Below are 57,671 nucleotides of genomic sequence, written 5' to 3'. Positions count from 1 at the left end.
TCGGCTACAAGGCCATGGACCCTGAGAAGCCAAAGCGTAAGAAGCTGGACGATATCGTAACGTATTACGAAACATAAAAAAAACCACTCCTGTTTTCCGATCGGAAGAGGAGCGGTTTTTTTATGCCAGCCTTAACGATTCTGATTCTGGTTGTTGTTGCGCTGGTTCTGGTTGTTTCTCTGGGAGTTGCTCTGGTTGTTGTTATTGAAGTTGTTTTTGAAATCCTGAGAAGAATGCTCTTTGTCGTATTCATTCTGATGATTTCTCTTTTCAGCTTCAACGTCAGCACCTAATTCAATACCCATTTCGTACTGATATAAGTCCTGCTCAACTTGTTTTTCGTTGTACTGTTTTCTTCTTTCCATTATTCTCACCTCACATTGTTAGTATGGGTGAGTGTTTTCAATTTATACTAAAAAATATCCTCATCAAGCTTCGCTTTCGGGTATACATCCACATGCTCTGTCTTCTCGATGCATTCCTGCAGCAAAGACTCATAATCAAAGCGCGCCTCCAGCCGTTCTGAGCGCTGAATCGTCGGTTTGGTTACCGGGTTTTTCGGCGTAAATATCGTACAGCAGTCCTCAAAGGGCTGTATGGAGATATCATAGGTGTCAATGGCACGGGAAACATTGATGATTTCCACCTTATCCATGCAGGCAACCGGACGAATAACCGGTGTTGTCGTTACACAGTTAATGGTTTGCATACTTTCCAGTGTCTGACTCGCTACCTGTCCGATGCTTTCCCCATTGACAATGGCAAGACAGTGCTGCTGCTCGCAAAGCCGCTGTGCAATGCGATACATCATACGGCGCATTATCGTAATGGCATAGCTTTCATCACAGTTTTTATAGATGGCAAGCTGTAAGTCTGTAAAAGGCACCACATGGACACGAATATGTCCCTGATACGGGGCAAGCTGACGGGCAAGCTCAAGTACCTTGTCCTGTGCTGCCTGACTGGTGTATGGTGGTGATGCATAATGAACGCATTCGATCGCAACGCCGCGCTTCATGGTCAGATAGGATGCGACCGGGGAATCAATTCCACCGGACAGCATGACCAGCGCCTTCCCGCCGACACCGACCGGATAACCGCCTGCCCCGGCAATTCTGCCAGTCATAATATAGGTATCCTCCTGATGCACCTCGATCTGGATGCGTAACTGCGGCTCTCGCACATTCACCTTCAGTTCAGTGTTCCGCAGAATCTCTCCGGCAACAGCACGGTTGATTTCATCGGAAATCATCGGAAACAGCTTGTGACTTCTGCGTGCTTCGATTTTAAAGGTCCGTGCATCGCTTTCCTTCGCCACCTGCAGTGCCGTTTGCTTCATCGCCTCGATATCGGAATCCACGCGGATTGCGAAGGAAAAGGAGGAAATACCGAATACCTTCTGCAGATGCTCGCTGACAGCGTGCGGATCTTCTCCGTTCAGCATGATGTACAGTCTGTCATGGGTACGCTCATAGCTCAGTCTGTCATAATCCCGAAGCGCATTTTTCACATTTGTTAATAAGCGCTTGATGAAATCCTTTTTATTCTTTCCCTTCGTGGACAGCTCTCCGAAGCGGACAAGAATATGGTTATATACAATGTTATTTTGTTCGATAGTCATGATTGATCTCCTTTAAAGCCTGTAAAAAGGCATCGACTTCCTCTCTGGTAGTCAGATGCGACAGGGATATGCGTATTGCATGGGTTGCACGCTGCTCCCCCAACCCCATAGCAAGCAGAACTGCGGAAACCGCTTTACTGTGTGATGAACACGTGCTTTGGGCAGAAACAGCAAAGCCTTTGGCATTTAGTGCATTGAGCATAATTTCACTGCCAATGCGCAGATTGGATATATTGAGGATAAACGGGCTGCCTTCCTCCGGGGAATTGATCACGATATCCTCCATTGTGGACAGCGCTTTACGAAGGTAGCTGTTCAGCTTTTGCACATGGGCATAGGCATCCTCACGCTGTTCCATGGCAAGGCGCAGCGTTTTCGCAAACACAATATTTGTCGGTGCATTGCTGGTGCCGGCTCGCAGTCCGTTTTCCTGCTGACCGCCGCTGATAAGCGGGACCAGCTCTACATTTCTTTTCTTATATAAGATAGCGCTGCCCTTCAGTCCGTAGATTTTATGGGCGGAAAAGGTTGCCAGATCAACACAGGAAAGATCGACCTCCAGCTTTCCCAGCGCCTGTACACCATCCATGTGAAAGAGTGCCCTGGAATTGGCGTGCACGTACTGGGCACATTCACGAATCGCATTCACTGCCCCGGTTTCATTATTCACCATCATCATGGATACCAGAACAGTATCCTTGCATAATGCTTGCTTCAAATCTTCTACTTCCACGCAACCCTTCGCATTCACGGGAAGATAGGTCACCTCATATCCAAAAACCTCCTGCAGCTGTTTCATGGCATTATGAATGCTGGAATGCTCCACACAGGTGGTGATCAGATGCTTGCCGCGATTGGCATATTTCCAGGCTGCCCCCTTGATTGCCGCATTGTTGGATTCGCTGGCACAGGAGGTAAACAGAATCTCATCCTTATAAACGTGCAAAAGCTGTGCAATCTGTGCACGGCTTTGTTCCATCAATTTACCGGTTTCCCTTCCCAGCTCATGCAGAGAATCACTGTTGCCGTAATGCTTCTCCAAAAGCCTGGTATAGGTTTTTAAAATTTCCGGGCAAATCGGCGTGGTGGAGGCATAATCCAGATAAATCATGCTACTCCCCCGCATTCAGGATACTTGGATCCTTCTTGTTGATCAGTTTTTCATAAGCTCCCGGATGCATTTTCTCAATGCACTGGATGCCGATTTTCAATGCCTTGGTATACTGCCCGTTTCGAAAGCACAGCTCTGCTCTTGTCAGCTCACTGTCTATATCCGGAAAGGAGGAGCGATACCGGTTTCCAAACACAATCGTATTTTCCACCATAATTGCCATTCCCACCAGATTATTCACACTGTTATATAATGTATAAATATAATCAATCGCACTGCGCAGCTCGGCGTTCAGGCGTTTGACATCCAGCGGAGAATTATCCAGAATCACCTGAATGTCCTTGATCATGATTTCCCCTTTATGCAGGTCATCCTCATATTTTTGTGAAACACTTGGCAGCCGGTGCTTGGACATTTTCACACGAATTTCATTCACAATCAGCTGCAGCTTGATCAGCTGTTTCTTTGCCCGCTCCTCATCACTGCAGGCATTGTCGAGCTTCTGCTTCATTTCACCAACCTCATTGGTGAAGGCAGCCGCACTCTGCTCCAGCTCCTTATATGCAATCAGTATTGTGGAGTATGGCACCTTGTTTTGTGCGATGACCGCTTCCAGCTTGCGCTGCATGTCGTTTAATACGGAAAGGCGCTCATGCACCTCCTGCAGCCGTTGGGTCCAGTTTTCAAAGCCAAACCGTTCATATACGCGGTTATACAGCTCCTCGATAGCTTCCACATCCATATTGATGCTGCGAATCGTATCAAAGAGGATGTCGACATTGTCGCTGACCTCATCGAAGGCAGCCTCTTCCCTGCTCAGCTGTTCGGCAAGCTGGGAAATGCGTTTTTCACAATCGTTGAGATCCTCATGAACATCCTTCGGATTTCCATTGCGAAGCTTATTCAAATCATTTTTCAGCATATCGCTGATGATATCCAGATTCTTGCGAACCTCCAGATGCTCGGTATACACACCCTTGTTTTTCGCCTGTGCATACTGATAACCGACTTCATCGATTGCCCGCGGAAGAACACCTCTGGCACGCTCATACATGGATGGCAGGACATCCACCAGCTCCTTTAAATGAGCGACAGATTCCCGTATTTCCTTCTGCTGATCAGCGGCCTTGTTGAATTCGGACGCAAACATCCATTCCTCAAAGGCTGAAAACATCTTTTCAATACCTGCAATCTCCATTTCCAGATATTCATAGCTCTGGGAGAAGGAGGCACGGTTCTCATTGATATTGCGCTTGATGATACGAAAATCATCCTTCAGCTTATTGATATGTACACGCTGCTCGTTTTCCTGCTCCAAAATGCTGTCCAGTGCCTGATTGACATCCTTTGCGACACCCTCCAGCTCTGCCATCTGTTCCCGTAGCTTCTCCATGCGCCGCTTTGCGGCCTTGGCTTTATGAACATAGATCAGATCATCCGCCTCGGCCAGTGTAACGCTGCATTCCTTCAGCTGCTCCTGAATATTGTCAAAATCCGTACGGCAGCTTTCCACACGCTGACTCATTTCCTCATTGACCCGTGACAGTGCCACAGCCTTGTTCAATTTAAAAGCAAGTGGAATTCCCTTCAGCGAGTTGTAGCTCAGCTCCAGTTCATCCAATTGCTTTCTTGCCTGCTTTTGACGCAGGACCATCATGATGATCGTAAGTATGACGATGGCGACCAGCGCAATCACTATATAGATCAAAACATCAAGGGAAACAACATTTTTGACATTGTTGATAAAATTCTCCATACAGACACCTCTTCCATTCGAATTCACTAGGTATATTGTATCATAATTTATACGATTAAGAAATCAGAAATTATGCTTATTCTAGAAGAAATGATGCGTGTCTTATTTTTCTTTCACACAATGCCGCATCACACATTTATCACTCCTCATGGAAAGGATAGCATTTATAGATAAACAACGCATGTTTCTCTGTCCGTCGAGCTTTTAGAAATCAAAGCTTCAAGGTATTATCTTTAACAGGTTTGTATATGCAGGGATGACAAGCATTCCACAATATGCCAACGATAGGACTATATGAAAAATTGAGTCATAAAAATAAATTCTGTTTGACATCCATTCCTCGTTCTGTTATAGTAAAGTGGCGTAAAATGGATAGCAGAATGCAAATGCTTTACATATAGCGTTCATGACGCAGATTTCTGCGGGGTATTGCGTAACTTACTGCTGAGCGAAGATACCGTGAGTATGAACACCATGTAAAAATGATTTGTACCTGTTATTGTTTTATAGCCATAAAACAATAAGGAGGATTTTCATGTCAAGAATCAATGGACCGGTTTGGAAAACATCCCGCCGTCTTGGTTTCTCTATTCTGGAAACCGGAGAAGAGCTTCAGAAACGTGCGTATGCGCCAGGTCAGCACGGACCTACGAAACGTGTAAAATTAACAAACTACGGACAGCAGCTGCGTGAAAAGCAGAAAATCCGTTACATGTATGGATTGAACGAGCGTCAGTTCTACAACACTTTCATCAAAGCAAGCAAGATGAAGGGTGTAACTGGTGACAACTTCCTGGGTCTGCTGGAATCCCGTCTGGATAACCTGGTTTACCGTATGGGCTTTGCCCGCACTCGCCGTGCTGCTCGTCAGCTGGTTAACCACGGACACATTCTGGTTAACGGTAAGAAAGTTGATATCCCTAGCTTTATCGCAAAGCCAGGTATGGTTGTGGAAATCAAGGAGAAATCCAGAGATATGAAGGCAATCAACGAGGCACTGGAAGCAACACTGAATACCGTAGCATTCATCGATGTTGATAAAGATGCAAAGAAGGGTACCTACCTTCGTCTGCCAGAGCGCAGTGAGCTGAATTCCGAGTTCAACGAACTGCTGGTAGTAGAATTCTACAACAGATAATGTTAAAAAATCCGGATATCCGGATTTTTTTATAATATTACCATGACAGCCAATGCAGTGAAGAGGGAGCTGTTCCCTCTTCGCTTTTTTCAGCGTTCCTTTTTGATAAAGGAAACGTGCTCCGCAATCAGATCATAGCTGCGATGCAGCTTGCCGTCCTGCCCTTCAAAGGTATGTGACTGCATGCGTCCCTTTACAGACACATGATCTCCCACCTGCGCTGCCGCCATCGCCGTTTCCGCAATGCCCTTCCAGAGCATGATATTCAGATTGTCATATTCATAAACACCCTCGCTGTTCGCAAAGGGGCGCTGAACACGAATCATCATAGTCGCAAAACGATTCCCGGCTGCCGATGTACGGATTTCTGACAGTTCCGTCAGTTCACCTACAAAAGCTATCACGTTCATATGTGTACCATCCTTTCTTTTTTCTAAATGCTATACCTCACCGCATGAACATCCCTCCCAAGCTCCCCTATATTATCGCTGTTTCCCTGTATTTGCGCAAACCGCATTATTTGTCCGGTATGGAAAGAAATTCCATAAAAAAAGCAATGAAGGCTCTTTCGTGAGCGTATTCATTGCTTTCTCTGACAAATAAGGTAATTTTTACGAGCAGTTTTCCGGCAGCAGCTCCACCAGTGTGCCTGGTGCGTCCTGCAGGGCTGCACAGACCTGTTGAATGTCCTCCAGTGTAATTTCATACAGCACATCCAGCAGTCGGAAGAAATCCGCCTGATCAAAATAACTGCGAACATACGTGATGGCAATATCATCAAAGCTGTTCAAACTGCGCACAGACTGTCCGAAATAGCGGTTTTTCAGCTGATCCAGCAGCTCCTGTGTAATATCGGCACTGCTGATACGGGCGAGCACCGCTTTGACAACCGCAAGAAACGCCTCCTTCTTCGTCGTTTCCGCATAGAACATCACCATGCCGTAGTCCTTTCCCAGATCAACCTCGCTGCCGACATAGTCATTGATGATTCCCTCATCCAGCCATTGCTGAAAATCCGGATTCAATGAGCTGAACACGGCATCCAGCATGATTTTGATACACCACTCCGCCTTGGTACGGGCGTATACATCTTCCATTCCCTGCAGCTTGCAGGCATACGAAAGCTTCGGCAGGCTGACATCCATAGTGAAGGAAAAGCTTTCCCTCGCGGGCTGTTTCGGCTCCGTATAAGCCAGACGCTTAACACTGGAAATCGGTGCAAATGTCTTTTTCTTCTGATTTTCCTTGATCAGCGCAAGCAGCTTTTTGGGATCCTCCTTGCTGACACCGACCAGAATCATTGATGCCGGATGATAATTCAGTGCATAGCAATCCTGCAGCTGCTGCAGTGTGATGCTGTTTACACTTTCATCATCACCACCGATATCATAGCGAAGCGGGTGCTGCTGATACAGGGAGGAAAAGGTTTCCATAAGCAGTCGGGAATCACTCATTTCCTTATACATATGCAACTCCTGTATGATGATCCCCTTTTCCTTTTCCACGGATTCCTCACTGATATCCAGCTCCTGCACAAAATCCAGAAGCAGATTCAGCGGTTCCTTTACATCGGATGTCGTTGAAAAGTAATATGCTGTTTCTGTATAGGAGGTAAAGGCATTCACACTGGCCCCCATGCGGGAAAACAGCTCCATAACATCACTGTCGCCCATTTCAAACATCTTATGCTCCAGAAAATGAGCAATTCCCGCAGGAAAATGCAATTCCCTTCCATGCTCATCCACCTGCTTCATATCCATGGCACCAAGCGGTGTCGCCATCATGAAAAGCGATTTTTCATAATCCGGCTTCTGCCAGAGAACAACATGCAGCCCATTCTCCAGAGTTTCCTCTACGTAGCTTTCTCCATAGCGCTTATTCGTGATTGTTTTCATCCGCATCCTCCTTTGTCAGAACAAATGTCATCTTCAGCTCACACGCCTGCATTGCACGAAGAATATCCTCGTGCCTGACAGCCTGAATCCGCTCAATGATATCCTCGGTGTTCCACTGCCGATCCAGTAGCACATTCTGATACTGCAGCGCAATCAGAGAATTCATAGAATCCTTGCTTGCCTTTAATGAATTGACAATCATCTGCTTTGAAACCTCCAGCAGATCTGCTGTAAAATCCCCCTCACAAATACGTTGAAACTGCTTGCGAATCAATGAAATCGTCTTGTCGATATGCTCCTTCTCCACACCGGTGGTGACACCCAGTGCTGCATCATAGGAAATCAGATTGGAGTAAATGGAATAGCAAAGACTGTTTTTCTCACGCACCTCCTGAAACAGCAATGAGGTCGAATATTGTCCAAACATCGCATTTGCAACGCGCAGTGCATAATAATCCGGATCGTTAATCGCTGTATTCGTAAACCAGACCATCATAATGCTGCTCTGTGTAATATTCCGGTACTCTGTTTTTCTTTCATCGTGCAGCTGATTCTGTACCTTATAAAAGGTTTTTATTTCCTGCTTACGGGCTACAAAGGGAAGGTATTCTTTGACGAGCTGCTCCATCTGTGCATCATCAAATGCACCGCAGATCAAAATATCGACCACATCCTCCTCCAGCATGCGCTGATATGCAGCCTTCACATCCTCCAGCGTAAGCTGCATCAGTGTCTTTACATCGCCAAGTGCGGATATTCCCAGATAATCCCCTTCTCCGGCAAGCTTCAGTCCCTGTGTGATGGCATATTGTGCGGGATCATCCTCCATACGCTCAATTTTTGCCTTTAAGATACTGCGGGATTCCTCCAGCACATGCTCCTGCAGCAGCGGCTGAAATAAAACCTCCCGCAGAAAGGAAAAAAGTGATTCCAATAGCTGCTGCTTTCCCTGCACATAGCGGGGATTGATGATTTTACTGCGAAGCTCCACAATCTGCGCACTGCCATAGCCGGCTGTTTGTGCATTAAGCGTTGCCCCATACAGCAAATCAAGGTAATCACTCATCTTTTTCTTTGTATCATACGTTTTACATCGATCACACAGCATCAACGCAAGCAGCGAGCGGGATGCCGCCAGCTTGGGCTTTAGCTCACTGCGGAAACGAATGCTGATACCGATATCCTTAAATTTTTCGGTTTTCATAAAATGGAGCTGTACTCCGTTTGTTATCTGCATAATCATACCTCCAGTAGTAGTATGCGCATATTTCATTCAATTACCATGCCTATATGCATCATGGTTCTAATTGTAACACATCTGTCAATGAAAAAAAACTGATCAACTCGATCAGTTTTAGCGTTTTCCTTTATCAAACGGTTCGCCCTCGGCAGCCGGTGCCGCCGAATTCTTCGAAACGAAGGCAAGAACGATCAGCGTTGCGATATACGGCACCATCTTATAGATGTAGGGAGGAATGTTGAGTCCTGCCAGAAACGGAATACCGCTGGAGGTTGCCGCTACGGTCTTCATAAAGCCGAAGAACAGCGCCGCAAAGAAGATGCGAAATGGCTTCCACTGACCGAAGATCAACACGGCCAGCGCCAGGAATCCATACCCTGCAACATCCGCATTAAACACATTGCTTGTAGGAACAACAAAAATCAGTCCACCGATACCGGCCAGAAAGCCGGAAATCAGAGTGCCTGCATAGCGCATTTTGTAAACGCTGATACCTGCAGAATCCGCAGCCTGAGGGAGCTCTCCGCAGGCACGCAGGCGCAGACCGAAACGGGTCTTGTAAATAATCACCCATGCCAGCAACAGAAACAATAGACCGATATAGGTCGTTATGTAGGTGTTCTTAAACAGCAGGTCTCCAATGATCGGAATCGATCCCAGCACAGGAACGGATTCAATACGGAATACATTCTCAAACTGAACCTGCTGTGTCTGCTGGAAGGTCCGGGCGATGAAGATACAGAATGCAGGCGCAAAGGTATTCAGCGCAGTACCGCTGATGACCTGATCCGCCTTCATATGAATTGCCGCAAAGGCGTGAAATAACGAGAAGACGATGCCTGCTGCACCGGCCACAAGCACAGCGCACAGAAGCAACAGCTGCGGTGGCATGGCATGATTGAAGATATGGATGAACCCGATACCGCACAGGGCTCCGATAAGCATGATACCTTCCAGTGCGATATTGATGACACCGCTTCGTTCAGAAAACAGACCGCCCAGTGCTACGACCAGCAGCGGAATGGCGAAAAACCATGTCTGCTGTACCAGAAAGAATATTGTATCCATAGCTTACTCACCTTCCTTTTTCGCTGTGCCCAGCTCTTTTGTTTTCCTGCGCTTCGACAGCCACACCTTAATCATCAAGGACAGTGCAGAGCAGTAGATAATGCAGGAAATAATGATATCAACGATCTGCGGAATAAAACCAAACTGCTGCATGGCATTTCCGCCGACATTCAGATAAGCGATAAACAGTCCCGCAAACAGAACACCGATTGGGTTGGAAAGACCAAGCAATGCTACCGGGATACCGTTGAAGCCCTCGGCAGGAAGAACATCCACAACCTCAATGAATTTGCCCGAGCCACTCAGATACAGCAGCCCGCCGCCGACTCCGGCAAGCGCACCGGCAATGACCATGGAAAGAATGATATTGCGCTTTTCATTGATTCCGGCGTATTTACTTGCGTCCTTATTGAAGCCGCAGGCCTTCATTTCATAGCCGAAGCTTGTCTTATTCAATACAATATATATCAGAATGACAAATAGTATGGCAATAACAAAGCCTCCGTTTGCCGGGGAACCGGTAAAAATCTTATCGAAACCCATTTTCGGTATGACCGCCGTGGAAGCGACCGGCAGGGACTGATTGCGCAGTGCATCAAACAGCACCAGACTGACGGAATAATTCACCAGATACATACCGATGTAATTCATCATGATAGAGGAAATAACCTCATTCACATTCAGATAGGCCTTCATGACACCCGGAATGACCGCCCACAGGCCGCCTGCTATAAAGGCAGCGAGAATTGCCACCAGCCAATGGATACTGCCCGGCAGGAAGGTCCACTTCACGCCGACGTAGACAGCCGCAAAGGCACCTATGATGAACTGCCCCGGGGTTCCGATATTAAACAATCCTGTCTTGAATGCAAACCCGACAGATAAACCGGTCATGATGATCGGCACCGCATAATACAGCACCCTTCCGATTCCCAGCGTACCATCCTCAACCGGACCGGCAAGCAGGGTGCGAAGACCGTCCAGCGCCTCACTGGAATTGGAAATAAAGATAACAACAGCTCCGATGAGTAATCCGATCAGGATCGCGATAGCGGAAGAGCCGAAGTTTTTGAATGCATCACTCTGTAACAGCTTTTTCATATTTTGCCCCCCTCTTTGATCCTGCCATGTATAAACCAAGCTCCTGAATCGTAGTCTTTTGCGGATCCAGCTCTGCGACGATTTCACCCTCATACATGACGAGAATGCGATCCGCAAGATTCATGACCTCATCCAGCTCCAGAGATATCAGAAGGATTGCACGTCCCTCATCCCGTTCCTTGACCAGCTGGGAATGTATGTATTCAATGGCACCGACATCCAGACCGCGGGTCGGCTGAACTGCCAGCAAAAGCTTTGGATCATTTTCGATTTCTCTGGCGATAATTGCCTTCTGCTGATTCCCGCCGCTCATGCTTCTGGCCGTTGTTTTGCTGCCCTGTCCACTGCGGACATCGTATTTCTCAATCAGCTGATCCGAATACCTTGTAATATCCGCAAATTTCAAAAAGCCGTGATTACTGAATTTCTTTGTAAAATACGACTTCAGTACCATGTTGAAGGAAAGTGGATAATCCAGAACCAGACCATAGCGGTGACGATCCTCCGGAATATGTCCAAGACCCTCCAGATTGCGCTTACGGATACTTGTCTTCGTGATATCCTTTTCCCCAAGACGGATGCTGCCTTCCTTGACATCCATCAGACCGCTCAAGGCATAGACCAGCTCCGATTGTCCGTTACCGTCAATTCCGGCAACACAGACGATTTCTCCCTCATGTACCTGAAAGCTCACGTTTTTTACAACGTCCTGATGTCCCTTCTTGGCAACACTCAGATTGCGGACATCCAGCATGACACTCTTTGGCTGCGCCGGCTGCTTCTCCACGTTGAAATTAACCTTGCGGCCAACCATCATCTCCGACAGTTCTTCCTTGCTCGTATCCTTCACATCAATGGTTCCGATGTATTTCCCCTTGCGCAGGACACTGCAGCGATCCGCAACTGCCTTGATTTCATTCAGCTTATGCGTGATAAACAGAATCGATTTTCCTTCCTTTGTCAAATCCTTCATGATGCCCATCAGTTCATCGATTTCCTGCGGCGTCAAAACCGCCGTAGGCTCATCAAAAATCAAAATTTCGTTGTCACGATACAGCATTTTCAAAATTTCCACACGCTGCTGCATACCGACGGTAATCTCACTGGTAATGGCATCCACATCAACATTCAAATGATACTTTTCACTCAAATCGACGACCTTTTTCCTCGCCTCGACCATCGTCAGCAATCCGTTTTTCACATCCTCCGCACCCAGAATGATGTTTTCCAGCACAGTGAAATTATGAACCAGCTTAAAATGCTGATGCACCATTCCGATACCAAGGCGGTTGGCGTCATTGGGATTATTGATACTGACAACTTCCCCATTCATTTTGATACATCCCTTTTCCGGCTGATACATACCGAACAGAACGCTCATGAGGGTGGATTTGCCGGCACCGTTTTCTCCCAGCAAAGCATGGATTTCTCCTTTTTTCAGCTGCAGTGTAATATCATCATTGGCAATAATGCCCGGGAATTCTTTTGTGATATTACACATTTCAATGATGTATTCCATGGTTTCACTCCAATCATATGCCTGTTGAGCATTGTGAAAATAGTATCTGTACTGATACCGCATCTATGCGTACGATTATTTCACTATACCCTTTTCAAGCTTTTGTCCTATTTTATTATACCTTTTTTTCTACCTGTTCGCAAACAGGAAGATGAAAAAAATCAGAAAAGCTGCCTACGATTGTAGACAGCCTTGTCCTGCGTATGATTATGTTATTTGATATAATCCAGTTTTACCTTAGAAGCCTTGATCTGTGTAGGATCCTTGAAGTCTTCATTTGTCTTGATGGTGATTTTGCCTTCTTTGATTTTAGCATACAGTGCATCATATTCCTTCTGTGTGAATTTTTCAAACTTGCTGGTCTTCATTGGCAGACCTACAGAGTCGTCTTTTGCACCAAGAACGATATTTTCTCCACCCGGGAAGGTTTCATCATCGATTGCTTTCAGTTCCTTGGTTACAGAAACAGCCAGCTGCTTGTATGCAGAAGTGATAACTGTGCTGCTTTCGTTGGACTGGTCAACATCGACACCGATTACAAGACCCTTGTTTGCTTCAGCAGCAGCCATAACGGAGTTTCCGATACCACCACCGCAGGAGAAGATCACCTGTGTTCCGTTCTTATACCAGGATGCTGCCTCAGACTGAATTTCAGCACTTGGATTGAAGGTTCCGGTATATTTGTATTTCATTTCGATTTCGACATTCATTTCCTTGGCAGCGTCCTGTGCTCCCTGTACGAAGCCGTAACCGAAGTTTACAACTGCAGGAACAGCGATTCCACCCATGAAGCCAAGTTTTGTCTTGCCTTCCTTAACGATGGCATAACCAGCCATATAGCCGGCTTCGTTTTCAGAATATTTGATACCTACGGTATTCTTTGCAGTTTTGAATTTTGCGTTTTCCTGAGCGCCGTCATTTGGATAACCGTCAATCAGAATGAATTTAACATCCGGATATGTATCCTGCTTTTCATAGATTGATGGTTCAAACAGGTAGCCTGGCGTTACGATAACCTTCGCTTTGTATTTGTTAACAGCCTGATCGATAGCTTCCTTGTAGGCATTGTCTGATTTCTCTGTCGGCTTGATGTACTCAACTTTTTTACCGGTTTCTTCACCATAGGCTTTGACACCTTCCCATGTACCCTGGTTGAATGATTTGTCATCAATGGTACCCACATCGGTAATCATGACAACATCGGCCTTGGATTCAGATGCTTTCCCATCATCCTTCTTCCCTTCATCCTTGCTTCCGCAGGCAGTCAGAGATGCTGCCATCAGCAACGATGCGGCAACGCATAAAAACTTTTTCATTTTTGCATTTCCTCCTTATTGTATGAAGCTTCTTCATTACATATTTATTTTAGCGTTTTTCCTTACGTTTGTAAATGGAATAATCGCATTTTTGCTGGATTTCAGCAAAAATAAAAACGGTTACATTATGTAACCGTCCTCATTCTTCTTCTGCCTGCTCGCTCTTCGCATACACCTCACGCGGCTTACTGCCTCTTGCAGGCCCGATGATGCCATTATCCTCCAGCGTATCGATCAAACGTGCAGCCCGTGCATAGCCGATACTGAATTTACGCTGAATCAAGGATGTACTTGCCTTGCGTGTCGAGATAATAAATTCCTTTACCTCATCATATAATGGGTCACCGGTCTCACTGCTCGTCGGCCCTACACCGCCATCCAGCAGCTCCAGCCGTACAAAGGCGTCGTCGAATTTCGGTTTTCCCTGACGGGATACAAATTCACAGATATCCGCGACCTCATCGTCGCTGACAAACACACCCTGCACACGGGTTGCCACAGTTTCACCAACCGGGACATACAGCATATCTCCGTATCCCAAAAGCTTTTCCGCCCCCATCTGATCCAGTATGGTACGGGAATCCACAGCACTGCTGACCGCAAATGCGATACGGGATGGAATATTCGCCTTGATGATCCCGGTGATAACATCCACACTCGGGCGCTGTGTCGCAACGATGAGATGAATGCCCGCAGCACGAGCCAGCTGGGTGATACGCTGAATGCTTGCTTCTACCTCTTTGGCAGCTACCAGCATCAGATCCGCCAGCTCGTCGATAATGACTACAACCCACGGAAGCGGACTCAGCCCCTCTTCCGGATGTGCTTCTATGTAGGCATTATAGCCGGCGATATTCCGTACACCGGCCATAGAGAACAGCTCATAGCGGTTGTCCATCATTGTGACAATGACCTTCAATGCGCGGTTTGCCTCATCCCCATCCGTTATCACCGGTCCCAGCAGATGCGGTATCTCCTTATACGGTGTGAACTCCACCTTCTTCGGGTCGACCAGCAGCAGCTTGACCTCATCCGGTCTGGCGCGCATCAAAATCGAGGTGATGATGGAATTGACACAGACCGACTTTCCACTTCCTGTCGCACCGGCAATCAGTAAATGCGGCATACGGTTCAATTCGCCATAGACACAGTTTCCCATCAGATCCTTACCAAGGGCAAACAGCATCTTACTCTGTGCAAGCTTATCCGGAATATTTTTCATCAGCTCCTTCATGCTGACGCTTGTTTTTTCTACATTCGGAATTTCGATACCGACTGCCGATTTTCCGGGAATCGGTGCCTCAATGCGAATATCCTTGGCAGCAAGTGCCATTTTGATATCGTATTGAAGGTTGCTGATTTTATTGACCCGGACACCGAGATCCGGCTTAACTTCGAATTTTGTGACCGCAGGTCCGATATGGGTAGCCACAAGGGTAGCCTTGACACCAAACTGATCCAGAATTTCAATCAGCTGCCGTCCGGCGTCATTTGCCGCACTCACATTCGCTGTTGAACGGCTTTTTTTACCGGCGTCCTTTAACAGGGTTAAACGTGGCAGCTTGTACTTGCTCCAGTCCTCCTGGAAGCTGGACACAAAGGTATCCTCACCGCCGATGGTATCCTCAATGATTCGCTTGTTTTCCGCTTCCTTAAACGCCTGCTTATCCAGCACATCCGATTCCTCTTCCAGCGCATGCTCCTTATCCGCCAGAAATGCAGTGCTTCTTCCGTCACTTTGAATATCAAAATCATCATCCACATCCAGAAACGACACCTGTCCGGGGCGCACACGCTCATCAATATTGATCTTACCGAACATGCTTTTCGCTTCCTTCGGCTCCGCCTCCTGCTCTTTCTTCTCCTTTTTCACCTGCTGCTTGCGTTCCCTTCGGGCATCCCCCTTTGCCGCATGGTTCTTACGCATGGAGACAAACGGTGCTACCAGAGAGACTGCGCCCGCCTTCAGCCTTGCAAAGCCGGAGCCGCTCAGCAGCAGGATCAGTGCCAGTATCAGAAGGGCTATGACAATGATCCACGTTCCCTTATAATCAAAAAGAAACGTACATAAAGAAACCAGGAAGGCACCGATCAGGCCTCCCTTGGCTGCAATTTCCCCTCGAAAGATCAGCATGGAATCCTGCAGATAACGCGACAGGATATCCATCCCCTTCAGCGTTTCATTCTGCGGAATGCTGGCTGCTATGATCCACGCACACAGCAGCACGCCGATGCCGATCAGATATTTCATCGGGACATCCCGTACGGATTTCTTCAGCATCATCATGACACAGAGCACGATGATCACACCATAGATTACCCCATACAGATTTCCAAACACATATTTGATAATGCTCGTCGTCAGTTCTCCGATAAAGCCAATCTGCAAACCTCCGATAATCGACAAGGTAATCAGGACAAGAGAATAAATGTAGACAAGGACTTCATTTTCTACCATCTGCTTCTGTTTCTGCGATTTTCTTGTTTTCGATTTCGCCATAAGCGCCTCCTATCCCTTCTTTTATCGTCCTATATATTGATTTCCAGAATCACCGGCAGCACCATCGGCCGTTTACCGGTTTCCTTTGAAAGATACTTGCTTATTTTCTCACGGGCCTCTCCGCGCACGGTCAGATTGTCATAGCGTTTTTCCTTGACTGCCGTTTCAATGCATTTCTCCATGATATTGCCGACCTCCTTGATGATGTAATCCGCATCCTTCAGGTAGATCAGACCACGCGTCTGCACATCCGGTCCGTTGATAACTTCCTTTGTCTTATGACTGACACCGACACCGATAATCATGACACCGTCCGTGGACAGCACCTCACGATCCTTCAACACCACACCGGTGACATCCCAGTTTTCTTTACCGTCAATCAGGGTATCCTCCAGCTCCAGATGCTCTGCGACACTCTTTAAAATTTTCTCCTCAAACTGGGCAACCTGTCCGTTTTCCAGAATCAGGATACGGTCCGGGGAGTAGCCCATCTTGCTTGCCAGATTGGCATTCACAAACAGGTGACGGTATTCACCCTTGACCGGAATATAATATTTCGGCTGGAACAGATACAGCATCATCTTCAAATCCTCACTGCTTGGATGCATGGACAGCACCGTCTTGGAATCCAGCGTAAAAATTCTGCCGCCTTCCTTGTAAATTTCATTTTCCATGCTGTTCGCATCCAGCTCGGTACCACTGACAATCGGTGATGCGACAATGATTGTATCCGTCTTGCGGAAGCTCACAAACTTATCCTCATGATTGGCGATGTTGGACATTGTACGGAACAGATTCTTTCCATTTCCCGTAATCAGAACTACAACATCCTCCATATCGTCTTTAAAGTCCTTTTCTTTTACTTCCATCTCTCTTGGAACATGGTAGTATTTCACCAGCTCCAGCTGATGGAGCAGCTCGCGCATCCCTTTATCGTGGAAGAATATTTTTCGGTTATATTTCTTCGCCAGCTCGATAATCTCAATAATGCGAAACAGACTTTGTGAGTACGATGAAATGAGGATACGGCTGTGACTCGCTTCAAAAATCGGCTCAATCAGATTGGTGATACGATGCTTTGGTGCCGTATGACCGATGCGGTCTGCGGATTGTGATTCCGAAAGCAGACAGAGCACACCGCGTTTTCCGATATCGCTCAGCTCATTCAGATCACACAAATACTCCTGCTGCAGCATATCGTAATCAATAATGAACTCACCGGTGTAAACGATATAGCCCTGATCCGTTGTGATAGCCAGTCCGAAATTATCCGGAAAGGCATGCGTCATTGGGAAGGTGCGCACCTTCACTCCGCCTATCGTCTGTTTGCTTGCACGTTTCATACGGTGAATCTTAACGTTCTTAATGCCTTCCTTTTTCAGCATATCGTGAATGATGTTTGCCGTCAGATTTCCAGTATACACCGGAACATTGATCTGCTTCAGCAGATACGGCAGAGCCGCTACGACATCATCATGCGCATGCGTGATAAAAATCCCTTTGACCCTGTCCTTGTTTTGAATCAGATAGGAGAAATCCGGTATAATGAATTCCACTCCCAGCTGATCCGATTCCGGATACTTCAATCCGGCTTCAATAATAAATATGGCTTCATTGACTTCGACAACGTACATGTTCTTGCCGTTTTCGTCAAGTCCGCCAAGCGCAAAAATGCGTACTTGATCCATAATCTAAATACCTCCGTTTTTATTGTTATTATGATGATCGTATTTCTATGCAATAAGGAATATTGAACCCCATGATAAACTATTCCTATTATACCATTAGTTCCATGAAAAAAAACAAAAATATGCCCTTCTCATAAGAAAATTACGCCCATACGACCTATTTTATCATATTTTGACAAGAAAAAAAGTGATTTCTCACTTTTATATCTGTTCTCCATCCAGTGAAAATGTTTTGCAGGCCGTAATTTTCACTGAAACGATATCCCCGCTCTGTGCAGTCGTCCGCCTGAAATTCACCAGCTTATTGGTTTCCGTGTACCCGCTGAACACTTCCGGATTCTTCTTGCTTTCACCATCCACCAGTACCTTGACAACACTTCCCAGATATTCCTCGTTCTTTTCACGCGCATACAGGTTCCAGCGCTCATTCAGCTCCTGCAGACGGCGCTGCTTAACCGCTAGCTCAACATTATCCGCCATGGATGCCGCAGGCGTCCCCTCCCGCGGCGAATAGATAAAGGTAAAGGCATTATCAAACCGGCATTCGTCCACCAGAGACAACGTGTTTTGAAACTGCTCCTCTGTTTCATTTGGAAAGCCGACGATGATATCGGTAGAGATCGCACAATATGGAATCCGTTCCTTAATCTTGTGGAATAACGTCAGATACTGTTCTCTGGTATAGCGTCTTCCCATGATTTTCAGGATATCGCTGTCCCCGCTTTGTACCGGCAGATGAATAAACGGCATGATGTTATCATAGCGTGCAATCACATCTATCATCTCATCCGTAAAGTCCCACGGGTGACTCGTCGTGAAGCGGATGCGCTCGATTCCTATCTTTGCCGTTTCCTCCAGCAGTCCTGCGAAACCGCCTTCCATATGCAAATCCTTTCCATAGGAATTGACATTCTGGCCAAGCAGCGTGATTTCCTTGAAGCCCTCTGCTTTCAGAATGCGTACCTCCTCCAGAATATCCTCCATCATACGGGAGCGTTCCTTCCCCCGGGTATATGGCACAATGCAGTATGTACAGAACTTATCGCAACCGTACATGATGTTTACCCATGCCTTATGCTTGCCAAAGCGGCGAACCGGCAGATTTTCAATAACATCCCCCTCTTTGGAAAGCACCTCAACACTGCGATTTCCATTCACCATGACATCATACAGCAGCTCCGGAAGACGGTGAATGTTATGGGTGCCGAAAATCAGATTCACATGACGATACGTTTCCAGCAGCTTGGCAACAACATCCTCCTCCTGTGCCATGCATCCGCACAGTCCAAACAGCAGGTCCGGCTTCTTGCGTTTCAAGCGCTTCAGGGAGCCGATTTCCCCCAGTACCTTATCCTCCGCATTTTTTCGGATAGCGCATGTATTCATCAGAATCAGATCCGCATCCTCGGGATGCTCCACCGCAGTGAAATTCATCTCCTCCAGAATGCCCGCCAGTGTTTCACTGTCCCGTTCATTCGCCTGACAGCCATACGTGCGCAGATAATATTTCTTTCCCTGTCCCAGCAATCGAATCTGCTCCGGTATCTGAAACAGCGATTTCTCAATGACGGCTTCCTTGGTTGTTCTTACCTGGGCATCCTTCAGATTGGGAAGTGCCCATCCCGGTTGTTTTTTCATAATCAAACTCCTATCTATATAAGCCATCCACGATGGCGGACTTACTTAAAAAAACCAAGCTGATTGGCTTGGTTTACTGAGAGATTGCAGAAACTGGACAAGCGCTTACGCATGATCCACAGTCAATACAAGTTCCTTCATCACATACGGATTTACCATCATCGTTCATGCTCAGAGCACCAACCGGGCAAACACCTACACATGCACCACAACCGATGCAAGTATCTACATCTACTTTAACTGCCATTGTTTATTCCTCCTTTACAACCTCCTCTATTATACCATATACCCGTCGCAGTGCAAGCTTTTCACTATGAAAAAGATGTGAATTTTTCTACATCCTTCACAGTTGAATCACACACCGCAGGTAAAGAAAAAGCCGTGAATTACACGGCTTTAGCATTCTGCTTGTTCGGGACGAATCTGGATACGTTCTATGTGTATTGCCTTTCTTGCGGTCTCATCAATACGAACCACGGCACCACACAGAATTCCCGGACCATCCGCTATTTTAAACTTCGTTTTCTCATTCGTTGTAAAGCGTGTCAGTATCTCCTGTACATCCCGCCCCAACACACTGGTATAGGCACCGCACATCCCCAGATCGGTGATGGCCGCTGTTCCGTATACCAGACGCTCGTCTGCCGTCTGAACATGCGTGTGGGTTCCCACAACCGCCTGCACACGTCCGGCAAACTGATAGGTAAAGGCGATCTTCTCGCTGGTTGTTTCCGCATGCAGATCAACCAGATAAATATCCGCATCAATGTCATTCAGGATATCCTCCATGCAGAAGAACGGAGAATCCACAACGTTATTCATCCAGACCTCACCGCAAAGATTGGTGATGGCAACGCGCATGCCGTTGACCTTTACAACAACGGTATGCTGCCCATATTCCAGCGGCTCCATATTGGCTGGGCGAACCATGCGGTCTGCCTCCTCAATAAACTGATAAATATCATTTTTGGAGAAGGTATGATTTCCCATGGTGCATACATCAATGCCCATGGCAAGCAGCTGATGATAAATCTTTCTGGTAATGCCCTTACCATGTGCCGAATTTTCAGCATTGGCAACGACCAAATCGATTTCATACTGCTCCTTCAGCCGCGGCAACTGCTCCCGCACACACTCTCTTCCAACGGAGCCGACAATATCTCCAAGAAACAGAATATTCATGCTACTTCGCCAGTTCGCAGGCTCTGGTTTCACGAATGACCGTCACCTTGATCTGTCCGGGGTATGTAAGCTCAGCTTCAATCTTATCCTTGATATCACGGGCCAGCTTATGGCATCCCAGATCATCCATCTTCTCCGGCACCGCCATTACGCGAACCTCGCGTCCTGCCTGAATAGCATAGGCGCTGTCTACCCCATCGAAGGACTTCGTGATTTTCTCAAGCTCCTCCAGACGATTGATGTAATTCTGCAGGGCTTCATAGCGCGCACCCGGACGGGCTGCGGAAATCGTATCCGCTGCGATAACCAGATTGGAAATCAAGAACTGCGGTTCCACTTCCCCATGGTGTGACTGGATGGCATTTAAGACAACCTCACGCTCTCCATGCTTCTTACAGAACTTGTAGCCCAGCTCGATATGACTGCCCTCGACTTCAAAGTCCAGTGCCTTTCCGATATCATGCAGAAGACCTGCACGCTTCGCCAGCTGCTGGTTCAAGCCCAGCTCTGCTGCCATCATACCGGTAAGGTGAGCAACCTCCATACTGTGCTGCAGTGCATTTTGTCCATAAGAGAAACGATACTTCAAACGTCCGATCAGACGAATGATTTCTCGATCGATTCTGCCGATGCCAAGCTTGAAGACGGTATCCTCACCGGTCTTCATGATATTGGTATCCATTTCCTTCTTGATTTTGTGTACAACCTCTTCAATGCGTCCAGGCTGAATACGTCCGTCCTTGATCAGATGCTCCAGAGCCAGTCTTGCGACCTCTCTTCGAATCGGGTCAAAGCAGGAAACGGTAATTGTTTCCGGAGTATCATCAATGATCAGATCAACACCGGTTGCCTGTTCAATCGCCTTGATATTTCTACCTTCACGACCGATGATTCTTCCCTTCATTTCCTCACTTGGCAGTGATACGACGGATACGGTGCGATCCACCGCCTCATCAGAGGAAATCCGCTGAATACTGAGAGCGACGATATTGCGTGCCTTTTCATCCGCAATGGACTTCGCTTCCTCTTCCTTTTCTTTAATATATGCCATCGTTTCTTTTTCCATACGCTTTTCTGTGATGGCCATCAGTTCTTCTCTTGCTTCGGCAGTTGTCAGGGAAGCAACACGCTCCAGCTCCTCTACCTGCACATCAATTTTTTCCTGTAATTCTTTATCTTTTTTATCTAGCATTGCCATTTTGTCAGCTAACTGCGCACTCTTCACATCGATCTGCTTTTCTTTGCTGGTCAACGTTTCATCACGGAAATTCAGGTTGTCTTCTCTGCGCAGCAGTTTGTTTTCCATGTCGGTCACTTCCTGCTTGCGTTCCTTAATTTCCTTCTCAGCCGCAATCTTTAATTCATGAGCTTGTGTACGACCATCCAGCACTGCCTGTTTTACCATGGAATCGGCTTTTGTTTCCGCTTCCTTCAACAGCATGGATGCCTTTTGCTGATCTTTATTTAAACCCGCCTTGGAGATAATCACCATGATTACCACACCAATGGCAAGACCTGTCAACACAGACAAAAAGATGATAAGTGGATTATCCATACCACAATTCCTCCATTCGTCTTTCTCAGAGAGTTTTCTCTCTGTATTATATTGTACATAATTTTCACATTTTTCTCAACAAAAAAGCGCACTTTTCACAAAAATGCGTGAATTTATGTAAGTGTTTCCATATTTACAGAAAAAGAAGAAGCCTATGCTTCCTCCTTTTTCTCCTCACTTACTTCAGCTTTCTGCGGTGCGGTTTTCTCTCGCAGCTTTGCGCCGAGCTCCTCCATCAGTGCAGGGTTGCTCTTGATAAAGGTCTTGGCAGCTTCCTTGCCCTGTCCGATTTTCTCGCCGTTATAGGAGAACCATGCTCCGCTTTTCATAACGATATCATGATCCACACAAAGATCCAGCAGCTCTGCCACATAAGAGATTCCCTCACCATACATAATTTCAATCTGTGCAACCTTAAACGGAGGTGCAACCTTATTCTTTACAACCTTGACGTTCACCTTGTTACCGATGATATCCGTACCGTTCTTGATGGCCTCACTGCGTCGGATATCCAGACGTACAGAGGAGTAGAATTTCAGCGCTCTTCCCCCCGGCGTCGTTTCCGGATTTCCAAACATGATGCCGACCTTTTCTCGCAGCTGGTTGATAAAGATAGCCGTACATTCACTGCGGTTCATAATACCGCTCAGCTTCCGCATGGCCTTGGACATCATACGGGCCTGCAAGCCGACATTTGCATCCCCCATCTCACCGTCCAGCTCAGCCTGCGGCACCAGTGCCGCAACGGAATCGACAACAACCAGATCGATTGCACCGCTCTTGATCAGCATTTCTGTAATATCCAGCGCCTGCTCTCCGCTGTCCGGCTGGGAAAGAATCAAATCATCGATATTGACACCAAGATTCTTGGCGTAGGTGGGATCAATGGCATTTTCCGCATCGATAAAGGCTGCGCGTCCGCCCTTTTTCTGTACCTCCGCAATGGCATGCAGAGCCAGCGTTGTCTTACCACTGGACTCCGGGCCGTAGATTTCCACGATTCGCCCCTTTGGATAGCCACCGATTCCCAATGCCTCATCCACCTTGATGGACCCGGAGGATATAGCATCGATTTCCACAGAAGCACGATCTCCAAGCTTCATAATGGAGCCTTTTCCAAACTGTTTTTCAATCTGCTTTAATGTATCATCCAGCAGATTCTTTTTCTTTGTGTCCTTATCCTGGGACTTTTTCTCTTTTTCCATTCATTTCTCCTTTTTCCAATTATATTTACGAATCAGCATGCATCCAGAAAACGGATGACCTGCTTTCCCATTTCCTCAACGAGTTTTTTTCTCAATGCATTGCGCTCCATCGTCAGATGAAATTCATAAACCTCACAGCGGTGCCGGTCTGCAATCGCACAATAAACCAGACCTGCCGGCTTCCCCTCCAGGGTGTCCGGCCCCGCATTACCGGTAAAGGATACACACAGATCGACATCCAGCAGCAGTCTTGCCTTTTCCGCCATCTCTTTTGCGCAGGGTGCACTGACAACCCCGTATTTCTCTACAATTTCTTCACGCACATGCACAACATTGACCTTGCATTCGGTCCAATAGGTGACAATACCACCTTTTAAAACAGCAGAAGCACCACTGACTTCTGCTATTGTACTTACGAACAGACCGGCAGTCAGACTCTCACAGCTGCCAATGGTCAGCCTGTCCTTTTTCAGGCGTTCGATCAATGCCTTCATATTTACATTGTCTCCATGACAATATCCTTCAGCTTCAGGAAATACTCTGCTCCGCTTGCCACCGACACCGCCACTGCCGCATAAAACAGAATATCAGCGACAGGAAGTGATACAAACGCAAACGGCAGGTTGTTCAACAGCAGAAAGATGATGGCGAACATCTGCAGCACCGTTTTCGCCTTGCCCATCATACCGGCAGCAACCACCTTGCCCTTGGCACTGGCATTCATACGCAGTCCATCCACGATCATATCCCGCCATATCATAATCAGCACAAATACCGCAGGTACCACACCGTCCACTGCAAACAGGATGAACATCGTATTCACCAGCAGCTTATCCGCAATCGGATCGATAAATTTCCCGAAGGAGGTAATCAGATTGTGCTTTCTTGCGATATATCCATCCAAGTAATCGGTAAAGCTCGCAATTGCAAACAGAATCAGTACAAGCAGTGCCGTCATGCTGACAGCAATATGCTCACCGCTCACATCAGCACCAAAGGCCTCCGGCAAATCTGTAAACAGATAGATACAGGCGATAACCGGAACCAGTACGATGCGAAACATCGACAGCTTATTTGGAAGATTCATCACTGTCACCCGCAATCGTAAACTCCAGTGTGATGGCACCGCTGGAATTCACAATGGAATCATCCAGCTTTACATTCTTGTCATTGATCTTTAACTGTGTATTATACATATAGCCGACATAAAGCTCTAGCTTCATGCCCTTTTTCGCCTTCACTGTTCCTTCTGCAGAGGATTTGTATTCGTATACCTGTGCCTTTGGCTCATCCAGCACCTTGCCGTCAACACTGGCGCTGAATCCGGAGGAGCTTCCTGCAAAGGTTACTTCAAACTTCAGATCCTCCCCGTCCTTCAGATTTTCAATGGTGTAATGGGTCGCATCGGTTTTGGATATACTGATTTCCTTTTCCTCTTCCTTCTGCTGTCCCTCTTCCTCTTTCTTTTCGTCGCTGCTCGGATACTTATTCGTACCGTTTTCCGTCTGCTCCGGTGCAGTTGGCTGCGCATTATTCGCTGTTTTCCCCTTACCTGCATCCGATTTCAGAAATACGACAAACGCAAACATGATAACGATTGCCACGACTGCCACAATGGCAATCAGGGATACCAGAGACATATCCGGCTTGCGAAACCGTCGCTTCTGCCTCGTTTTTACATTCGCTGTGGAAACCTTGCTTAGCTTTTCCGACTTTGCAATATTCTTTTCAATTTCCTCATGGTTGATCTGTGCCGAAGTCGTAAAGGTCATGGTATAGTCATTGACATCCTTCCGCAGTTCATCCTTGATATCCTCAAAATCCAGTCCGAGCACATCACAATAGGACTTTACAAAGAAGCGCAGATAAGACAGATCATCATGAAAAAAGCTGATGTTTCCTTCCTCCAGCGCTTTTATATGTTTCTGAGTCAGGCGTGTCTGATCACTCACCTCTTCGATGGTCAGGCCCAGCTCTAATCTTTTCTCTTTTAACAGTCTACCGATTTCTTCCATAGAGCACCTCTTTATATATATCAATCTGTCACATATCAGTATGAACAGTTTTCATAATCTCTATTATTATATCAGCCAAATTCTTTAATGTAAATGAAACGTTCACAAAATTCGTCTTTCACTTTTTTATCCCATAAATCTCTCATTTTCATACCGGAATCACGAAAAAAGGATACATGGAAATATCTCATCATCGTACGCTTTATCCAGCATGCGCTTTGCTTGTTTATGCAGGCCTGTAAAAGACATTTTTCCTGCATACGAATACTCAGAGAAATGAAAAAGCGAAGGACGCGCCTTCGCTGCTTGCTTCCACTGCATAAGCCATGTTCTGTACTCTCTTGCGAAAGTGGCAGTCATTTATCTACGTGTTTCCACGTTCCGATCACTGGCTTCGTTTCGCCGTGATCAGATTCCCCTACCAAATTTGGGTTTCTCGCTTGCGGGGTTTACCCGTTCCATCTTTCCGGTTTCCCGAAAAGCTCGTCTCTGTGGCACTTTTAAAGGAGTCCGCCATAGCTTTCACCACAGGCCTTCTCCAGCCGTCAGCTTACGCTGCCTGGATTTATCGTTTCATCCAGCACAAACACTACATCCATCACAGAATGTGCGAGCATGGACTTTCCTCTGACCTTACGGCCAGCGACTGCCGCAGAAGAAGCAGTTTATTTTTTACTGGCAAATACCGCGTTTTCCAGCCGGGTCAGACGCTTCAGAATATCCACATTGCCATTTGCAGCAGCGCTTTCCTCCTGAACAGCTCCCTGTTTCCCTTCCAGCTCGATGATTTTCGCCTTCATGGCAGCAATCTGCTTTTCATATTCCTGCAGACGCTCCCCCAGATTCTCAATCATGGCATCATATTCCTGATAATCATTGATGACAAGATCCAGAAACTCATCCACTTCTACGGATGAATATCCCTTGAAATCTATATTAAACTGTTTATTCAATACATCTACCACTTTTAGCTTGAATCTTTTTTCCATGAATTTCACCTTCCACTTACATAGTTTCTCAGAATTTCCAGAAAAAAGCAAGGGAAAATTACACAAACGCACACTTTCCTACGTTTCGACATACACGTGTATTATTATAAGGTTGCCGCAGGCACACTGTGGAAGCGTCGGACGATGTGATTTCTATGTGAAAATTCAAACGATTTTCTTAAAGCGGTGGAAATCGTTTGTAAAATTGTTTATAGTAGATTATGATATAGGATGTGTAAATGACACAATCATAACTTTAAATATCTGACACACTGATCGTGTGCATTCGATACGACAAGGAGGAAACATCATATGGATAAAAAGCAACAGCCAAAGGCAGTCCGCAGGAAATCAGGACAGGGCGGTGGAAGGATATTCCGCAGCATTGTCATCGTTTTTCTGGCACTGGTACTGGTCGGAGGGGTTTCCGTATTCTTCATGCTGAGCACGATTGTCGGCTCTGTGGATACGGATGATATGGCGGATAAAATCGTCAATCGGGAGCCATCGACATTTTATGCGGCAGACGGTACGAAAATTTATGAATGGGGCGGTGTCAGCCGGGAAAATGTCACCTACAAGCAAATTCCCCAGTCTACGATCGATGCCTTTCTGGCAATCGAGGATTCCCGTTACTTTTCCCATAACGGATTCGATCTTCCCCGCTTCATTTCCAGTGCTTTATTCAATGTAAAGTCCGGAAGCTTTGCGCAGGGCGGTTCCACACTGACCATGCAGACCATCGACAACTTCATCATGAAGCCGGAAGAGGAAAAGGCCGAAAAAGAGGGCAAGACATATTCCGCGTTGGAAAAAGTAGAACGTAAGGTACAGGAAATCTACATGAGTATGAGTCTGGAAAAGGACCTGTCCAAGGAAGAAATCATTACGAAGTATCTGAATGAAATCAATTTCGGTGACAGTGCCCGCGGTATTCAAAAGGGTGCTGAATATTATTTTGGTAAGAATGTTGAGGAATTAAATCTGGCGGAAAGTGCCTTTCTAGCCGGTGTCATCAACGCACCAAACAGCTATAATCCCTACCGTGGCTACGACAAGAGCACCGGTGATAACTTCTATCAGTATGCGAGTGAGCGTAGAGATGAAACACTGAATCTGATGCTGAAGCACGGCTATATTACGGAAACCGAATACAAGCTGGCAAAAAGCACAAAGCTGGCATTCCAGCTGACCGGAGAGAAGAAAAAATCATCTGCCGGCTCTGATAAATATTACGACTATGTATATGAAGCTGCGAAGGAAGTACAGGCGCTTACCGGAGAGGATCCTGCACTTGTTCCCATGAAAATCTATACATCCCTGGATATCCATGCACAGGATCATGCCAATGAATTATCCAGCGGTAGGTCTGTCGAATTCTTCTCGGACAGCAATTTCCAAATCGGATTCACTGTTTTAAACAATCAGACCGGCGAAATCGTCGCCGTTTCCGGAGGCAGAGGCGATGTGGAATCCAAGACCTATTTGAATCGCTATACAGAGCCGAAGAGTGTTGGCTCCACCATCAAGCCGCTGCTGGATTATGCGCCAACCTTTGATAAGCTGGGATGGGCTACCTCCCGTGTCATGGAGGATAAGCCGCTGAATCTCACCGGATGGTCTGTACAGAACTCCGATGGCAATTTCTATGGAAAGGTCAGCCTAGAGCGTGCTGTATCCAAGTCCCTGAATACGATTGCCGTGCAATCCCTGCAGGCTCTTCTGGAGAGTGAAGGACAGGATGCAATGATTCAGTATCTAAAGAATTTAGGCTTCAGTGATTCGGTTGCCGATGCCTTCAGTCTTCAGTATTCCATCGGTGGTGCGGAAATGAAGGGCTCCACAACGCAAATGGCAGCTGCCTATGCAGCCCTGGCTAATGGCGGCTATTATATTGAACCGCACATGGTCACAAAGGTGGAATATAAGGATGAATCCAGAACCTTCGACAACAAGCCGAAGAAAACGCGCGTCATGTCCGAGCAGGCAGCTTATATGATGAGTGATCTGCTGTACAAGGCAGTAAACGGCAAAACAAAGGGTGAAAACCTGATGGGTTCCCTTGGCTTCGGCGCCTATCCTGTCTATGGTAAGACAGGTACCAGTGACTGGGCCGACTTGGGTGTGGCATACGGTATTCCCGTTCTCGCAATGAAGGATGAATGGATGATAAATTATACAAGCGAATACACAATCGCGACCTGGTCAGGCTTTGATGCAGCAAAGGAAGGCGCATATTTCACAATGGATATGATTAACGCAAATATCCCCGGCTGGATCAACAAATCCATGCTGGATACCATCAGTTCCAACGCTGTTCGTATTCAACAGCCGGATGGCATCAGCTCCTATGGCGGCGGTCTGATCAAGACAGAATGGCTCTCTTCGGCAGCAAAGAACAACCCGATGACAGAACAAAATGCGAATGTCACCAACAGCAAGCTGGAAGCGGCAATATCCAGTGCTGCAGGCATGAATGCAGATGATTATACGGCGGAAAGCTATGCCAAGCTGAAGGAAGCTCTGGATGCGGCACGAAAAGTGATGGCGAACTCTGCGGCAACACAGGAGGAAATCGATGCGGCACGAAGTGCATTGGAAGCCGCCATGCAGGGACTTGTAAAGAAAGAGGAAACACCGAAGACGGATACCTCGGCACTGAGCTCGGCCCTGAACAGTGCGCAGGGCTATGTGGATACCACCAAATATCAAAGCGATAAGGTTGCGGCTTTGCAAAGTGCAATCAGCAGCGGTAACAGTGTGCTCGCGAATAAGGACAGTACGCAGGAACAGATTGATGCGGCGACCGCTGCCATCAATACAGCTGTGCAGAATTGTATCAGCTCCCCTGTGCAAACCACACCACCGCCGGATACCGGTGGCGACGCAAACAACGGCAACGGTACAACACCTCCTTCGGACAATACCCAGAACAACCAGAATAATCAAACACCGGCACCATAAAGCAGGACAGGATCGATTTATGATCCTGTCTTTTATTCTTTACCTTTATAAAAGTAAATTTTTCCAACAACATTGCCCGCAAAAGTAGAAATAAGAAGGAAATTTGTATATAATAGAAAAAGGTGATAAATGTGATAGGATATCCAAATAGAAAAGTGATGCCGACACCAGCCGTTAAAGCCCAGGATAACCACATGGGAAGAGGGATGTCGTTGGAGAATGATTTGAATGATTCCAATGCATATTACTGCAGCTGCGATCGTGCATTGATACATAAGAAGCCGACACCAATACAGGTTGTCAAGGTTGATTACCCTGAGCGCAGTGCCGCCAAAATTACGGAAGCCTATTATAAAACACCAAGTACAACAGATTACAACGGTATCTATCGTGGAAGAGCTATCGATTTTGAAGCAAAGGAAACAAGGCAGAAGACCTCGTTCCCCTTCAAAAGCATTCATCCACATCAGATTGAGCATTTAAAAAAGGTGATACAGCATGGAGGAATCGGATTTTTCATTATCCGTTTCACCTGCTTCGAAGAAACCTATCTGATCGATGCCGCAATACTGATTGACATGTACTATGAGGGAGAACGCAAATCGATATCTTACATGAAAGTGAAGGAAGTAGGTTCCCTTATCCGTATGGGTCTGACACCGAGATTATGTTATCTTGATAACGTCGATGCCCTGTACTTCAAGGAGGAAAAATCATATGGAACAAAATCCAAACGAGGAAACGGTTGATGTGAATGCATCACCGCAGCAACCAGAAGCAAAGGACACCTTAGAAACAACAGATGACATGGATTCACAGGCTTCTGTGAAAGCGGAAGGCTCCACGGAAGCAGATAGGTCAGCTTCAAAGGAAAAGGAAGCAGTACCGGTTGAGACAGCATTGGAGACTGAACCTGCACAGGATACAGAAAAAGCCCCAGTCAACGCTGATACGAAAGCTGAAGCGACGGAAAATGATACTGATGAAGAAAAAACGTCAGCCACAACAGAAGTATCCGATGCAGCAGCTGCAAAGACAGAAGCTGGTGCAGAAGGAATGCCGTCTGATTTCAACACCGCAGAGAATGCTTCTGCAGATACAACCGTTTCTGAGGAGGCTACCCCTGCAGAAGGCACTCCAGAAGCAAGCCTGGAAGAAGACGTCGCTTCTGAAGATGAACCTTTATCAGAGCAAGCTGTGCAGGAGCCTGTTTCAGCAGAAGCCGTCAACACGGACATACTGAATGAGGAAGCTATCCCTGCAGAGGACACTCCAGAAGCAAGCCTGGAAGAAGACGCCTCTTCTGAGGATGAGACTTTATCAGAGCAAGCTGTGCAGGAGCCTGTTTCGGCAGAAGTTGTCAACACAGACATACTGAATGAGGAAACGCTTGTCAGTGCGGAAGCTGAGGAAGCAGACTCTGCCAATCGTAAAAAGAAGCCTGAGAAAAATAAAGGAAAGCTGAGCAGAGGGCGTAAAATCGTCAACGGCATTATCATTGCTTTTCTGACAATCGCCTTACTTGGCAGCGGGACAGGTGCTTATCTGCTTTACCACATCGCACATAAGGCTGATCCTGATGGAATGGTAGAAAAGATGAAAAGTGACGAGCCGTCTGTTTTCTATGCAAGTGACGGTAAGACAATCATCGGAGAGCTGGGAGAAGAAAGCCGCGAAAACATCACCTATGAACAGGTTCCGCAATCAACAATTGATGCTTTTCTGGCTATCGAGGATTCCCGTTTTTATTCTCATAACGGATTTGACCTTCCCCGTTTTATCTCCAGCGCATTCAACAATATGAAATCCGGTGACCTTTCACAGGGAGGCTCTACGCTGACCATGCAGACGGTCGACAATTTCATCATGAAGCCTGTGGAAGACAAGATGCAGAAGGAAGGAAAATATTTCAGCACCAAGGAAAAAATCGAACGCAAAATTCAGGAAATTTATCTGAGCATGTGTCTGGATGACGAATTGAGCAAGGAAGACATCATGACAAGATACCTGAATCAGATCAACTTCGGTCAGCATACCCGTGGAATCCAAAAAGGTGCACAATATTACTTTGGCAAAAACGTAGAGGATCTGAACCTGTCGGAAAGTGCTTTCCTCGCCGGCGTTATCAATGCGCCAAACAGCAACAATCCCTACAACGGCATCATCGATGGTGACAATTACTATCAGCAGGCAATGAAGCGGCGGGATGAAACACTGTATCAAATGCTGAATCACGGCTACATAACAGAGACAGAATACAAGCTGGCAAAAGCAACAAAGCTGGCGTTTCAGGTTGCCGGAGAGCCGGATGCTGCTGAACTGGACCCTTATAAGGACTATGTGCGTGCAGCGGCGGATGAAATCATCGATAAATACGGGGTTGATCCGGCTACAACGCCAATGAAGGTATACACAGCACTGGACATCAATGCACAAAAGGCCGCAAACAAGGCATCCAGCGGAAAGGTCGTCGGCTTAACCGATAACAAGTATTATCAAATCGGCTTTACTGTTCTGAATAACAAAAACGGTGAAGTTATCGCTGTGAGTGCAGGCAGAACCGACATCAAATCCGCAGACGGTCAGGTGCATTTCCGTTTCCGTGAGCCGCATCAGCCGGGTTCCAGTATCAAACCGATCTTTGATTACGCTCCATCCTTTGATAAAATTGGTTACTGTACCTCCCGTGTATTTGTAGACAAGGCAATCAGCTTCGGTAACTGGAATGTTATCAATGCAAACGGTACATACAATGGCAAGGTATCCATGGAGCGTGCGATTGCACAGTCTTTGAACACCCCAGCGGTCAATACCTTTGATGCCCTGTTAAATCGCGTTGGCTATGATGAAATGATCAGCTATGCCAAGAAAATGGGCTTTGATCCGGATGTCGCAAAGAACATGGATATTCAGTATTCCATAGGGGCTTCCGGTATGATGGCCTCCCCTACCGAAATGGCTGCGGCTTATGCGACACTAGCAAATGGCGGCACCTACAATGAGGCACATATGGTACGGAAAATCGTATACAAAAACGAAGATAAAACCATCAAGGCAAAGGTTCAAACACATCAGCCGCTATCTCCGCAGGCTGCCTACATGACCAGCGATCTGCTTTACCGTGCAATTTTCGGGAAAGACAGTGGTTGGAATTTAATGAGCCGTTTAGGCTTTGGTGCCTATCCGGTATATGGAAAGACTGGAACGAGTGACTGGGCGGATGATGCCTGGAAGTATGGCGGCCCTATGAAGGATGAATGGATGATCAATTACACAAGCGAATACACCATCGCTACGTGGAGCGGCTTTGACAGCGGTATTGAGGGCAAACCTACATATATCAGCGAAGAAATACTGAATGCCAATATTCCGGGCTGGATCAACAAATATATGCTGGACAGCATCGCAACCGGAAATGAGCATATGATATCCAGTCCGGGCGGCATCAGCAGCTATGGCGGCGGTATGATCAAGTCCGAATGGCTGGCAACTGCCAAGCAGAACAATCCATTAACAATCGCTAATTCCAAAACAAACAATAAGGCATTGAAATCTGCAGTAAGCTCTGCCAAGGGTATGAAATCCTCTGATTATACGGCGGAAACCTACAGCAAGCTGCAGGCGGCAATTGCAGCTGCGGAAAAAATTCTAAAGGATGATATGGCTCCACAGGAGGATATTGATAAGGCGAAGGCAGATTTGCAGGCAGCCTTGAACGGTCTGGTATCCAGCGCAAATAAGAGCAGTCTGAATGCTGCCCTTACCAAGGCGGCAGGCATCAATACCTCTCTGTATACACCAGAGAGCATCCATGCATTAAACGCTGCCGTAAACAGCGCAAAATCAGTCTATGACAATAAAAAATCCACACAGGCACAAATTGATGCACAAACCTCTGCCGTGAACAATGCCATCAACACGCTGGTACAGAAGCCGGTGATCAGCCGTGATGCATTAAATGAAGCAATCAATAAAGGAAACGCCATCAACCGTAACTCCTATACGGTAGAAAGTGTACTTCAATTTGACAGTATATTGAATACTGCAAAAACAGTATACGGCGATGCAAATGCCACACAGGCACAGATTGATGAACAGACAGCTAAGGTAAACGCTGCCCTGACAGAGGTCTTAAAGCCTGCGCAATAAATGCAGATAATAGTAGAAAAGGATGATTCTTAGAACCATCCTTTTTCTTCTCTCTTTCAAACAGCTGCACCTTACACGCAGATTATGCATTGTCTGGGATACACAATGCTCCGCACATCTGCGCTCAGTATCAGCCTAGCAATAAATACCGGCAGCTTGCCATGTTTCATATTCTATATGTTATTATGGAGTACCAAGGTTTCATCTGATTCAAAAAAAACGACCCGCAATGGATCGTTTTATGCCTTTTTGGAATTCCGATATGCTTCCAGCTTATCCTTTTTACAAAACTCCTTAAACGGACATTCCTCACATTTCGGATTTCGTGCTGTACAGAAATATCGCCCGAAGAAGATAAAGAGATGATGAGCGCGGTTCCAGCGTTCCCGCTTCAGCTTGCGCTTTAATTTCTGTTCTACGACTTCTACACTATCCTGCACCTTAGCAAGCCCCAGTCGCTTGGAAATGCGTTCTACATGCGTATCCACTGCAATGCTGGGAATATCAAAGCAGACACTGCGAACGACATTGGCAGTCTTACGGCCAACTCCTGCCAGAGAGGTCAGCTCCTTCATGCTTTCCGGAACAACACCGTCAAAGGATTCCAGCAGTGATCTGCTGAGGTTCTGAATGGAGCGCGCCTTGTTGCGGTACAGGCCGATTCTTCGTATCTTATCCTCAATGTCGCGTATATCCGCCTCCGCCATCGCCTGCGGTGTTCCAAAGGCTTCAAACAGGGCAGGCGTCACTTTATTGACCGCCGCATCTGTCGTCTGTGCAGACAATACAACAGCCACCAGCAATTCAAATGCATTTCTGTGCTCCAGCTCACAATGGGCATCCGGAAACATCTCTTCCAGTATATCCAGAATTTCATCCGTTGTCATCAGCGCTCTCCCCCTTCGTATTTCTCAGCTGTCATACCGCGGTTTTTCCATTCCACCAGAATACGCTCTATGTAATCAAAGCTTTTATGATCGTAGGTCAGCGCTTCGCGCAGCGCATAACAGATCAGCTTCTGCTCATAGTCCTTCAGCCAGTCAGCCATGCGCTGCAGCTCCATCTGTGACAGCGGTCTGCCAAACTCCGATTCAAACAGATCGAATAAGGACTGATCAAACGCCAGACTCTTTTCACTGTTATCCGCAAAAACACCATCAATATTAAACAGGATTTTTCCGTTTTGAAACTGCAGCGCCAGATAGCCCTTGGCACTTAAATGAGAAAGGATATCATCAATTTCATCGGAATCCTTTTTCAGCTTATCTGCCAGAATCCCATGTGTGATCGGTATCTGATACTCATTCATAAAATCAATCATCAAAACCACCATGATTTCCTCAATGGTAAGACTCAGCTCCTTCAAATGATCCAAAATCCAGTCCCTGCGGTTGATACAACGCTCATTCCACCACTTTTCCATATTATGCTTCTCCCTTTTTCAGATAATAGACTTCCTTCAGACTGTCATAATCCAGCAGAATCTCTCCGGCCGAGCAATCCACAACATACACCGGATTATCATATCCATACCCAAGTGCAACCTGTATTTCCTTTGCGCCATAGCGCTTCTGCACTTCCTGCTTTACCTTATCCGTCTGCTCCGTATCCTTTTTTCTGGATACGATTGCCTTCCCTTTATCATTAAACCAGACGTAATTGTCCGCATCCTCCCCCACATAGGTAATGTAATAGAATGCATCACGCCGCAGATTTTTTATTTCCTTATACGTATCCCGGATGGCACTCATTTGTTCATCAATTTTTTCTTCATATTTACGGGATGGCCCGCTGATAAAAATCGAGGATTCCACAAGCAGTACAATAGCCAGTACAGCAAGCAGTCCGATACTTATCGCCAGCGATTTTCCATTGATTTTCATTTCGTACCTCCTTTTCACTTCTGTCTTTTATTATACACAGTTTTAGAGGATTTGTCTTGAAAAACCCTCTCCGTTTCCCAAAACAGCTGCTTTTCCCGCCGACCTTATCATTATACCAGAATTCGCTATCCCTGCCCATGCGACAGAAAGAATTGTAAGAAAAAAGACGGGCTTTCCGTCTTATGCCATGCGTTTCATCAGCTCTCTGCAGAAGCTTGCACTGCGCAAGGAGGCATGCTTAACATAGGTCATGAAATCCATGTGAGAATCCTTTTGATGTGCAACATCGGAAAGTGAGCGCAGAACAACAAAGGGAATATGGTAGTGAGCGCATACCTGTGCAATCGCACCGGCTTCCATCTCCGCACAAACCGCATCCGGAAACAGCTCATTCAGCCGTTGCAGCTGCGTTTCCTGTGCAATGAACTGATCTCCACTTGCCACCAAGCCGCGATGCACCACTACCTCCAGCTGCTTTAAGGCCTGCTCGCATATATCTCCAAGGTCCTGATCCGCTTCAAAATACAGACCGATTCCCTCAGCTCCATCCACAGGACTCGTATCATAATCATGCTGAACGACCTGTGTGCTGATAACGGCATCCAGAATGCTCTGCTGTGGCAGCAGACCTCCGGCTGTCCCGATATTGACGATACAATCAATCGAAAAATGCTCCAGCAGAATCGTCGTTGCCATACCTGCATTTCCTTTACCGACACCGCTTTTCATCACCAGCAGCTCTTTGCCTTCCAGTGTTCCCTTGTCAAAGTCGATACCACTTTGAATCAAATGCTCATGACTTTCCATAATGGATACGATGGCATCCACTTCCTTATCCATTGCTGCAATCACTGCAATCATTGTATACCTCCTGCTTTCGTGCAGATATAAAACTGCTTTTCTCCCTCACAGATTCCCACCTGTGTGAAATCCGTATAGACCTCCACCTGAAAGCCGGCGTTTTTTAATTCCGCAAGAATCCAGGCAGGCTCATAAACTCTTTGCTCATGCTGTTCCAGTGTCACACGTCCTTCACTATCATAAAAAGCGAAATTCTGATAAATCCGGTCATCCTCACTGGCAATGGTCCACTGGTATTCCAGCTCCTTAACTTGCCCCGCTTCATTGTATTCCTCTGCAAATTCCTCCAAACGATCCATGGAGTGCATATCCACAAGAAAAACACCGTTCTCGCACAGATGCTGATAGGCGCCCTGAAACAACGCACGCACCTGCTCGTCCTTTAACAGATAATTGAAGCTGTCGCACAGACAAAGGATACCGTCATAGCTTTTATCCGTATGCAAATCACACATATCCATAACGCTCCATGACACCCGCTCACTGCCGCGCTTCTTCTTTGCTTCCTCAATCATGGCAGCGGAAAGATCACTCGCATCAACGTGGTAGCCCTCCTGCGCAAGAGCGATGGTAATTTCCCCGCTCCCGCAGGCCAGCTCCAGCAGCTCTGTTCCCCGGATATGCGCCTTGACAAGCTCCACCCAGCAGGCTGTCGCCTCATCATCCTTAACCAGCGCATCGTAGACATGCGCCAGCAGCTCATACATCATAATGAAAAATCCTCATGCGGCAGATCGGCATACAGCTTCTCCAGCTGGAAATGGTCACGCTCCTCATTCATGAATACATGAACGACGATACTGTTTAAATCAACCAGCACCCAGCGGGATTCACTGTTCCCTTCCATCGCACGAATTTCGTATCCGTATTCACGAACACGCTCCTTGATATTATCGGCAATCGCATGTGTCTGCCGTACACTCGGCGCACTGCAGATCACAACGTGATCGATAAAGGGATTCAGCTCGCGAAAATCATACAGCAGTGGGCGTTCCCCCTTCTTTTCATCAACTGCCTTTTGTACAATACTCAATAATTCATCCATATAGTAGCTCCTTACCTTATTTCAATGTGCCTTCTTTTTTCAGATAAGCCTCCTGCTGCTGCTTCACAACACGGTAGCCCTCCTTCAGGCTTTTCCTGCTGATTTCGATTTCTTTACCGGAATCATAGCCGCGTGAGGGATCCAGCTTATCTGCGATAAACAGAATGCGGTCATAATCCGTTCGGTTTCTTCCCTTCACATGATGATATATCGCCTGCAGAATACGCCGGTCACGAATATGAAAAACCTTATTCACATAATCTGCTCCGATATAGCCATGCCATATCGCGGCTGCTTCCTCCAGGTGGTCCGGCATATGTGCACGCATCCAAGCCTTCGCTTTCTCATACGGAAGCTGCTTGCATACATCGTGTGCTATTCCCATAATATAGGCAGCTCTGGTATCCAGACCATGCGCCTGCGCGAGTTCGACACACAGCTGTGCGACCGATTGGCTGTGAAGATAGCGGTGTTCATTCATCCGCTCCTTCACCATGCTTTCCAGATACAGCGCATGTGCTCCCATAAATGCACGGACAGCTTCAGGTACCTGATACAGCTTATGCCCCTTTCGAATCTCGCTGCTGGATACCGGAATCAGCGGCATGACGACCCGCCGAAGACCAACAGGCAGCTGCTCCGCATTCCACTCTCTTGAAAACACATAAAAGGGCAGCTGGTGCTTCAGCTCCTCGCTGTCCTTCCATCGGTCGAACTGCCTCGCCTGATCATCCCCGATCAGCCAGCAGAAGGAATGCTTTGGATAGCGCTTTTTCAGCTCCTTCACCGTACGTATGGTATAGGAGACACCCTCCAGCTCATGCTCCAGCGTGCACAGCTTCATATGCCGGTATGGTCTGATAGCAAGAGATACCATAGCCGCACGATCCGAAAAGGAGGCAGCCTGCGTTTGCTTTAACGGTGTTGCTGCACTCGGCATAAACCACACCTCATCCACGCGCAGCTGCTTCAGTGCCTGCTTTGCAATCTGCAGATGTCCGTTATGTATCGGATCAAAGGCTCCGCCCAGTACCGCGATCCGCATATACTATAACCCCAGCTTATTTTTCTTGCTTCGCCGATACAGCGTAAAGGTACGCCCGATCACCTGCACCACCTCGCTGTGTGTTGCAGCGCTGATGGTGACGGCAGCCTCATTTGCCGTTATCGCACAGGTCTTTAAAAGCGATACCTTGACCAGCTCATGCGCCTCCAGTGAATCCGATATCGTCTTGATCAGATTTTCACTGATTGCATCCTTCCCCATCTGGAAGAGTGGTTTTCTTGTCTGCGCAATCCCGCGCAGCTCACTTTTCTGTTTTCCTGTTAACATTATATCATCGCCTTTCTAAACGTTACATTGCCCTGCTGTGCCACATAGACATCCACGGAAGCCACATCACCACGGATACAGAACCAGCCTAAGCCATGGATTACGACATCCAGCTTATGTTCCTGCACATGTCCATACGAAAATTTTTTCATATGCTCTCTTTCTCCAATCACCGGAGAAAGGATTTCATCATAATGCTGTGCCCACAATACATCCGCTTTTTCCTGCTTGCTGCGGTGCAGCGGCAGCCTTTCCGAAAAATAGGCAACACAGCTGACCTGTTCACACCTGATCAGATCCAGTCGGACAAGACCGCCCAGCGACAGTGTCTGATTGCCCTTCAGCTGATAGCCTCTGGCCTTTAAGGGCTTTAACGGAATCACCGTTTTCAGCAGACCATCATCCACATGCGTCAGCAAGGAATCCATACGGGTCAGTCCCGGTGTGTCATAAAGCTGATAGCCCTCCATCGCAATGGAATTGAAATCCAGCGTAGTCCCCGGATGCCGTGAGGTTGTCAGATCAACTCCATCACAGATGGCATTCAGCAGAGTGCTCTTTCCGGCATTCGCCATGCCCATGACAACAACATCACGCTCCTTACGGTAATGTGCAATCGCCGCACACACCTCATCGACGGATGCATTATCCTCACGCCGGGCATGTGCAGCCAGATCTCCGCAGACCACAATTCCCTGAACAAGGATTCCCTCTTCCTTTAAACGGCGCAGCAAAAACTGTGAAAGCTTCTCATTGCCCAGAGTCGCAGGAAGCAGGTCGCGCTTGGTCGCCACCATAAGGATATCCTTACCCAGCAGATGACGGTTGATACCCGGCAGCAGATTGGATTCAAAATCAAACAGATCAACCACCCAGACCACAAGCGCATCCATGGCGTTGATCTTCTGCAGTACAGCATCACTGTCAATGCCCTGCTTCATACTGATGACCACATCATCATAATGCCGGATACGGAAGCAGCGCTGACAATAGTCTGCCTCCATTTTCGGTGTATATCCGATTGCGGCGGCATCACTGCTCTGCAATACGACACCGCAGCCCTTACATATCTTATTACTCATCATACTCTCCTTTACGAAGCCGCCCTGTTATTTGCAGCAGCCGAAATACGATATTTTCAAAAAAACGATTAAACTTTGTGAATGACAAATCCCTGGTCACCACAGGTGCTGTCAGAACCGTATGCAGCCCCATCAGATTGGCTCCCAGAATATCCGTCATCAGCTGGTCCCCAACCACAGCGACCTCCTTCTTATCAACGCCCTGCTCCTTCAGCATTCTCCGGTAGGTTTTCGGCAGCGGCTTCATAGCGAACGGATAACAGTCCGCCTGCAGTCCCTTCGCAAAGGTTTCAACGCGTTCCTCCACGTTGTTACTGATAAACACGACCCGGATTCCCGCCTCCTGCATGCCGCGTATAAACTGTACAGCCTTTTCATCAGGTAGTGCCACATCATGCGGCACCAGCGTATTGTCGATATCACAGACGAGCAGGCGAATACCATGCTCCAACAGATACTCCGGGCGCAGAGCCGAAAAGCTATGGATATAATAATCGGGAGTAAACAGCTTCAACATCCTCATTTCTCCTATCTTTCGCATAAATCATATCTATTTTATCATATTTCCCTCTCACTTCAAACTGATTTTTCACAAGCAGGCTTTACATGTCACTTCCGATATGATAGGATATATACATACCAAACGTATGTATGATAAAGGAGGAGCTATGGCACGCAATAAATACCCGCAGAGAACCGTGGAGAAAATTCTGGAGGTTTCTCTGGCGCTCTTCAATGAGAAGGGCTATGAGAAAACAACGATACAGGACATCGTCAATGCCCTCGGTATGAGCAAGGGCGCCATCTATCATCACTTTAAATCCAAGGATGAAATTATCGAAGCACTGAGTGAACGCTGCTATCACAATGATACCCAGATGGAGCTGCTGCGAAATGCCAGTGATAAAACCGGTATCGAAAAGCTTCGTGCCATCATTTACCGACAGATTCAAAATGAAGAAAAGAAGCAGATTGACACCATATCCATAAATCTTTGGAAGAATCCGAAAATTTTCATGAGTGGCATGGCAGAGAATTTAAGTGTCAATTCCCAGATTGTGGAACGCATTCTGGAGGAAGGAATGGCGGATGGCAGTATCCGCCAGCAGGACCCGCTGTGTGCTGCACAGGTGCTGATGCTGCTATTGAATTACTGGATCTGTTCCCCCATCGTTTTAAAGGAGCTGGATGCGATACCGGCAAAGGTCGCCTACTTTCGCACGCTGTGTGATTCCATGGGCATACCGGTCATCGATGAGCCTCTCGAGCAGGAGCTGACAAGCTATTTCCGCATCCTTGCACAATCCATGCATGAGCTACCCTGACGGGTAGTTTCTCTTAATCAACATACATACCGTCGTTTGGTATCATAAAGAAAGGATGTTCCCTTATGAAAGCTTTCAATCGTAATTTTATACTCATGATCATCGGACAGATCATTTCCCTGTTCGGCAACGCAATTCTGCGTTTTTCCTTGTCTCTCTATGTATTGCAGGTTACCAGCAGTGCATCCATATTTGCGACCATACTGGCGGTTTCCATACTTCCGACCATTCTGCTATCCCCCTTCGGCGGTATTCTGGCGGATCGTGTAAGCAGAAGAAGCATCATGCTCAATCTTGATTTTCTGACCTCCTTCCTCATCTTCGGCTTTTCCATGGTAAGCACAAGGGGGTTCAGTATTGTGCTGGTTGCCATACTCATGATCTCATTGTCTATCATACAGGCATTCTATCAGCCCTCCGTACAGGCAAGCATTCCGCTGCTTGTTTCTGAGAATCAGCTGATGCAGGCAAACGGCATTGTTGTACAGATCAATGCACTGGCAACCCTGCTCGGACCTATTTTGGGCGGCTTTCTGTTTTCCTTCCTGCCGTTTTCTCTGTTACTGAATATTTCCGGAACTGCCTTCTTTCTATCCGCCATCCTGGAATGCATCATGCGTATTCCCTTTCAGCGGGTGGCAACAGATGGCTCCATGCTCTCCATCATACGCAGTGACTGTCGCCAGAGCCTGCACTTTCTGCGGCATGATAATCCGACCCTCCTTCATCTGTTACTGCTCTTAGCGGGATTGAATCTGGTTCTTTCCAGCTTTATCACCGTCGGTCTGCCTGTCATTTCCAATATCACCCTGCAACTTCCGCCAACCTTCTATGGCTGGCTGGAAGCCGCAACCGGTATCGGCTCCATTGCCGGCAGCATTGCACTTCCGTTCTTTTTAAAGCGGGTGGATATGTCCGGTGCATGGCGCTTTCTTTTGAGCGGCAGTCTGTTTCTGCTCCCGATGGCACTGGTTTTATTCCTGCACACCCCGGTATATATCGCATATGCCTGCATCTTTGTATCCAGCATCTGCATCATGCTGTTTGCGGCCTTATTCAATATCTACGCGCAGACCTTCCTGCAGAAATCCACACCGAATCATCTGCTGGGAAAGGTGGCATCCATGGTCACCATGGTCGTCATGTGCTCCTACCCGATCGGTCAGTCCCTGTACGGCATTCTGCTGGAGACCTTTGCGACAAGAGTGGATCTTCTGATCCTATTTGCCTGCATTGCCTCCCTTATCATTTCCCTCCTCAGCAGAAATGCATTAAAAACGATTGGAAATGATTGTGAAAAGGAGGCTGTCCTGATACAATAAAAACGTTTAAGGAGGCATATCATGGAATATCATGTAGAAGAAACAACGATAGAGGCACTGACAAGGATGCTGATTGAAACACCGAGTCCGGTCAGCTATTATGAGGAGATTCATCCGCTGATGGAACGCCTTGCAAAGAAGTATGGATATACACTTACGTATGACCGCAAGCGCACCGCTTATATCCGGGTGGAGGGAGAGGATACGACAAAAACGGTTTGTGTCGGTGCTCACCTGGATACCATCGGCCTGATGGTTCGCCATATCAACGATAACGGAACACTGGCTTTACGCAATCTGGGAGGCATCAACTACAACAATATTGAAGGCTGCAGCGTTCAGGTGCATACACGGGATGGAAACACGATCACCGGTCTGCTTGCCTGCACATCGCATTCCACCCATGTGTTTGATGATGCGAGAAGCGCCGTGCGCGAGGAATCCAATATGATGGTCATTCTGGATGAGCTGGTACACAGCAGTGATGAGGTGCGCGCACTGGGGATTGAGCATGGAGACATCATTTCCATCGATCCGGATTATCGATTTACAAAAAGCGGCTTCATCAAATCCCGTTTCATCGATGACAAGGCGGCAGTGGCAGCCGTGTTTGCAGTGCTGGAGGATTTACAGAAAACCGGCAGAAAGCCGCAGTATACCACGTTGTTCGCTTTCCCGCTGTATGAGGAAATCGGACACGGCGGCGCCTATCTGCCACAGGAGGTCAGTGAGTATGTCGCATTGGATATCGGCCTGATCGGTCCGGATTACTGCGGCAGTGAAACCAAGGTGAGTATCTGTGCAAAGGATAACTACACCCCCTATGATAGAGCACTGACAACAAAGCTGATTCATCTTGCAGGGGATCAGAAGCTGGATTACAGTGTGGATGTGTTTTATCATTATGGCACCGATGCCAGTGCGGCGATACGTGCAGGGAACAATGTGTATGCTGCAGCATTCGGTATGGGCTGCTTTGCATCCCACGGCATGGAGCGCTGTCATATCCAAAGCGTTGTGCAGACGGCTAAGCTGCTGTATGCCTATCTGCTGAGTAAATAGAAAGCAAAGTTCCTCTCAAAAGAAAAAAAGCAATGCGCACAGCATTGCTTTTTGTATACATCCGACAGCAGACTACTATGCGTCCCTGCCTGCAATTTTTTTAATACTGCATACCGTTTCGCTGCAATGCGTGCACATGATCCAGTGCATCCGCCAGTTCTTGCAGCAGCCTCAGACAGCGAAGAATCAGAAGCTGTTTTGACCTACTCCTTCTCCTTGTTTTGACGCAGACGCTCCTTGCGTTTTTCTTCCTTTTGAAACTCCCGGTAAATTTTCATAAAGGCACGCTTTTCGATTCGGGAAACATAGGAGCGTGAGATATGCAGCTGTCTGGCGATTTCCCGCTGTGTTTCCTCCTCCTGCCCGTACAGACCAAAGCGCTTGGTGATAATTTCAAGCTCTCTTGCATCCAGAACATGGATATAACGTTTTAAACGCGCGATGTTATCCTCCACGATCATATCATCGATAATGCTGCTATCCTCCGGTGAGGAAATGGCATCAATCAGAGTTATCTCACTGCCATCCTTGTCTGTGGCAATCGGTTCGTTTAATGAAACGTTTTGAAAATAGTTTTTACTGCTGCGCAGATACATCAGGATTTCATTTTCAATACATTTGGAGGCATAGGTTGTCAGCTTATGTCCCTTCTCCGGCTTAAAGGAATCCACTGCCTTAATGAGTCCGATGGTACCGATGCTGATCAGATCCTCCGTTTGTTCCTTTTTGATATCATATTTCTTTACGATGTGAGCAACCAGACGCAGATTGTGTTCAATCAGCTTGTTTCTGGCTTCCTCATCGCGCTCGCTCAGCAAGGAGATACAGCGCGCCTCCTCCTCCTTGTCCAGCGGCTGCTGAAAGGAATTGCTGCGGATGTAGCCCACATAGCATAACGCATTGGAAAGCACTTCAAATATTGTTGTAAACATACGATCACCTGTTACCAGTATATGGAAGCAGACGCTGTTTTATGTTAAGAAAGTGACGGAAGGAAAACCGGCACCTGTCCTCCTACCCGACAGCTTGAAAAAGCAGTGATTTCTATATGCCTTTCATACTGCCAGCTTCTGTCCCGTATTTCCTCACGTGATGTTTTCAGACCCTGCAATTCTGCATATCCGATTTAACCTGTGCCATAACTGTAAAAGCATACAATACATCCCCAAGGCTTCAAAAAAGGTCCCCTGTGGGACCTAGTCTTCCAAAAAGGAATGATAATAAATTTTAAACTTCATCTTTTCATTGATTTTTTCCAATGCAATCGCAAAGCCGTCACGGTCGAACACCGCAAGATCAATATAGGAATAATACATACCGATGGCACCGCCCATCGTACGCGCAATGGACATCGGATACAGAAGGTCATTGATTTCTTTTTCCAGCTGCTGCCGGACAAGAGCTTCCTTTTCATCCTCATACAGCTTTTCATAATACAGATAGCCGTATTCTCCACCCTTATCGGCAAAATCCTTGCAGGTCGCATACTCCTTATTCAGGACCTCCTCCTGCAGCTGCGGATTGGTGGTGACAATCAGCTTCATATCCCGGCGCAGAGTTTCACTAACCGGCTTTTCATCCAGCTTATAGGCCATATAGATGGATAAGGGATCATGATATTCCATCCACTCCTGATCGATGATAATATCACAGAGATCCTCATAGAGATTGGGAAGCAGGCAGACATTTTCCTCATCGATTTCCGCATCCAGGATTTCTACGCGGGAAATACGTGCTTCAAATTCCAGCTCTCCGATAAACAGCTCCAGCATATAGGCAACAATGCTTTCCTTATTGGTTTCCTCCAGTCCCTGTAGCGCTGCACAGTAAACCTTCAGCTCTACTGTTTTAGATTCCTCTTCAATTGTATAATATACCTTAAAATCCGCACCGCGAATCGTTTGCCCGTTCAGCTGCAGATAACTGTTCAATGCACGCTCACTCAAAGGCGGACGGAAGGCATTGATGATCCAGTTTTCACTGAGCTGCTGCGGAGCATCCTTTTTTAGCAGTGCGCTGCAAAGCTGTGCGGTTTTATCGCCGCCGGTTGCAAATGTCATCTCAAAAAAACCGGTTTCACTCATTTCCACTTCCAGCTTACAGCCGCATACGGTCTTCAGCTGTTCATTGATATCATTGAGCAGATGCTCATATTCATGACGGTCCTGCTCACGTAAAGCGGTTTCCAGCGGCTGCTGGATCGTCAGAAAATAGCTCCAGAAATTGTGCACACGATGTTTACTATTCATTCAGATTCTCCTCTCGAATGCATTTTCGCATAAGATTATACTGATGGATGTCATGATCGGGATGTGTGATTTCACTCATCAGCACAAAGCCCGCCTTATAGTAAAGGGAAAGGTTTTCCGCATGATGCGTTTCCATTGTGACATCCTTGCCGATTTCCTGCGCATGAACAAGCAGCGCTTTCAGCATGGCAGAGCCGATGCCGGTTCCGCGCAGCTCTTTTTCTGTGAAAAACAAATCCAGATGCAGGTAATCACCCTGTACGAATTCCTGAATCCAGCGGCTCGTAAACATATCCCAGCATTCGATGACATGCCGTATGCTTTTTACAGACCGCAGTCCTGCCAGCATGGGAATCATTTTCAAATTCAGCCAGAGCAGCTGCAGATGATACTGCAGCGGCTGTTCCAGAGTGGAATCCCATACCACCATGACACTTTTGCATTCTGCACTATCCGCCAGAAAATGACAGTATGGCTTCAATGCCTTTACATAGTGGCGAAACAGGTAGCGCAAGGTCTTTAAACGGGTTCTGTCATCCATGAATACCGTCTTATATAAATCGTCGTCGTAAAAATTCTCTGCAAGCTGCTCATGCAGCGAAGCAATCTGCTCGTCATTCATCAGATAAAATTCAGATAACGGCATACTTACACATCCATTCTTTTTTCGAACTCATATTATAGCATGTTTTTTCACACGGCACAAGAAAGTAGAAGCGTACAGGCAGGAATGCAGAGTGAAGCATTTGATTTCCACCGGCAGATTTAAACAATTCTGTGCTATAAAAAAGCATCAGGCAACTGCCAGACGCTCCTTCAGCTTCTTGATAATCTTTTTTTCCAGCCTGCTGACCTGGACCTGAGAAATATTCAGCTTCCGTGCTATCTCCTCCTGCTTCATGGACAGATCATAGCGATAATGCAGCAGCAGCTGTTCCCGCTGATCCAGCTTCTGAATTTCATCACGCAGAGAAACCTTCATGACGACATCCTCTTCCTTTTTATTGGAAACCTTGTCCTCCAGCAGAATCGGAGAGCCGTCATTTTCATAGATTGTTTCATCTAGTGAATAAATGAACTGGTTTGCTTCAAAGGCCAGTATGACATCCGCCACATCCAGCTCCATTGCATCGGCAATCTCCTGATAGGTCGGCTCATGATTCAGCTTCTGCAGCAAAACCTCCTTGGCTTTCACCATTTGCAGATAGCCTTCCTTCAGACTTCTGGAAATACGGATACTGCCGTCATCACGGAAAAACCGCTTGATTTCTCCCATGATAATGGGAACCGCATAGGTGGAAAATTTCACCTCATAGCTGGTATCGAAATTATTTAATGCCTTCATCAGACCGACACAGCCGATCTGAAACAGATCCTCATTCGATATCCGCTGTCGGGAAAACCGTCGGATAATCGAATAGACAAGCGCGCTGTTCTGTTGAACAAAGCAGCTTTTCGCTTCTTCATCCCCCAATCGGATCCGTTCAATCAGCTCCTCATTGCTCGCTGTCTTTTCCATGTTGGATTCTTTTCTTTATCGTGACAAGCGTTCCCTTTCCCTTTTCTGATTCAATATGGAAATCATCCGCAAAGGTCTGCATGATCGTCATCCCCATGCCGCTTCGCTCCATATGCTTTTTACTCGTATATAATGGCTGCATTGCCAGCTGCAGATCATCAATGCCGCAGCCCTCATCCTGAACCGTCATATGTATGAATTCCTCATCATAGGAGATCTGTAATACGATTGTTCCGCTCTCTCTGCTCTCATAGCCGTGTATCATGGCATTGACAATTGCCTCTGCCAGCATCGTCTTGATTTCCATAATCGCTTCCATATCCAGATTCAGCGGCATCAGGAAAGCTACCGCACTCGTTCTGGCAAATGCCTCATTTTCCAGTCTGCTTACAAATTCCAGTTTCATCGTATTCATAGCTTTACCTCATTTCTCTCATGTTTCATGATCTGGAAGATCCCGGACATCTTAAACAGCGTCTGGTTCACTCTGGACAGATTGCATAAAATAAGCTGGGCATGCAGCTTCTGCAGTTGCTTGTAGCGTGCCAGGACAAAGCCGATGCCGGTGCTGTCCACAAAAGTGACCTCTTCAAAATCAAGCTTTACCGTTTTGGGCTGATATTTTTCTATCAGGTCGATGCATATCTGCTTGAGATTGCAAACGGTAAGGTTATCCAGATCCCCGTAAAAATAAAAGTAAAGGATACCGTCAATATACTGATGTTTCATGTTTCATCCCTCCGGTCATCATCTTACCACGTTTTCATTTGCCTTTGGGGATATTCGACAAAGCATCCGGAGGTTCGACAGAATAAACTTTATCCTTCATGCATAAGGACGAAGCTTGCTGTTTACAGGAAGCCTTTCTCGAGAATCATTTCTGCCATTTCACAAAACAGATATGCTAAAGCCCCGATGTCATTAAGTTACATAGATAAGAGAAATGTATTAGAAAAATAGAATGCATTTTTATCTCCATGCTATATCAAAACCCCAACATATCCAATGCGTTCATTAAACAAGCTGAATCTTGCTTGTAAATTGTTATGTTGCTTAAGAATCTGTTTCTGTCCTTCCTCTGTAAAAACAGCTGCAGCACCTTTTGAATATACGATTGCCTGCAATAACATCGGCATCTACACTGGCCAGATAAGCAGGTTCCATGATTATAACTGTTTTATCTCAACCAAGTAAATCCAGATTCTGAAATTATGATGATTCATCAGAACCGATTTCCACTCTTATGAATACTTTCATTCTCCATAATAGTATAGGTAGTCATTCCCTAAACCATGCATTACGCAGTATCAATATCAGCTATCCTTGTTCTGAATGCAAACTGTTCCTTTCCCTACCCGGAACAGATTTTTTCTGATAACTTTCCTTCAAAACGATCTTTTCGAAGATCCTTCGGTATATTTGTCGGATACTCTCCATTAAAGCATGCTGCACAATATTCAGTTCCCTCTACCAATCTGCCTAATTTTTCAATCGGTAAGTATCCAAGAGAATCAACACCTAGGATTTCCTCTATTTCCCGTATGTTATGATGACAGGCAATCAGATTTTCTTCTGAATCAATATCTGTACCATAATAGCAGGGATGTAAAAATGGCGGTGCGGAAATTCTCATATGTATTTCTTTTGCGCCGGCATCTTTGAGTAGTTTTACAATACGTTTACTGGTTGTACCTCTGACAATGGAATCATCAATCAATACAACTCTTTTACCTTCTATAACATTTTTAACGGGGCTTAATTTTATTCTTACTTGATCTAGACGTTCATCCTGACCCGGAGAAATAAAGGTTCTACCAATATATTTGTTTTTTATTAAACCGATTCCATATGGTATTTTAGATGCATTTGCATAACCTAATGCTGCCTCCATGCCACTATCAGGAACTCCGATCACAACATCTGCATCTACAGGATAACTTTCTGCCAATAATTCACCGGCTTTACACCTTGACAATGATACCGAAATAGTATCTATTACAGAGTCCGGTCTGGCAAAATAAATATATTCAAAGATACAGGTCTTTCTCTTTTCTTTATTGCAGTGTTCTTTTCGAGATACGACATTTTCCTTACTAAAAACAACAATTTCTCCTGGGAGAACATCTCTTATGAAGGCTGCTCCTACTGCAGATAATGCACAGCTCTCTGAAGCAACTACATACCTCCCATCCATCATCTTTCCATAGCATAACGGTCTGAATCCATGTGGATCTCTTGCCGCAATTAATTTGGTAGAAGACATTAGCACCAATGAATAAGCACCTTCCAAAGAATTCATTGCTTTACTTACCGCTTCTTCTATACTGGAAACCTTAAGTCTTTCTCTTGTAATAACATAAGCAATTGTCTCAGTATCACTTGTGGTATTAAAAATTGCACCGGATAGTTCTAATTTATCTCGAAGTTCCAATGAATTGCTCAGATTTCCATTATGTGCTATCGCCATTTTTCCCCTCTGATGATTTACTTCCATGGGTTGAGTATTACTACGGGTAGTTCCTCCTGTTGTTCCATATCTTACATGGCCGACCGCCATATTTCCTTTCGATAAACTTGATAGTGTATCTTTCGAAAATACCTCACTCACAAGTCCCAAATCCTTATATGATGAAAATACACCGTCGTCATTTACAACGATCCCACAGCTTTCCTGCCCCCGATGCTGTAGTGCATATAAACCATAATAAGCAGTGTTTGCAACATTTTCCCTCTTAGTGCCAAAGATTCCAAACACGCCACATTCCTCATGTATCGCCATTCATTCATCTCCTTATTTCTATAAGCGCACATCATATCTGTCTTTTTCTAAATTCCGCTATCACCATAGTTAGAAAGAACTCTTGCCGATGGATCATTTACATGACAGCCGTCCCATTCTTTATTCGGCATCCAAAAGTCTACGATCATTTTGCTTTGTCCCGTATAATACTCTTCAAATATCTCACGGTATAGTAAAGATTCTTTTGTGAATGGCTGCGCATGATTATAGTTCTTACACTTGTCCTTAAACTCTGTATCTGTATATATTTCTTCAGCATATGCTTTCAGGTAATCAACCATAGAGTGTCCTACCGCATCTGAAAATGCAGCTTTTTCTCGCCACAGGATTTCATCAGGAAGATAATCTCCATCTTCAAAAGCATGACGAAGCAAATATTTTCCCTTTCCATATCGATTCATTTTCAGCTTGGGATCGATAGACATTACATACTTTACAAAATCTATATCCCCAAACGGGACCCTTGCTTCCAGAGAATTCACAGAGATACAGCGATCAGCTCGAAGCACATCATACATGTGGAGTTCTTTTATTCTCTTCTGTGATTCTAGTTGAAAAGCTTCCTCATCTGGCGCAAAATCTGTATATTTGTATCCGAATAATTCATCTGAAATTTCACCTGTTAATAAAACTCTGATATCCGTCTTTTCATGAATCGCTTTACATATCAGATACATTCCTATCGAAGCCCGAATCGTAGTAATATCAAAAGTACCCAATACATATATCACGGTTCTAAGCGATGCAATTACATCATCCGGTGTCATAAAAATCTCAGTATGATCACTTCCGATATGATTTGCCACCTGATTTGCATATCTCAGGTCTATAGCATCTTCACACATGCCTATTGCAAATGTCTTGATTGCATCTTTACTTTTTTTAGCTGCAATTGCACAAACTAAGGAAGAATCCAGTCCCCCTGAAAGTAAAAAACCAACTTTTGCATCTGCTACAAGACGTTTTTCCACACCTGAAACTAACTTTTCACGAATATTTCTACATACTTTTTCCAAATCATCTTCACAAACTTTCGCAGCTATTGAAATATCCAGATAACATATAAATTTCCCATCCTTATAATAGTGACCGGGAGGAAACGGCATGATATTTTCAACTATACCCACTAAATTCTTTGGCTCACTGGCAAAGATAATAGCCTCCTGCTTATCATAACCATAATATAATGGCCGTATACCGATCGGATCTCTTGCTGCGATATATTCTTCACGTTCCCCATCATAAATGATGCATGCAAATTCCGCATCCAGCATGGCAAACATAGCCGTACCATATTCCTTGTACATGGGCAAAATTATTTCACAATCTGAATCACTCTTGAATTCATACTTTCTTGACAGCCTGCTTCTAAGTTCCTCAAATCCATATATTTCTCCATTGCAAACAGCATAGCTTTTATCCAACTGAAAAGGCTGCATACCGGCGTCATGAAGTCCCATAATTGCCAATCGATGAAACCCCAAATAACCTTTTCCGGTATCGATTACTCTACTGTCATCAGGTCCCCGTGAAATCGTTGCCTCAAATCCTTTCATAAACGTATCATAGGCAGCACTGCGACTGCAATAACCCATTATAGAACACATATTTTTTCCTCCGAAATCAGTTTCAGCATTCTATAGGGCAAGTGCTGAACTCGCTGTGCCACCTATATTTTTTCTCATTTTCCAAGTCTTCAACAAGACTAGTTCCTTTACGCATAACGAAACGGCGCACCTACTAAGAATATCTTTTCAGATTGCAGCTCGAAAAGTGTTATTCGCATAGGCTCCACTATATGGCTCTCACTATCCCATACTCGCTGTGAGCAATCACCTATGTTACTTCTCTTTTCTCAAACGCTTTTATTTATTTTTAATCTATATCCTGAAGAGCATCGACCCCTTCTTCACCGGTACGAATCTTTACAGCATTCTCTACATCATAGACAAAAATCTTACCATCTCCGATGTGTCCTGTATAAAGTATTTTTTTCGCTACATCAATTACACTTCTTACCGGTATTTTACTTACTACGATATCCACTTGAACCTTCGGAAGTAGGGTAGTTTCTACCTGAACACCTCTATAATATTCCGGTTTCCCCTTCTGTACACCACATCCCAGTACATGGGAAACTGTCATTCCTTTAATACCGAGGTTCATCATAGATGTCTTTAATGCCTCAAGCTTATGTTCCTTACAGATAATTGCAATTTTTGTAATCTTAGGCATTCCATCAAGAAGACTTGGCATCTTTTTTACTTCAACCGCCTCGGCAACAGGAACACCTTGCGCCACCATTACCGGCTCATCACCGTCTTCTTCACTTATATCAGGAAGCATTGCATATCCTGCATAGGCGGTAAGCAAACCATGTTCTGAAATATCCAGACCTGTAAGCTCATCTTCTTTATCAGCTCTAAGTCCAAGCGTGTGTTTGATAACAAGAAACACAATGGTAATGACAATTGCCACATATGCTGTTACCGATATTACACCTAATGTCTGAACCTGAAAGAAATGTAAACCACCTCCATAGAATAAACCTTTTTCAGTAGTAACGCCTGTTGCGAATAATCCGGTTAGAACCGTACCCACTGCTCCGCAGACACAATGAACGGATACCGCACCAACAGGATCATCAATTTTAACAACCTTATCAAAAAATTCTATTGATAATACTACTAAAATACCACATACGATACCGATACCGGCTGCTCCCACTGAGGAGACGGCATCACAACCTGCAGTTACACCAACTAGACCAGCAAGGGCTGCATTGTAAGTCATTGATACATCCGGTTTCTTATATCGTACCCAGGTAAAAATCATAGTAGTACAGCAAGCCACTGCTGCGGCTATGTTTGTATTGAAAAATACACGTCCTGCGGTTTCCATCAATGCATCACTATCCATACCGGCAGTAGATGCACCATTGAAACCAAACCAACAGAACCAAAGAATAAATACACCAAGAGCCGCAAATGTAATGTTATGTCCTAAGATTGCTTTTGGCTTACCATTCTTATCATATTTACCGATACGTGGTCCTAGAATAGCAGCTCCGATCATTGCACAGACACCCCCCAACATATGGACTGCGGTTGAACCTGCAAAATCATGGAATCCAAGCTCTGATAGCCATCCCCCACCCCAGATCCAATGTCCGGAAACAGGATAAATCAACAATGAAATGGCAGCAGAGTAAATACAATATGCACTGAATTTTGTTCTCTCTGCCATGGCTCCGGAAACAATGGTCGCAGATGTTGCACAGAACACGGTCTGGAAAATTGCAAAAGCCCAAAGCGGCACACCCGATGGAAGTATATGGCCGTAATCTCCTTTGATAAGGGGATCAAATGATCCCACGATACCGTTTCCTGCACCAAACATAATGCCAAATCCTACTAACCAAAATGCAGGTGTACCTATACAGAAATCCATTAAATTCTTCATAAGAATATTACCTGTATTTTTAGCTCTGGTAAATCCTGCCTCACAGAGTGAAAAACCCGCTTGCATAAAGAATACCAATGCAGCTCCAACAAGTACCCAAATCGTGTTCACCGGACTATATAACATAATTTTCATCCCTCTTTCTTTATTTATTTCACACTAAACAAAATATCCCCATAGGAAGGATACGGCCAATATTCCTTTGATGTAAGCATTTCCGCTTCATCACAAGCAATCCTAAGCTCGCTCATCTTTCTTAGTATCTCATCTCTAATCATGACAGATTCTTCTATGATTCCTTTGACATCCTGAATTTCCACAAGAGAGGTCTTTAGCTCATCAACAGCCATGTCAATCTTGTCTGTAAGGATAGATAACTTTTTTACTAAACCTGTTTCATATGCACATGGAATAGAATCATCAAAACTTTTCTTTATGGAAGCATTTTTCGCCAGACTTGCGGTAAATTTTTCAACCGCCGGAGCAATGGAGCATTTTGCCATTACCACCATAGTGTTTGCCTCAATAATAACGGTCTTACAGTAGTTATCAAGCATGATTTCCATTCTTGATTCCAATTCTCTTTCAGTAAATACTTTATGAGATATAAGCATATCCACATTTTTTTTATCCATTAAATGTGGCATGCAATCCGCTGTTGTACAGTAATTCAAAAGTCCTCTCTTTTCTGTAGCTTCCTTGATCCAATTGTCATCATATCCATTGCCATTGAAGATGATCCTCTTGTGATCCTTAATGGTTTTCTTAATCATTTCATGAAGTGCTGATTCAAAATCTTCTACACCTTCTAATCGGTCCGCATAAATCTTCAAAGACTCCGCGACTGCCGCATTCAACATAATATTTGCACAAGCTATGCTGTTTGATGAGCCAAGCATACGGAATTCGAATTTATTACCGGTAAAGGCAAATGGTGATGTTCGATTACGATCTGTCGTATCTTTTGTAAATCTAGGAAGTACACTTACTCCCAGTTTCATCTTCGTTTTTCCGGCTGCTATATATGGTGCATCTGTTTCGATTGCTTCTAAAATCGCATTCAGTTCATCACCTAAAAACATCGATACTACAGCAGGAGGAGCCTCATTGGCGCCTAATCTGTGATCGTTTTCCGCTGTTGCGACAGAAATACGAAGTAAATCCTGATAATCATCGACTGCCTTGATAACTGCACATAGAAATAATAGGAATTGTGCATTTTCATATGGCGTTTCCCCCGGTGAAAGAAGATTCACACCGGTATCTGTTGCAAGGGACCAGTTATTATGCTTACCGGAGCCATTCACTCCTGCAAAAGGCTTTTCATGAAGTAAACAAACCAAACCATGTCTGATAGCAACCTTTTGCATAATCTCCATGGTAAGCTGATTGTGATCAGTAGCAATGTTTGTTGTAGTATAAATAGGCGCTAATTCATGCTGTGCCGGAGCCACTTCATTATGTTCGGTCTTTGCGAGAATTCCTAACTTCCATAGTTCATCATTTAAATCCTCCATGAATGCCGCAACCTTCGGCTTAATGACACCAAAGTAGTGGTCATCCATTTCCTGTCCCTTTGGAGGCTTTACACCGAAAAGTGTTCTACCTGTATATTGAAGATCCGGGCGCTTATCAAACATCTCCTTAGTAATCAAGAAATATTCCTGTTCCGGCCCTACCGAAGTACGCACATATTTTACATCCTCATTTCCGAATAAACGTAAAATCCGAAGAGCCTGCTTATTCAGTGCTTCCATAGAACGAAGTAATGGAGTTTTCTTATCCAAGGCTTCCCCACCATAAGAACAGAATGCAGTAGGAATACATAATGTCTTACCCTTAATAAATGCATAAGATGTAGGATCCCATGCAGTATATCCTCTTGCTTCGAAAGTTGCTCGAAGTCCTCCGGATGGAAACGATGATGCATCAGGCTCTCCCTTAATCATTTCTTTTCCTGAAAATTCCATAATAACTCCACCATCCGGTGAAGGACTTATAAAGCTATCATGCTTTTCTGCGGTAATTCCGGTGAGAGGCTGAAACCAGTGTGTGTAATGAGTAGCTCCATTTGCCACTGCCCAATCTTTCATGGCGTCAGCTACCGCATTTGCCACGCTGATATCCAACCGTTCTCCTCCATCAATCGTTTTCTTCAATGACTGATATACTTCTGCAGATAAAGTTGCTTTCATTACCCTATCATCAAACACCAGACTACCAAAATACTTCGAAACATTCTTCATAATGTTTTCCTCCTTTTCTATCTGTCCTTCTTTTATACTATTTATCATAAAAGAAAGGCGTCTTACATGCTGTATATGCATGAAAGACGCCTTTGCCTTTACTTCTTATATAATTTATACAATACCTTGTGCACTCATGGCATCTGCAACTCTTTCAAATCCGGCAATATTCGCGCCTAATACATAATTCCCCTTTGCTCCATATCTTTCTGCAGCATCCGATATATTATGACATATGGTTACCATGATATCTTTTAATTTAGAATCCACTTCTTCAAATGACCAGCTCATTCTCATACTGTTTTGAGACATTTCCAAAGCAGATGTTGCAACACCGCCAGCATTCGCCGCCTTACCCGGGGCAAAAATAACATCATTATTCTGTAAATATTGAGTAGCTTTTAGTGTGGTAGGCATATTTGCACCTTCACATACAGCTAAACAGCCATTTGCTACCAACTGTTTTGCATCTTCCAACGTAAGTTCATTCTGAGTTGCACACGGTAGTGCCAAATCTACCTTTACAGACCATACACCACGACCTTGATGGTATTCTGAATTCGGGCGATAACTCTTATATTCCGTTAGTCTTGCTCTCTTAACTTCCTTGATTTCCTTAAGAACTCTAACATCAATCCCGTCGGCATCATATACCCATCCGGTAGAATCACTTACTGTCACGACCTTCGCCCCTAATTGCAGCGCTTTTTCTATAGCATAGATTGCAACATTTCCTGAACCGGAAACCGCAACTGTCTTTCCTTTAAGTGAAATGCCATTTAGCTTCAACAATTCCTCAGTCAAATATAATAAACCATAACCTGTAGCTTCGCTTCTTGCCAAAGATCCACCATAGCTTAAACCTTTTCCAGTAAGAACCCCCTCATATACTCCGCGAATTTTCTTATACTGACCAAACAAATAACCGATTTCTCTCGCACCGGTACCGATATCCCCTGCCGGAACATCCGTATCTGCGCCTATGTACTTGCAAAGCTCTGTCATAAAACTCTGACAAAATGCCATGATTTCTCGATCTGACTTCCCCTTAGGATCAAAATCAGAACCACCCTTACCACCGCCAATCGGTAAACCTGTAAGTGCATTTTTGAAAATTTGTTCAAATCCCAGAAACTTAATGATACTTAAGTTTACAGAACGATGCAATCTAAGACCTCCTTTATATGGTCCGATTGCACTATTAAACTGAACACGGTACCCGGTATTAACTTGAACTTGTCCCTTATCATCTATCCAAGGTACTCTGAATATAATCTGTCTCTCGGGATGAACCAGACGCTCAAGTAGGGCATCCTTTCGATACTTTTCTTCATTTGCATCTACCACAACTCTTAAAGACTCCAGTACCTCTTTCACAGCCTGATGGAACTCCGGCTCAGCAGGATTCTTTTTTACTACGTGTTCAATCACTTCATCAACATATGTCATACCATGTTTCTCCTCTCTTACACTACTTTGTCTCCTAAAATAAAAAAGGCAAAGATTCTTCAAGGTATATTCCTCAAAGACACCATTGCCTTTACGCTTACAGACTATACACCCGTTTTTTTCATTTGTCAATCACCTTTTTTTCATTCATTTTCTGAAAACAAATCTTTTTATTGACAAAAACTGTAAACAGGTGTATAAATTTTTTAAGTGAGCAAAGGCGTTCATTTAAAGAACAGGTAAGTTTCTGTTTAAATGAGCGTCTTTGTTTTTTTGTTATATTTGAAAGGAAGGATGTAGTTCTATGAAGAAAGAAGGTCAAATACGAATCCCGTCCGGATGTGCTATTGCTGCTGTCATTTCCAAAGAAGGAAACAGAATGT

At 45.6% G+C, this 57,671-nt stretch carries 52 protein-coding genes and 1 other RNA gene (2 of these 53 cut by a window edge); 10 read left to right on the top strand and 43 right to left on the bottom strand.

Translation table 11 applies throughout. From position 1 onward, the window contains the following. Together ACESPQ_RS14390 and ACESPQ_RS14385 are read left to right on the top strand one after the other, a co-directional pair. Positions 1 to 77 carry the 3' end of a nitroreductase family protein gene (locus tag ACESPQ_RS14390; RefSeq protein WP_109770156.1) on the top strand. 466 nt of this gene lie to the left of the window's left edge, so 77 of the gene's 543 nt are visible here — the last part of the coding sequence; its start codon lies off the left edge, out of view; the stop codon is at positions 75 to 77. Positions 78 to 122: 45 nt separating this feature from the next. After that, complete coding sequence (locus ACESPQ_RS14385) at positions 123 to 293, top strand: hypothetical protein (RefSeq protein WP_009589076.1); 171 nt, start codon at positions 123 to 125, stop codon at positions 291 to 293. A gap of 119 nt (positions 294 to 412) precedes the next feature. Here the strand turns inward: ACESPQ_RS14385 and thiI are convergent, their stop codons facing one another. The 3 genes from thiI to ACESPQ_RS14370 are packed head-to-tail and all read right to left on the bottom strand — an operon-like array spanning position 413 to position 4,488. Beyond that, positions 413 to 1,621 carry a tRNA uracil 4-sulfurtransferase ThiI gene (thiI, locus tag ACESPQ_RS14380; RefSeq protein ID WP_002608903.1) on the bottom strand — a complete coding sequence of 403 codons (1,209 nt, stop codon included), beginning with the start codon at positions 1,619 to 1,621 and terminating at the stop codon, positions 413 to 415. After that, positions 1,602 to 2,732: a cysteine desulfurase family protein gene (locus tag ACESPQ_RS14375; RefSeq protein WP_109770158.1), complete on the bottom strand. Its 1,131-nt coding sequence runs from the start codon at positions 2,730 to 2,732 to the stop codon at positions 1,602 to 1,604. The genes thiI and ACESPQ_RS14375 overlap by 20 nt, the downstream gene beginning before the upstream one ends. Position 2,733: 1 nt before the next feature. Beyond that, positions 2,734 to 4,488, bottom strand: a complete 1,755-nt coding sequence (locus ACESPQ_RS14370) for a septation ring formation regulator EzrA (protein ID WP_109770159.1) — start codon at positions 4,486 to 4,488, stop codon at positions 2,734 to 2,736. A gap of 535 nt (positions 4,489 to 5,023) precedes the next feature. Between ACESPQ_RS14370 and rpsD the strand changes: the two genes are divergently transcribed. Continuing rightward, positions 5,024 to 5,626 (top strand): 30S ribosomal protein S4, encoded by a 603-nt coding sequence (gene rpsD, locus ACESPQ_RS14365; RefSeq protein ID WP_002608900.1) that lies wholly within the window; start codon positions 5,024 to 5,026, stop codon positions 5,624 to 5,626. An 89-nt stretch (positions 5,627 to 5,715) separates the two neighbouring features. On the opposite strand, the gene ACESPQ_RS14360 is transcribed toward rpsD, so the two are convergent. The 19 genes from ACESPQ_RS14360 to ACESPQ_RS14270 form a co-directional block, all read right to left on the bottom strand. After that, a complete protein-coding gene (locus ACESPQ_RS14360; protein ID WP_002608899.1) occupies positions 5,716 to 6,036 on the bottom strand; it encodes a single-stranded DNA-binding protein in 321 nt (106 codons plus the stop codon). A 201-nt stretch (positions 6,037 to 6,237) separates the two neighbouring features. Beyond that, complete coding sequence (gene yfmH, locus ACESPQ_RS14355) at positions 6,238 to 7,521, bottom strand: EF-P 5-aminopentanol modification-associated protein YfmH (protein ID WP_373144511.1); 1,284 nt, start codon at positions 7,519 to 7,521, stop codon at positions 6,238 to 6,240. Continuing rightward, positions 7,502 to 8,758, bottom strand: a complete 1,257-nt coding sequence (yfmF, locus tag ACESPQ_RS14350) for an EF-P 5-aminopentanol modification-associated protein YfmF (RefSeq protein ID WP_109770163.1) — start codon at positions 8,756 to 8,758, stop codon at positions 7,502 to 7,504. Before yfmF ends, yfmH begins: the two co-directional genes overlap by 20 nt. Positions 8,759 to 8,875: 117 nt before the next feature. Then, positions 8,876 to 9,829, bottom strand: coding sequence for an ABC transporter permease (locus tag ACESPQ_RS14345; protein ID WP_002608896.1), 954 nt, complete (start codon positions 9,827 to 9,829; stop codon positions 8,876 to 8,878). 3 nt (positions 9,830 to 9,832) lie between these two features. Continuing rightward, positions 9,833 to 10,930 (bottom strand): ABC transporter permease, encoded by a 1,098-nt coding sequence (locus tag ACESPQ_RS14340; RefSeq protein ID WP_002608895.1) that lies wholly within the window; start codon positions 10,928 to 10,930, stop codon positions 9,833 to 9,835. Then, on the bottom strand, positions 10,908 to 12,449 hold the full coding sequence (locus ACESPQ_RS14335; RefSeq protein ID WP_002608894.1) for an ABC transporter ATP-binding protein: 1,542 nt from the start codon (positions 12,447 to 12,449) through the stop codon (positions 10,908 to 10,910). Before ACESPQ_RS14335 ends, ACESPQ_RS14340 begins: the two co-directional genes overlap by 23 nt. A gap of 212 nt (positions 12,450 to 12,661) precedes the next feature. Further along, complete coding sequence (locus ACESPQ_RS14330; protein WP_002608893.1) at positions 12,662 to 13,765, bottom strand: BMP family ABC transporter substrate-binding protein; 1,104 nt, start codon at positions 13,763 to 13,765, stop codon at positions 12,662 to 12,664. A 139-nt stretch (positions 13,766 to 13,904) separates the two neighbouring features. After that, the gene (locus tag ACESPQ_RS14325; protein WP_109770165.1) at positions 13,905 to 16,265 is read right to left on the bottom strand and encodes a DNA translocase FtsK; all 2,361 of its coding nucleotides are present in this window, start codon (positions 16,263 to 16,265) and stop codon (positions 13,905 to 13,907) included. Between the two features lie 29 nt (positions 16,266 to 16,294). Then, complete coding sequence (locus ACESPQ_RS14320; RefSeq protein ID WP_002608891.1) at positions 16,295 to 17,953, bottom strand: ribonuclease J; 1,659 nt, start codon at positions 17,951 to 17,953, stop codon at positions 16,295 to 16,297. A 201-nt stretch (positions 17,954 to 18,154) separates the two neighbouring features. Next, the gene (miaB, locus tag ACESPQ_RS14315; RefSeq protein WP_002608890.1) at positions 18,155 to 19,591 is read right to left on the bottom strand and encodes a tRNA (N6-isopentenyl adenosine(37)-C2)-methylthiotransferase MiaB; all 1,437 of its coding nucleotides are present in this window, start codon (positions 19,589 to 19,591) and stop codon (positions 18,155 to 18,157) included. A gap of 73 nt (positions 19,592 to 19,664) precedes the next feature. Next, positions 19,665 to 19,838, bottom strand: coding sequence for a 4Fe-4S binding protein (locus tag ACESPQ_RS14310; RefSeq protein ID WP_002608889.1), 174 nt, complete (start codon positions 19,836 to 19,838; stop codon positions 19,665 to 19,667). A gap of 149 nt (positions 19,839 to 19,987) precedes the next feature. Then, on the bottom strand, positions 19,988 to 20,773 hold the full coding sequence (locus ACESPQ_RS14305) for a TIGR00282 family metallophosphoesterase (RefSeq protein ID WP_002608888.1): 786 nt from the start codon (positions 20,771 to 20,773) through the stop codon (positions 19,988 to 19,990). A gap of 1 nt (position 20,774) precedes the next feature. Next, the gene (gene rny, locus ACESPQ_RS14300) at positions 20,775 to 22,328 is read right to left on the bottom strand and encodes a ribonuclease Y (protein WP_002608887.1); all 1,554 of its coding nucleotides are present in this window, start codon (positions 22,326 to 22,328) and stop codon (positions 20,775 to 20,777) included. Positions 22,329 to 22,480: 152 nt separating this feature from the next. Next, the gene (gene recA / locus ACESPQ_RS14295; protein ID WP_002608886.1) at positions 22,481 to 23,533 is read right to left on the bottom strand and encodes a recombinase RecA; all 1,053 of its coding nucleotides are present in this window, start codon (positions 23,531 to 23,533) and stop codon (positions 22,481 to 22,483) included. Positions 23,534 to 23,565: 32 nt separating this feature from the next. Continuing rightward, the gene (locus ACESPQ_RS14290) at positions 23,566 to 24,027 is read right to left on the bottom strand and encodes a CinA family protein (protein WP_109770168.1); all 462 of its coding nucleotides are present in this window, start codon (positions 24,025 to 24,027) and stop codon (positions 23,566 to 23,568) included. 2 nt (positions 24,028 to 24,029) lie between these two features. Further along, the gene (gene pgsA, locus ACESPQ_RS14285; RefSeq protein ID WP_040004957.1) at positions 24,030 to 24,620 is read right to left on the bottom strand and encodes a CDP-diacylglycerol--glycerol-3-phosphate 3-phosphatidyltransferase; all 591 of its coding nucleotides are present in this window, start codon (positions 24,618 to 24,620) and stop codon (positions 24,030 to 24,032) included. After that, complete coding sequence (locus ACESPQ_RS14280; RefSeq protein ID WP_109770172.1) at positions 24,604 to 25,548, bottom strand: helix-turn-helix domain-containing protein; 945 nt, start codon at positions 25,546 to 25,548, stop codon at positions 24,604 to 24,606. Before ACESPQ_RS14280 ends, pgsA begins: the two co-directional genes overlap by 17 nt. Before the next feature lie 315 nt (positions 25,549 to 25,863). Then, positions 25,864 to 26,206, bottom strand: an RNA gene (rnpB, locus tag ACESPQ_RS14275) — RNase P RNA component class B. 7 nt (positions 26,207 to 26,213) lie between these two features. Continuing rightward, positions 26,214 to 26,537, bottom strand: coding sequence for a DivIVA domain-containing protein (locus ACESPQ_RS14270; RefSeq protein ID WP_373144510.1), 324 nt, complete (start codon positions 26,535 to 26,537; stop codon positions 26,214 to 26,216). Between the two features lie 312 nt (positions 26,538 to 26,849). Between ACESPQ_RS14270 and ACESPQ_RS14265 the strand changes: the two genes are divergently transcribed. The 3 genes from ACESPQ_RS14265 (at position 26,850) to ACESPQ_RS14255 (ending at position 33,650) form a co-directional block, all read left to right on the top strand. Then, positions 26,850 to 29,501 carry a transglycosylase domain-containing protein gene (locus ACESPQ_RS14265; protein WP_002608881.1) on the top strand — a complete coding sequence of 884 codons (2,652 nt, stop codon included), beginning with the start codon at positions 26,850 to 26,852 and terminating at the stop codon, positions 29,499 to 29,501. Positions 29,502 to 29,659: 158 nt separating this feature from the next. Continuing rightward, on the top strand, positions 29,660 to 30,250 hold the full coding sequence (gene recU / locus ACESPQ_RS14260; protein ID WP_074748109.1) for a Holliday junction resolvase RecU: 591 nt from the start codon (positions 29,660 to 29,662) through the stop codon (positions 30,248 to 30,250). Beyond that, positions 30,219 to 33,650, top strand: a complete 3,432-nt coding sequence (locus ACESPQ_RS14255) for a transglycosylase domain-containing protein (protein ID WP_118002363.1) — start codon at positions 30,219 to 30,221, stop codon at positions 33,648 to 33,650. The genes recU and ACESPQ_RS14255 overlap by 32 nt, the downstream gene beginning before the upstream one ends. A 239-nt stretch (positions 33,651 to 33,889) precedes the next feature. Here the strand turns inward: ACESPQ_RS14255 and nth are convergent, their stop codons facing one another. The 10 genes from nth to ACESPQ_RS14205 all read right to left on the bottom strand — a co-directional run bounded on the left by nth (position 33,890) and on the right by ACESPQ_RS14205 (position 40,371). Then, positions 33,890 to 34,537, bottom strand: coding sequence for an endonuclease III (gene nth / locus ACESPQ_RS14250; RefSeq protein ID WP_002608878.1), 648 nt, complete (start codon positions 34,535 to 34,537; stop codon positions 33,890 to 33,892). Then, positions 34,537 to 35,073, bottom strand: coding sequence for a DnaD domain-containing protein (locus ACESPQ_RS14245; RefSeq protein ID WP_002608877.1), 537 nt, complete (start codon positions 35,071 to 35,073; stop codon positions 34,537 to 34,539). Before ACESPQ_RS14245 ends, nth begins: the two co-directional genes overlap by 1 nt. Position 35,074: 1 nt before the next feature. Next, the gene (locus tag ACESPQ_RS14240) at positions 35,075 to 35,533 is read right to left on the bottom strand and encodes a hypothetical protein (protein WP_109770178.1); all 459 of its coding nucleotides are present in this window, start codon (positions 35,531 to 35,533) and stop codon (positions 35,075 to 35,077) included. Positions 35,534 to 35,713: 180 nt separating this feature from the next. Then, complete coding sequence (locus ACESPQ_RS14235; RefSeq protein ID WP_109770180.1) at positions 35,714 to 36,394, bottom strand: 5'-methylthioadenosine/adenosylhomocysteine nucleosidase; 681 nt, start codon at positions 36,392 to 36,394, stop codon at positions 35,714 to 35,716. Further along, positions 36,391 to 37,104 (bottom strand): class I SAM-dependent DNA methyltransferase, encoded by a 714-nt coding sequence (locus ACESPQ_RS14230; protein ID WP_373144509.1) that lies wholly within the window; start codon positions 37,102 to 37,104, stop codon positions 36,391 to 36,393. The genes ACESPQ_RS14235 and ACESPQ_RS14230 overlap by 4 nt, the downstream gene beginning before the upstream one ends. Then, positions 37,101 to 37,439, bottom strand: a complete 339-nt coding sequence (gene rsfS, locus ACESPQ_RS14225) for a ribosome silencing factor (protein WP_109770184.1) — start codon at positions 37,437 to 37,439, stop codon at positions 37,101 to 37,103. The genes ACESPQ_RS14230 and rsfS overlap by 4 nt, the downstream gene beginning before the upstream one ends. Before the next feature lie 16 nt (positions 37,440 to 37,455). Continuing rightward, entirely contained in the window at positions 37,456 to 38,484 is a 1,029-nt protein-coding gene (gene nadD / locus ACESPQ_RS14220) for a nicotinate (nicotinamide) nucleotide adenylyltransferase (protein ID WP_373144508.1), read from the bottom strand. Between the two features lie 3 nt (positions 38,485 to 38,487). After that, a complete protein-coding gene (gene yhbY / locus ACESPQ_RS14215; RefSeq protein WP_002608871.1) occupies positions 38,488 to 38,772 on the bottom strand; it encodes a ribosome assembly RNA-binding protein YhbY in 285 nt (94 codons plus the stop codon). Further along, positions 38,772 to 39,854: a GTPase gene (locus tag ACESPQ_RS14210; protein WP_002608870.1), complete on the bottom strand. Its 1,083-nt coding sequence runs from the start codon at positions 39,852 to 39,854 to the stop codon at positions 38,772 to 38,774. Before ACESPQ_RS14210 ends, yhbY begins: the two co-directional genes overlap by 1 nt. Next, a complete protein-coding gene (locus ACESPQ_RS14205; RefSeq protein WP_002608869.1) occupies positions 39,847 to 40,371 on the bottom strand; it encodes a YqeG family HAD IIIA-type phosphatase in 525 nt (174 codons plus the stop codon). The genes ACESPQ_RS14210 and ACESPQ_RS14205 overlap by 8 nt, the downstream gene beginning before the upstream one ends. A 151-nt stretch (positions 40,372 to 40,522) precedes the next feature. Here ACESPQ_RS14205 and ACESPQ_RS14200 point away from each other — a divergent pair, with 151 nt between their 5' ends. From ACESPQ_RS14200 to ACESPQ_RS14190, 3 genes are all read left to right on the top strand, one after another. Then, positions 40,523 to 41,179, top strand: a complete 657-nt coding sequence (locus ACESPQ_RS14200; RefSeq protein WP_002608868.1) for a TetR/AcrR family transcriptional regulator — start codon at positions 40,523 to 40,525, stop codon at positions 41,177 to 41,179. Between the two features lie 65 nt (positions 41,180 to 41,244). Continuing rightward, entirely contained in the window at positions 41,245 to 42,501 is a 1,257-nt protein-coding gene (locus tag ACESPQ_RS14195; RefSeq protein ID WP_118002367.1) for an MFS transporter, read from the top strand. A 21-nt stretch (positions 42,502 to 42,522) separates the two neighbouring features. Next, positions 42,523 to 43,563, top strand: coding sequence for a M20/M25/M40 family metallo-hydrolase (locus ACESPQ_RS14190; RefSeq protein ID WP_002608866.1), 1,041 nt, complete (start codon positions 42,523 to 42,525; stop codon positions 43,561 to 43,563). 203 nt (positions 43,564 to 43,766) lie between these two features. On the opposite strand, the gene sigK is transcribed toward ACESPQ_RS14190, so the two are convergent. The 11 genes from sigK to gdhA all read right to left on the bottom strand — a co-directional run bounded on the left by sigK (position 43,767) and on the right by gdhA (position 57,288). Continuing rightward, positions 43,767 to 44,495, bottom strand: a complete 729-nt coding sequence (gene sigK / locus ACESPQ_RS14185; protein ID WP_002608865.1) for an RNA polymerase sporulation sigma factor SigK — start codon at positions 44,493 to 44,495, stop codon at positions 43,767 to 43,769. Positions 44,496 to 44,759: 264 nt separating this feature from the next. Next, positions 44,760 to 45,812, bottom strand: a complete 1,053-nt coding sequence (locus ACESPQ_RS14180; RefSeq protein WP_373144507.1) for a hypothetical protein — start codon at positions 45,810 to 45,812, stop codon at positions 44,760 to 44,762. Next, complete coding sequence (locus ACESPQ_RS14175) at positions 45,805 to 46,458, bottom strand: GNAT family N-acetyltransferase (protein WP_002608863.1); 654 nt, start codon at positions 46,456 to 46,458, stop codon at positions 45,805 to 45,807. Before ACESPQ_RS14175 ends, ACESPQ_RS14180 begins: the two co-directional genes overlap by 8 nt. A gap of 147 nt (positions 46,459 to 46,605) precedes the next feature. Next, positions 46,606 to 47,331: a SigB/SigF/SigG family RNA polymerase sigma factor gene (locus ACESPQ_RS14170; protein WP_002608862.1), complete on the bottom strand. Its 726-nt coding sequence runs from the start codon at positions 47,329 to 47,331 to the stop codon at positions 46,606 to 46,608. Continuing rightward, positions 47,309 to 47,746: an anti-sigma F factor gene (spoIIAB, locus tag ACESPQ_RS14165; RefSeq protein ID WP_002608861.1), complete on the bottom strand. Its 438-nt coding sequence runs from the start codon at positions 47,744 to 47,746 to the stop codon at positions 47,309 to 47,311. Before spoIIAB ends, ACESPQ_RS14170 begins: the two co-directional genes overlap by 23 nt. Beyond that, positions 47,743 to 48,060 carry an anti-sigma factor antagonist gene (locus ACESPQ_RS14160; protein WP_002608860.1) on the bottom strand — a complete coding sequence of 106 codons (318 nt, stop codon included), beginning with the start codon at positions 48,058 to 48,060 and terminating at the stop codon, positions 47,743 to 47,745. The genes spoIIAB and ACESPQ_RS14160 overlap by 4 nt, the downstream gene beginning before the upstream one ends. Positions 48,061 to 48,682: 622 nt before the next feature. Next, the gene (purF, locus tag ACESPQ_RS14155; RefSeq protein WP_002608859.1) at positions 48,683 to 50,110 is read right to left on the bottom strand and encodes an amidophosphoribosyltransferase; all 1,428 of its coding nucleotides are present in this window, start codon (positions 50,108 to 50,110) and stop codon (positions 48,683 to 48,685) included. A 47-nt stretch (positions 50,111 to 50,157) separates the two neighbouring features. Continuing rightward, positions 50,158 to 51,738, bottom strand: coding sequence for an asparagine synthase B (gene asnB / locus ACESPQ_RS14150; protein ID WP_002608858.1), 1,581 nt, complete (start codon positions 51,736 to 51,738; stop codon positions 50,158 to 50,160). Positions 51,739 to 52,006: 268 nt separating this feature from the next. After that, on the bottom strand, positions 52,007 to 53,719 hold the full coding sequence (locus ACESPQ_RS14145) for an ammonium transporter (RefSeq protein ID WP_109770200.1): 1,713 nt from the start codon (positions 53,717 to 53,719) through the stop codon (positions 52,007 to 52,009). Positions 53,720 to 53,742: 23 nt separating this feature from the next. Next, on the bottom strand, positions 53,743 to 55,839 hold the full coding sequence (locus ACESPQ_RS14140) for a glutamine synthetase III (protein WP_118002370.1): 2,097 nt from the start codon (positions 55,837 to 55,839) through the stop codon (positions 53,743 to 53,745). A gap of 114 nt (positions 55,840 to 55,953) precedes the next feature. Beyond that, a complete protein-coding gene (gene gdhA / locus ACESPQ_RS14135; RefSeq protein ID WP_002608855.1) occupies positions 55,954 to 57,288 on the bottom strand; it encodes an NADP-specific glutamate dehydrogenase in 1,335 nt (444 codons plus the stop codon). A 304-nt stretch (positions 57,289 to 57,592) separates the two neighbouring features. Between gdhA and ACESPQ_RS14130 the strand changes: the two genes are divergently transcribed. After that, positions 57,593 to 57,671 carry the beginning of a class II glutamine amidotransferase gene (locus tag ACESPQ_RS14130; protein ID WP_002608854.1) on the top strand. The gene runs 1,025 nt beyond the window's last position, so only the first 79 of its 1,104 coding nucleotides appear in the window; the start codon lies at positions 57,593 to 57,595; the stop codon falls past the right edge of the window.

Origin of the sequence: Clostridium sp. HGF2, from assembly GCF_964240115.1 — a bacterium.
Lineage (GTDB): Bacteria > Bacillota_I > Bacilli_A > Erysipelotrichales > Erysipelotrichaceae > Clostridium_AQ > Clostridium_AQ innocuum.
Note: the sequence above shows the minus strand (reverse complement) of the source record. Positions and strands in the feature narration are given on the sequence as shown.

Excerpts from the sequence above, each read along its gene's own strand:
- ACESPQ_RS14385 (WP_009589076.1), top strand. The coding sequence starts at position 123 with ATGCCAGCCTTAACGATTCTGATTCTGGTTGTTGTTGCGCTGGTTCTG.
- thiI (WP_002608903.1), bottom strand. The coding sequence starts at position 1,621 with ATGACTATCGAACAAAATAACATTGTATATAACCATATTCTTGTCCGC.
- ACESPQ_RS14375 (WP_109770158.1), bottom strand. The coding sequence starts at position 2,732 with ATGATTTATCTGGATTATGCCTCCACCACGCCGATTTGCCCGGAAATT.
- ACESPQ_RS14370 (WP_109770159.1), bottom strand. The coding sequence starts at position 4,488 with ATGGAGAATTTTATCAACAATGTCAAAAATGTTGTTTCCCTTGATGTT.
- rpsD (WP_002608900.1), top strand. The coding sequence starts at position 5,024 with ATGTCAAGAATCAATGGACCGGTTTGGAAAACATCCCGCCGTCTTGGT.
- ACESPQ_RS14360 (WP_002608899.1), bottom strand. The coding sequence starts at position 6,036 with ATGAACGTGATAGCTTTTGTAGGTGAACTGACGGAACTGTCAGAAATC.
- yfmH (WP_373144511.1), bottom strand. The coding sequence starts at position 7,521 with ATGAAAACAATCACGAATAAGCGCTATGGAGAAAGCTACGTAGAGGAA.
- yfmF (WP_109770163.1), bottom strand. The coding sequence starts at position 8,758 with ATGCAGATAACAAACGGAGTACAGCTCCATTTTATGAAAACCGAAAAA.
- ACESPQ_RS14345 (WP_002608896.1), bottom strand. The coding sequence starts at position 9,829 with ATGGATACAATATTCTTTCTGGTACAGCAGACATGGTTTTTCGCCATT.
- ACESPQ_RS14340 (WP_002608895.1), bottom strand. The coding sequence starts at position 10,930 with ATGAAAAAGCTGTTACAGAGTGATGCATTCAAAAACTTCGGCTCTTCC.
- ACESPQ_RS14335 (WP_002608894.1), bottom strand. The coding sequence starts at position 12,449 with ATGGAATACATCATTGAAATGTGTAATATCACAAAAGAATTCCCGGGC.
- ACESPQ_RS14330 (WP_002608893.1), bottom strand. The coding sequence starts at position 13,765 with ATGAAAAAGTTTTTATGCGTTGCCGCATCGTTGCTGATGGCAGCATCT.
- ACESPQ_RS14325 (WP_109770165.1), bottom strand. The coding sequence starts at position 16,265 with ATGGCGAAATCGAAAACAAGAAAATCGCAGAAACAGAAGCAGATGGTA.
- ACESPQ_RS14320 (WP_002608891.1), bottom strand. The coding sequence starts at position 17,953 with ATGGATCAAGTACGCATTTTTGCGCTTGGCGGACTTGACGAAAACGGC.
- miaB (WP_002608890.1), bottom strand. The coding sequence starts at position 19,591 with ATGAAAAAACAACCGGGATGGGCACTTCCCAATCTGAAGGATGCCCAG.
- ACESPQ_RS14310 (WP_002608889.1), bottom strand. The coding sequence starts at position 19,838 with ATGGCAGTTAAAGTAGATGTAGATACTTGCATCGGTTGTGGTGCATGT.
- ACESPQ_RS14305 (WP_002608888.1), bottom strand. The coding sequence starts at position 20,773 with ATGAATATTCTGTTTCTTGGAGATATTGTCGGCTCCGTTGGAAGAGAG.
- rny (WP_002608887.1), bottom strand. The coding sequence starts at position 22,328 with ATGGATAATCCACTTATCATCTTTTTGTCTGTGTTGACAGGTCTTGCC.
- recA (WP_002608886.1), bottom strand. The coding sequence starts at position 23,533 with ATGGAAAAAGAGAAAAAGTCCCAGGATAAGGACACAAAGAAAAAGAAT.
- ACESPQ_RS14290 (WP_109770168.1), bottom strand. The coding sequence starts at position 24,027 with ATGAAGGCATTGATCGAACGCCTGAAAAAGGACAGGCTGACCATTGGC.
- pgsA (WP_040004957.1), bottom strand. The coding sequence starts at position 24,620 with ATGAATCTTCCAAATAAGCTGTCGATGTTTCGCATCGTACTGGTTCCG.
- ACESPQ_RS14280 (WP_109770172.1), bottom strand. The coding sequence starts at position 25,548 with ATGGAAGAAATCGGTAGACTGTTAAAAGAGAAAAGATTAGAGCTGGGC.
- ACESPQ_RS14270 (WP_373144510.1), bottom strand. The coding sequence starts at position 26,537 with ATGGAAAAAAGATTCAAGCTAAAAGTGGTAGATGTATTGAATAAACAG.
- ACESPQ_RS14265 (WP_002608881.1), top strand. The coding sequence starts at position 26,850 with ATGGATAAAAAGCAACAGCCAAAGGCAGTCCGCAGGAAATCAGGACAG.
- recU (WP_074748109.1), top strand. The coding sequence starts at position 29,660 with ATGCCGACACCAGCCGTTAAAGCCCAGGATAACCACATGGGAAGAGGG.
- ACESPQ_RS14255 (WP_118002363.1), top strand. The coding sequence starts at position 30,219 with ATGGAACAAAATCCAAACGAGGAAACGGTTGATGTGAATGCATCACCG.
- nth (WP_002608878.1), bottom strand. The coding sequence starts at position 34,537 with ATGACAACGGATGAAATTCTGGATATACTGGAAGAGATGTTTCCGGAT.
- ACESPQ_RS14245 (WP_002608877.1), bottom strand. The coding sequence starts at position 35,073 with ATGGAAAAGTGGTGGAATGAGCGTTGTATCAACCGCAGGGACTGGATT.
- ACESPQ_RS14240 (WP_109770178.1), bottom strand. The coding sequence starts at position 35,533 with ATGAAAATCAATGGAAAATCGCTGGCGATAAGTATCGGACTGCTTGCT.
- ACESPQ_RS14235 (WP_109770180.1), bottom strand. The coding sequence starts at position 36,394 with ATGATTGCAGTGATTGCAGCAATGGATAAGGAAGTGGATGCCATCGTA.
- ACESPQ_RS14230 (WP_373144509.1), bottom strand. The coding sequence starts at position 37,104 with ATGATGTATGAGCTGCTGGCGCATGTCTACGATGCGCTGGTTAAGGAT.
- rsfS (WP_109770184.1), bottom strand. The coding sequence starts at position 37,439 with ATGGATGAATTATTGAGTATTGTACAAAAGGCAGTTGATGAAAAGAAG.
- nadD (WP_373144508.1), bottom strand. The coding sequence starts at position 38,484 with ATGCGGATCGCGGTACTGGGCGGAGCCTTTGATCCGATACATAACGGA.
- yhbY (WP_002608871.1), bottom strand. The coding sequence starts at position 38,772 with ATGTTAACAGGAAAACAGAAAAGTGAGCTGCGCGGGATTGCGCAGACA.
- ACESPQ_RS14210 (WP_002608870.1), bottom strand. The coding sequence starts at position 39,854 with ATGAGTAATAAGATATGTAAGGGCTGCGGTGTCGTATTGCAGAGCAGT.
- ACESPQ_RS14205 (WP_002608869.1), bottom strand. The coding sequence starts at position 40,371 with ATGTTGAAGCTGTTTACTCCCGATTATTATATCCATAGCTTTTCGGCT.
- ACESPQ_RS14200 (WP_002608868.1), top strand. The coding sequence starts at position 40,523 with ATGGCACGCAATAAATACCCGCAGAGAACCGTGGAGAAAATTCTGGAG.
- ACESPQ_RS14195 (WP_118002367.1), top strand. The coding sequence starts at position 41,245 with ATGAAAGCTTTCAATCGTAATTTTATACTCATGATCATCGGACAGATC.
- ACESPQ_RS14190 (WP_002608866.1), top strand. The coding sequence starts at position 42,523 with ATGGAATATCATGTAGAAGAAACAACGATAGAGGCACTGACAAGGATG.
- sigK (WP_002608865.1), bottom strand. The coding sequence starts at position 44,495 with ATGTTTACAACAATATTTGAAGTGCTTTCCAATGCGTTATGCTATGTG.
- ACESPQ_RS14180 (WP_373144507.1), bottom strand. The coding sequence starts at position 45,812 with ATGAATAGTAAACATCGTGTGCACAATTTCTGGAGCTATTTTCTGACG.
- ACESPQ_RS14175 (WP_002608863.1), bottom strand. The coding sequence starts at position 46,458 with ATGCCGTTATCTGAATTTTATCTGATGAATGACGAGCAGATTGCTTCG.
- ACESPQ_RS14170 (WP_002608862.1), bottom strand. The coding sequence starts at position 47,331 with ATGGAAAAGACAGCGAGCAATGAGGAGCTGATTGAACGGATCCGATTG.
- spoIIAB (WP_002608861.1), bottom strand. The coding sequence starts at position 47,746 with ATGAATACGATGAAACTGGAATTTGTAAGCAGACTGGAAAATGAGGCA.
- ACESPQ_RS14160 (WP_002608860.1), bottom strand. The coding sequence starts at position 48,060 with ATGAAACATCAGTATATTGACGGTATCCTTTACTTTTATTTTTACGGG.
- purF (WP_002608859.1), bottom strand. The coding sequence starts at position 50,110 with ATGGCGATACATGAGGAATGTGGCGTGTTTGGAATCTTTGGCACTAAG.
- asnB (WP_002608858.1), bottom strand. The coding sequence starts at position 51,738 with ATGTGTTCTATAATGGGTTATTGCAGTCGCAGTGCTGCCTATGATACG.
- ACESPQ_RS14145 (WP_109770200.1), bottom strand. The coding sequence starts at position 53,719 with ATGTTATATAGTCCGGTGAACACGATTTGGGTACTTGTTGGAGCTGCA.
- ACESPQ_RS14140 (WP_118002370.1), bottom strand. The coding sequence starts at position 55,839 with ATGAAGAATGTTTCGAAGTATTTTGGTAGTCTGGTGTTTGATGATAGG.
- gdhA (WP_002608855.1), bottom strand. The coding sequence starts at position 57,288 with ATGACATATGTTGATGAAGTGATTGAACACGTAGTAAAAAAGAATCCT.